The organism is uncultured Phascolarctobacterium sp. (assembly GCF_937920985.1).
In the GTDB taxonomy this organism is placed as follows: Bacteria; Bacillota; Negativicutes; order Acidaminococcales; family Acidaminococcaceae; genus Phascolarctobacterium_A.
In genome coordinates, this window is sequence record NZ_CALDXR010000034.1 from 1 (window position 1) to 57671 (window position 57671).

The window sequence follows — 57671 nt, forward strand, 5'->3', positions numbered from 1 at the left end:
CCACTGATATAGTTGCTTGATAAATCTTGTTCAATTTGCACTTGCAATCTACCAATGTAAAAATGCGCAAGGATAATCTAGAAAGTCCTTGGGGTATTATTACTGATAATGTTCACGGTAACTTCGGCCCTGGCAGTACAACAAGTTCGGGGGACGGCAAAGACTATACAGGTGCTCGCTGGAATCCTACAGGTATTTCTATCACAGGAGGTCAGGCCGATATTACTGTCAATGGTGATGTGGATTTAGCTGTGCGTGGTACAGCAGTAAAAACAGATCCTTATGGAAGTGTAGAAGGTGTTAATCCCCATGATTTGGCAACAATTTCGTTGTTAGGCAAGTCTACACGTATTGATACGCCATATAGAGAAAAGAATTTTGTTGAAGGCTTCGTCGAATTCATCGAGCCGTACTATTCTCTGGCAAGCTATGGCGGCACGATTAATGTCAATGTGAAGAACCTTGAAGCACAAAGTGGCAAGGTAGAAATGGTCGGTAACGTTCTGGCAATGAAGGCTTCTGATGAGGCCAAAAATGCTATGGCTTATCAAAACGGCTGTCTTAACATCGGCCTGACCACACAGGATTCCTCCTGGAAGGGTATTATTGATAATGCCGGTGCTGAAAAAGCAGGTGAAGTAAATCTGTGGCTGCAGAACGGCGCGCAATGGATTTATGAAAATGCTTCCCGTAAGGGTGGTCTTGATGCTACAAATATGCCTGAATATAGCAGACCGTATTATGAAAAATACGATGGCATTTCTCATCTGAGCAGCCTTGTTGGCGGTAAGGATCAAGCATCTGCCGGCATTATCAAGGTGAATGATAACGATCCTATCCATATCGCAAATGCTGAGGGTGTTACCAAGGTGTGGTATGACCATGCTGAAGCAACGCCGGGAACTATTATCGGCGGTGATATAAAGGTTCTTAATGCCAAGACCGGCACTGAGATGATGCTTTATACCGGCAACAACGGCATTACCAAGGGCTTTGCCGAAGGTGATACCGCTGCAGAGAAAAACAAGGTCAGCGAAGTATTGAATTCTCTGGCACACAAGCTGTGGTATATGGCAGGCGATACCAACCTTACAGGCAGCGTATCCATTGCCGAAGGCCTGACTGCTTCTTCTGCTACCATGAAGACTGGTAATATTAACTTTGCCGAGGGAGGCCAGGGCTTCTATGATTATACTCCGGAGAAGGACGATAAGACCTATGCAACCGGAGCGATTGTGAAATCCGAAAACATTGGCGAAACACGTGAAAGCGATGTCAACGGTGTTGTTTCTATTAATGTTACCGAAGCTCAGACCGGGGTATCCGGTAATGCTCCTAGTGCCTTGTATGTAGCAGGCGACGCAGAAAGCCCGCTTGTTGTTGATTTACAGGGCCACACCTTGAAGCTCAATGCTAACAATCAAGCTGCTAATAATGTGTCTACGATTTTCGTTGATGAAAAGAAGAGCATGGAGATTAAGGATTCCAAAGGCAATGGTGTGCTGAAGGTTTCTGCTGGTCTCGATGCTGACGGAAATACTGACACTAAAGCTAACTATGTTTATGGCATTCGTGTAGGTGAAAACGGTAGCTTTACCGCAAATACTGATGTTGAGATAGACGGAGTAAAATCAGGTTCTACTAAGCGTGCTTATGGTCTATATGTAAGTTCCAAAGGCAATGTTGTATTCGAAAAAGACCTGAGCATCAAAAATGTTCAGACCGGCCACAAGGTTGGAGCGAACACTGCCGGTATTTATGCAGACAGTTCTTCAAGTGCAGATGCGCCTATTAATATAACTATTAAAGGCAATCTTAATATTGAAAACGTATTGGGCAGTGCAATCCGTGCATTGAATACTTCAACTATATCTACTGCCGGTGCAACTATTAAAGCTGCCGATATGTCTAACGGTACGGATTATAGCCAATATTATGCTTTGCAGGCCAACAAGGGTACCATTAACCTGAATACAGGAGAAGGCATTACTGCCGGAATTCTGGACGTTACCGGTGACATGAAGGTAACTGACAATAAAGCTTCTGTTATCAATGTCAACATGACCAAGGGTTCCAAATGGACAGGCGCAGTAAGCAATATCCCCAGCAGTACTTATAATGCACCTGCTGGTCAGTTTAATCTGACAATGGCAGAAGGATCCGTATGGAAGCATGAAACCGGTCGTTCAGTAGATACGCTGAAGACAACTTTTGCTGGCAGTAATGTTTCTAAGCTGGACGGCTCTGGTGTAATCTATCAGAATTCCGACAAGGGTATTACCGTATATGATTATAGTGGTGATACAACTGTTGTTTACGGCCATGATGCCAATAATCCGCAGAACATCACCGGTGGCGACTTCACTGTCAAGACAGCGGCTGCCGGCTCGAAGATTACTTTGGTAACTGACAGCCAGGGCATTACTGGCGGCTTTGATGCTAGCGATACTGCTGCAGAAAAGAATAATGTTAAGGAAGTACTGAACAAGCTGGCTAATAAGCTGTTCTACACAGGCTATAAGGATTCAAATCTGTCTGGCGTTGTCAAGATTGCTGATGGTCTGACGGCATCTAGTGTAAGCGCTTCTGTAAAGGCCTCCGGCGATATAACCTTCTCTGATGGCAGCAACTGAACGAAAAAAGCAGGCCAGGGCTTCTACGCTTATACTCCGGAAGAGGATAAGCCTGATTACAAGACTGGCGCTATCACTACGTCGGAAAACATCAGCCTGAACCGCGAGGTAGACGAGAAGGGTGTTGCGCATATTAATGTAACTGAATCGAATGCCAGTGATAGATTTGCAAGCGCTCTTTACGCAGGTGAGGAAACCTCTCCGTCCAAACCGATGACTGTAAATCTGTCTGGTAAAGGCTTGGCTTTGAATGCTGCGCAAACCAACGGACAGGCAGCAGCTATTTACGCGGGCACTAATGCTCATATCAAGGTTGTCAATCAGTCTGCTGACCAAAAGCTGGCGATTACAGCAAATAATACGGATACCAGAGGCTCTCATGGCATTTACGCTCTAGAAAATGCGCATCTGAATATTTCCGGTCCGGTAGAAATTACTGATATTGTTACTCAAGGTGATTCCGCAACAGGCATTAATATCCATGGCCAGCAGAGCGAGATTAATATTGATGGCCCGCTGACAATCAGCAATGTCAAAGGTCTTAGAGAAAATGGTGCAGGCATGAGTGCTGCCGGTATTCAGGTAACCGGTAACAGCTCCACTGTAACTGTCAGCGGTCCGGTAGATATTTCCGGTGTACGCGGCAGCGGTATTAGGCTGGTGGGCGCTAATACCAAGGTATCTGTTGGCGGTGGCACTATCACTGCAGCTGAAGACAGCGATAAATCGCATAATTTCTATGCAGTTCGCGTAGATAAAGGCACGCTGGATATCAACATGAAGGACGGCGCTGCAGGCGATAGGACCACTAAGATTACCGGTGATATGTATGCAACCGGCCAATACGGCAAGAAGGTTGTGGAATACACCAACGGCGAACTGATTAACTGGAAGGACGCAGGCATTCTCAACGTTGCTTTAACAGATAAGGATTCCTTCTGGAAGGGCGTTGCAGCTTATGACCAGTATAATGATGACTATGGCACCGGCGGCAATACTGCGCATGACATCGGCCAGTTCAACCTGTATCTGCAAAACGGTGCAACCTGGACCAACGAACAGCAGTCGCATGTGACAACTACGACCATAGCGTCCAAAAATCCTGTATGGACAGGCAGCACGCTGGCAACTTTGCATGGCGGCAAGGATGCCGATAATGCAGGATTGATTTACCAAAAGGATACCAATCCTATTTCTGTTGTAAATTACAGCGGTAATACTACTGTATTCTATGAGCATGATGCTGCTAATCCGACCAAGATTATTGGTGGCAGCTTCAATATTACCAATGCAGCAGAAGGCTCTGCTATCACCTTTATTACAGATAATAAAGGCATTACCTCTGGCTTTAACGACAGCGATTCCGCTGATGCTAAGGATAAAGTAGCCAACGTACTGAACAGCTTGGCAGGCAAGCTGTTCTACAAGAACTATACTGATGGTCATCTGGCTGGCGTAGTGAAGATTGCTGAAGGCCTGACAGCTTCTTCCGCAGCACTGAAGACCGGCGATATTTCCTTCTCTACTGATGCGACCGGCACGAAGAACCCCGGCCAAGGCTATTATGACTATAAGCCGTCTGGTGAGAAGCCGGAATACAAAACCGGTGCTGTTAAAGAGTCTGAGGATATTAGCAAAACCCGTGAGGCGGACGCAAACGGCGTAGTTAATGTCAAGGTAACTGAACCGACCATTACGGAAGGCTACAGCAAATTTGCTGCTGCTCTTTATGCAGAGGATCCTACTGCTTCGATGACTGTAAACATAGCTGGTAAAGACCTTGCTCTGAGCTCTGTAGTTGAAGCAGGCGCACAGGCAGCAGGTATTTATGTAGACAGGGGTGCCAATATTACGATTGATAATCCGTTTGTCAAGCAAAAGCTTGCGATTACGGCAACTAATAATGACACCAGAGGCGCATATGGTATTTTTGCTAAGGGTGATAATGCGAAGCTGAATATTTCCGGTCCGGTAGAAATTACCAATATTACCACTAAGGGTGCTGCTGTAGGCGGCGTTTTGGTACGTGGCCAAAATACTAATGTTGTTATCGACGGTCCGCTGACCATCAGCAATGTCAAGGCAGAAACTGATAGCGGCATGGGCATCAACGGCTCCGGTATCGGTGTAACCGGTCTGGACTCTACCGTTACTGTTAACGGTGCGGTAGATATTTCCGGTATCCATGGCAGTGCAATTTTGTTGAAGGAAAGTGGCAACAAGGTAGCTGTTGGCGGCGGCAATATCGCAGCAGCAGTAGACAGCGACAAATCGCATAACTACTATGCAGCTCGTGTTGAAAAAGGTACGCTCGATATCAACATGAAGGATGGCGTTGCCGGCGATGCTACTACTAAGATTACCGGTGATATGTATATAGATTATCTGCATGGCATGAAGCCACCTTCCCTTGGCAGTGAAGAGCTTGTTGAGTATAAAGAGGAAGGCGTTCTTAATGTGGCTCTGACTAATGCTGATTCCTATTGGAAAGGCGTTGCAGCTCATGAGAAATACAAAACTGACAAGCATCAATATGGCTATGATATGCATGATGTTGGTGACCTGAACCTCTATCTGCAGAACGGCGCAATCTGGACCAACGAACAGCAATCTCATGTTACTACTACGACTATGGCGGACAAGAATCCGATTTGGGACGGCAGCACGTTGGCAAGCCTCCATGGTGGCAAAGATGCAGCTCATGCTGGTCATATCTTCCAGAACGACAGCAAGAATATAACCATCAACAATTACAGTGGCAATACCAATATCTACTATGCACATGAAGGCAATGGTGAAGCAGCAGATAACTATAAGGCTGGCGATACCATTATCAAGAGTGCAGCTGCAGGCTCCGCAGTATATCTGATTACAGATAACACCAACGTTGCCATGGGCAATGATGAAAGTGTTGCCAATGTACTGAATGCGTTGGCAGGCAAGCTGACCTATAGCAATTTTGCAACCGAGAAAAATCTGAAGGGTGTAGTGAAGATTTCAAGCGGTCTGACTGCTTCTGGTGCAGAGCTGAAGACCGGCGATATTTCCTTCTCTACCGAAACAACCGGCACAAAGACACCTGGTCAGGGCTATTATGAATATGATGAGGCAGCCGAAAATACCTTTACAGATAAAATTACCGGCGGCAACGATAAGAAATATGTAGAAGCCGGCATCGAAAAAGAGAAGGGTGTTTACACCTTTACCAAGGATGCAACCATTAAGGTTACTAAAGGCTTGTCTGAGCTTGGCGCTATCGAATCCAGCGGCGGTCCGATTACGATTAATGCTGAAGGAAAAGCATTGGATGTTTCCTATACTGTACCTAAAGGCGATAATGTTGCACGCGCAGTAGCAACCAGCAACAGCTTTGGTAAGAGTAAGGATATTACCATTAAGGCTGACAGCCTGAAGCTCAGCGCCGATACTACAGGCTTCCGTGCTCAGGGTATTTATGCAGTAGGCGGTAAGATTACTATTGATGCCAACACTACTATTGCTACCTCTGCACAAAATGACAGCAATGGTATTTATGCGGGCAACGGCGGCATTGTTACTGTGAACGGTGATCTTGATATTAAAGAGGATACTAAGGTGTCCAAATACTACGCATTGAATGCTGACTATACGGGTGTTATCAACGTTAACATCAAAGATGGCAAGGCAGGCGCAGGCAACGTTAAGCTCAAGGGTGATGTTTTCACCAAGACAGCAGAGAGCTATGATTATGATGATGATGAGACAACATATACTTCTTCTACCATCAATCTGGCATTACAGGGTGCAAACAGCTCTTGGACCGGCCGCAGTCTTTATGAGGTTGTTTCCTCCGGTGATGACAAGACAAGTTACGGCAACTTTAACCTGTGGCTGACAGACGGTGCAACCTGGACCAACGAGAAGACAGGTAAGACAATTCCGGCAGGCTTTGCAGGCAGCCATGTAACTAACTTCGTAGGCGGTGCAGATGCAAATCATGCAGGCCATATCTTCCAGAATGATACCAAGAATCTGACCATTGATAAATACAGTGGCAACACCAATATCTACTATGCACACACTGGTAATGGCGAAGCAGCTGATAACTATAAGGCTGGCGACACCATTATCAAGAGTGCGGCAGCAGGCTCTGCAGTATCCTTGATTACTGACAACAAAGACGTCGCAATGGATAACAAGGACAGCGTAGCTAACGTGCTGAACGCATTGGCAGGCAAGCTGACCTACAGTAATTTTGCGAACGGTGAGAAGAACCTGACAGGCGTTGTGAAGATTGCTGACGGCCTGACTGCAAGCAGCAAGGCTTTGGAAACCGGCGATATTACCTTTAATGAAAAAGGCAAAGGCACCTATGTTAAGCCTGAACCGGTTGATGACACTCACTTTACGGAAAAGATTACAGGTGGACTTGATCAGAAGTATGTAGATCTCGGCATCGAAAAAGAGCAGGGTGTTTACACCTTTGTTAAGGATACTGTTATCGACGTAACCAAGGGCAAGGATACCGCTATGGTGGCTATCGGCTCTAAGGGTGGCCCGGTTACGATTAACGCTGATGGCAAGACCTTGGATGTATCCTTCCATTCTGATAAAACCTTTGCAGCACGTGCAATTGCTTCGGAAACGTATTATGGTGGTAAGCCTATTACCATTAAAGCGGGCAAATTAAATCTTAATGCTGAAGCTGTGGACGGTGAAAGTCAGGGTATTTTTGCTAAGGTAGGCTCCACTATTACCATTGATGCAGATACTACAATTACCACTTCCAGTAATAAGGAAAGCAATGGTATCTATGCTGGCAGCAGAGGTGTTGTCAACATGAATGGTGACTTGGAAATCAAAGAGGATACCAAGGCAGCTGCATACTATGCATTGAAGACCGATGGTAACGGCGTGATTAATGTCAACCTGAAAGACGGAAAAGTAGGCGACAGCGTTGTTAAATTCACTGGCGATATCTACGCTAAGACTAATGAATCCAGCATCAATCTGGCGTTGAAGGGCAAAGATAGCCAATGGACAGGACGCAGTTTGAATGAATCTGCTGATAGTGAAAAACGCGGCAGCTTCAACCTGTGGCTGACAGACGGTGCTTCCTGGACTAATCAGGTAACTGGTAAGAATGTTCCGAGCGGCTTTGCAGGCAGCTATGTAACCAACTTCGTAGGCGGTGCAAGTGTAGCAGCTGCTGGCAACATTTTCCAAAACGACGCTAATAGCCTGACCATCGACAACTACAGCGGCAACACCAACATCTTCTATGCACACACCGGTAACGGCGAATCAGCTAGTGATTTTGCAGCAGGCGACACCATTATAAAGAGTGCAGCAGAAGGCTCTGTGGTATCCATGATTACCGACAATAGCGGTATCAGCATGGACAACGAATACAGCGTAGCTAATGTGCTGAACAACCTGGCAGGCAAGCTGACCTACAGCAACTTCGTAAACGGTGAGAAGAACCTGACCGGCTATGTGAAGATTGCTGACGGCCTGACCGCAAGCAGCAAATCAATGCAGGCTGGCAACATCGCCTTCAATGCTGATACTGGTAAGGGCAGTCTGGAGAATGGTTCTATGAAGCCTGGCTTCACCTATCCGGAAACCCAGATTCCGGAGAGCAACGAAATCCATCAAGGTATTACCGGTGATGCTAAGACTGACTATCAATATAAGAAGGACGGCATCCTGAAGGATAATGGTAAATATATCTTTACTCAGAATCCGTCTGAAGTTAAGGTCAGCGAAGGTGCTGCAGTAGATGTAAATGGTAAGGATGTTGAAATTGATACTACCGCTGCCAAGCTGAAGCTGACAGGCAAAGATCAGGGAATTAATGCAACTGGCAGTGCTAATGTCAAAGTTGACGGCACCACTGAAATCAGTGGTGAAACCGGTATCAATGCAACTAACGGTAGTAATGTAACCTTGAACGGCAGCACTGTTATCAGCGGTAATGATGGTAAAGGCACTGCTATCAATGCAAGCGATGGCGGCAAGGTAGTTGTTGATACCAAGAATGGAGCTTTGACCATTAATGGCAGCATTAATGCTAACGGCGGCAACATTACTGTAGATAGCAGCAATGCAACCGGTATCATTGAAGGCAACGTTAATGCAAGCAACGGCGGCAACGTTGAGATCAGCCTGAACGATGCAAAATCCAAGCTGACCGGCAGCTACAAGGTTGATGGCAACAGCAGCATTGTAATGAATATCAAGAACGGTGCAACATGGGTACTGAAGGATGATAAGGACGAAGCTGCAGGTATGTCTCTGCTGCAAATGACCAGAGGAGCTACTCCGGCTACCGGGTTGACCGTAAATGGTGGTGCAACCGAGGGCGAAACCGGTTATCTGGATATGAGAAGCAGAACTGGCAAGCTTGAGATTGATCATTACAGCGGTTGGGAAACCATTATCTATAATCACGATAATAAAGGCAGCGAAGCACAAGACTTCAAATCCGGCAATACTGTTATCAAGAATGCTAAAGAAGGCTCTGGCGTAATCATGCTCACCGACAGCAATAACATCAATATTAACAGCCAGACTGAAGTGGAAGCTGCTATGACTGTATTGGCCGAAAAGATTCAGTACACTGATCATGCAGCAAATGGTGGTAATCTTAAGGGTAAAGTCAGAATTGCGGAAGGTTTGACTTCTACCAGTAAGACTGGCGCTATGAATTGGGACGAAACAACTGGCATAGGCAAGTTTGATCCTAGCAGCATAAAATGGGGTGAAATTATTGATGGCAACTATGAAACCTTTGTAATGAAGGGCGTAAGAAGTGCAGCAACCACCTCCATGCACAGCTGGCGCGACAACATGCAGGATACCTACACTGGCGCAGACCTGGCAGATGAAGACGGTATCTTTGCTAAGGCACTGGGCGGCAAGACCAGCTCCGATGTTAAAGGCCTTAGAGATGACAACACCTATCGTGGTGTACAGGTTGGCTTTGACAAGGCTTTGGCAAACGGCTGGCATGCAGGCGTAGCCTTTGATTACCGCAATGGCGATTCCAACTACCTGTTGGGCGGCAAGGGCGACAACCAGCTCTACAGCCTGGGCGTATATGGCGTGAAGAACTTTGCAGACCAATCCTACCTGCGCGTAGCAGCAAAAGCCGGTCGCGTTGAAAACGAATATGACGTTTACAACGAAATCCGCAGCCTGAAGCTGCATGGCGATTACAAAGCTAACGCTTATGGCCTGACCATGGAATATGGCAAGACCTTCGGCAGCGAGGCAAGCTACTTCACTCCGAAAGCAAAGCTGACCTGGTCTCAGGTGGGCAGCAAGGATTACACTGCCCATACTCCGAACGACAGCATGAGAATTGACCAGGACGCTTACAGCAGCCTTGTAGCACGCTTCGGTGTGGAAGCAGGCGCTAAGAGCGAAAAAGGCCGCGTATACGTTGGCCTGTACGGTGCACATGAATTCAACGGCGACATCAGCGCAAGCTACTTCGCTAAGGACGGCGGCATTAAGCACACCAGCTTTGACGGCAGTGACACCTGGATGGAAATGAGCATTGGCGGCAGCTATGACCTGAGCGACAACTGCCATATCTATGCAGACTTTGCTAAGGACTTCGGCGGCGACTTCGAACGCAAGTGGAAGGCAAGTGCAGGCCTGCGCTTCGAGTTCTAATCGCTTAGATAAGATATTTCCCCTTCTTTTATAAATAGGCTGCGGTGCTTACAAGGCGGCACCACGGTCTGCTCCCCTAATTTTAGAAAGCGAAGCAGTCATCTGCCGAAAGGCAGGTGGCTGCTTTGTTTTTTACATAATAAAAAGCAGAACTTGGCAGATAATTTGTTTGAAGTGCTATTGCGAGTTGTTTTTTATGCTTTTATGTTTCTTTCAGTGACTAAATTCACAATATGTTCAAATTTCACTTGACGTTACAATCCATATATGGTAAACTCTATATGATAAAAAATATCAATAACAGAAAAATTCAAGTGATACACCCCAAATAAAAAATATGCTTTGCAAAAGTGAAGCGTTACTGCTGTTTTTTATCAATAAAATTAATATGAGCAATCAGGTGGAGATATTTTGCCGATATCTTCTTTATAGGGAAGTCCAATGTAATTTTGGCGCTGTTCCGCAACTGTGAAAAGGAGTTGCTTTATCATTAAGCTATGACTTAAACCTCTTACCAAGGGATGAAGCGGCAATGATTTTAAGCCAGGGTACTGACTGATTGTTGATTAGTAAAGATCAGCGAGAAAGGACTTTATTAATTGTTGTAAGTGTTTGTTTGTTACACAATGAGTGGGTCTTTTTTTGCTTGATTTTGTGCTAATTATAGAAAAAATTATAGCACAGCTTGAGCATTATTAAGCTGTGCTATTTTTTTATGAGTTTTATGAGTATATCAAGGAGGCAATTATGAAAAAAGTTTTCAGAAAATCATGGCAAAGTAGGCTTGCACTAGCCGTTACTGCTGGAATTTTAGCTGCTGGATTTGGTTATATTCCTCAGGCTATGGCGGCAACGTATACTACAGCTATTACTGCGCAGGATAGCGATAACGCAACTTTTGGCAGCGTTATGAGTACTGATGCTGCAGGTAATAAGGTTTATACGTTTAGCGAAGGAGCAACCTTTAATATGAAGGGTGTTTCTGCTATAGGTGTAGGAAATGTTGTTCCGTTAGGAGCCATTGTCAATGGTGATCTTAACATTACAAGTCATGGAAAAAAATATAGTGCTACTGGCATTAGTGCTGGTTATTTTAACCCGGATTTTGATAAAGATGGCACCCAAAGAGCAAGCTTGGTAGTAAATGGTAATGTTACCATGAGAGATAAAGCAGTAGAAGGCGAATGGGGTATTACTGCTAAAAATCTTCATGGTGGATATTCAGAATATACTAGTAATCGTTGGGAGCCTGTAGCAATTAAAGCAGGTCTTGCGGGTGATATTACTATCAATGGTAATGTTGATATTGCTGTAAAGGGTACTGGCCTTGCTACAGATCCGTATTATACTGCTTTAAATGTTGATGATTATGGATTATCAAAAATTACACTCAATGGTAATGTAAACATTGAAACTCCTGAGGATTTTAAGGATGCATTTTATTCTATTGCCAATTATGGTGGTACTATCAATGTTAACACTGATGGCAGCACAGCTGGAAACAAGAAGGTTACGCTTAAAGGCAATATGCTGACCATGGGCGAAGATGCTGATGGCAGCGGTGGCGACTTCTTCTATCGTGACGGCAGAACTAATGTTGCTTTGACAACCAAAGATTCATCATGGAGTGGCGTTGTTGATAATACAGGTGCTGCACAAACTGGTGAAATTAATCTTTGGCTGCAAAATAATGCAGTTTGGAACCATCAAGCCATGTCTAAAACAGATGGTATTTTTTCTGGCGGCTCGCTTCCGAACCCTTCTGACGAGCATTATGGACCATATGATGGTATAACTCATATTAATAAATTAACTGGTGGTACGACAGCAGCTAATGCTGGCTTACTTTACCAAAAGGATAAAGCCAACATTGATATAAAAAATTATAGTGGCTACACAACTGTTTTCTATGAACATACTAATGATGGTACGGATAGCAATCATTATGCAGCTGGTGATGTTATTATCGGAGCAGCAGCTAAGGGATCCCAGATTACCTTGGTAACTGCTAATAATGGTGTTGATACAAAAGACGATGGTACTGTTAACAAGGTTTTAAATACATTAGCAGGAAAACTTACCTACAACGATTATAAGAATAATCCGGACAATCTGAAAGGCAAGGTTGAAATTGCCGGAGGCCTTACTGCTGATAGAGTAGAACTGGCATCTAACAATATTGTCTTTGATGAAACTGGTAAGGGTGGAACTGCTAACGGTCAGTCAAAAACAAACTTTAATACTGTTTTGACTGGTGATGCAAGTGTTGATAAAGAGTATGTTGGTGATTCCGTAAGACAAGGAGACGGCAGCTATAAATTCACAAAAGACAGCACCATAGAGGTTGAGCTTGGTAATAAGCAAGCAGCAATCAATCCTGTGAAGGGTATGGCTGCATTAAAAGTAGATGCTAATGGTCAAGACCTGAATATTAAAGTACAGGGTAAAAATGCTGACCAAGTATTTGGCATCATGAACGATTTGATTGCTAGCGGCAGCGAACAATTAGATAAGACAGTTAGTGTTGATGCTAAAAAGGTAAGCATTCAGGTAGAAAACGAAAAAAGAGCAGAAGGTATTCATGTACAAGGATATAAAAATTGGAGACCTGGTTCTGTAGCACATCAAGCTGCTGTAAATATCAAGGGTGATGTAAACGTTAATGCCAGTGGCAGCGAATATGCTTTAGGTATCTATGCAAATAATGGCGCTAATGTAAATATTGATGGCAACCTGACCATGAAGGGCGAAGACGGTTCCTGGGGCGTGCAAAACAAAAATAATACTGCTTATAATGGAGCACAGCATGCATGGTTTAATACCAGCGGTATTTATGCAGCAGGCAATGGTACGGCTGGAGTATCTAAGGTAACAGTTAACGGCGATACCGATATTGCAGTTGATGGTACAGGTGTAGTAGCCAATATTTGTGGTTCTGAAGTTAATTTGAACGGAGCCACCAATATTAAAATCAATGATAAAACAAAAGATTTTGAAGGCCAAGGCGTACACTATGCAATTGTTGCTACCGAAGGTACCGTCAATGTCAATATGAATGACAGCAAGGATGGAGCAGCCGATCATAAAGTAAACATTTACGGTAACGTAGGAACTGATAATTCTGGCATCGTAACTTCTTTTGGAAAGTTTGGCTCTAAAATCAATATGGGCTTGTCTACTAAGGATTCTGAGTTTACCGGTGTAGTAAGCAAAAACTTTACGGATAAAAATATAGCAGACGGTTATGATGGAACCGTAAATATGTATCTGAGTAATGGCGCTACATGGAATAATGAGATTGTAGGTAATGCAGTAAATGCTTTTGCAGGCAGCCGCGTAACGAAGCTGGCAGGTGGAGCAAGCGCAGAACAAGCAGGCAACATTTACCAAAAAGACAGCAAAGCGCTGACGATTGACAACTACAGTGGTCATACTAATATCTTCTATGAGCATGCTGGTGATGGTGTAACTTATAATGCTGGCGATACCATTATCAAGCATGCAGAAGCTGATTCCAAGGTGAACTTGATTACCAGCAGTAAAGGCTTAACAATTTCGGCTGAAAGTGTTAGCAAAACCTTAAATGCTTTAGCAGGTAAGCTGACTTATAGCAGTTATACAAATGGTGAACGTAATTTAACTGGCACTGCGCAGATTGCCGGTGGCTTGACCAGCGATAGCGTGACTATGGCTACTGGTAACATTGTTTTTGATGCTTCCGGTAAAGGCAGCGGTATTGATTCTGTAGCTGTTCCTAATCCTCCTGCTGAACAGGAATCCACTTCCTTCGGAACTATTCTTACAGGTGATAAGGACAAGGATTTGGAATATGTACTTGGTGGCGTAAGACAAGGAGACGGCAGCTATAAATTCACAAAAGACAGCACCATAGAGGTTGAGCTTGGTAATAAGCAAGCAGCAATCAATCCTGTGAAGGGTATGGCTGCATTAAAAGTAGATGCTAATGGTCAAGACCTGAATATTAAAGTACAGGGTAAAAATGCTGACCAAGTATTTGGCATCATGAACGATTTGATTGCTAGCGGCAGCGAACAATTAGATAAGACAGTTAGTGTTGATGCTAAAAAGGTAAGCATTCAGGTAGAAAACGAAAAAAGAGCAGAAGGTATTCATGTACAAGGATATAAAAATTGGAGACCTGGTTCTGTAGCACATCAAGCTGCTGTAAATATCAAGGGTGATGTAAACGTTAATGCCAGTGGCAGCGAATATGCTTTAGGTATCTATGCAAATAATGGCGCTAATGTAAATATTGATGGCAACCTGACCATGAAGGGCGAAGACGGTTCCTGGGGCGTGCAAAACAAAAATAATACTGCTTATAATGGAGCACAGCATGCATGGTTTAATACCAGCGGTATTTATGCAGCAGGCAATGGTACGGCTGGAGTATCTAAGGTAACAGTTAACGGCGATACCGATATTGCAGTTGATGGTACAGGTGTAGTAGCCAATATTTGTGGTTCTGAAGTTAATTTGAACGGAGCCACCAATATTAAAATCAATGATAAAACAAAAGATTTTGAAGGCCAAGGCGTACACTATGCAATTGTTGCTACCGAAGGTACCGTCAATGTCAATATGAATGACAGCAAGGATGGAGCAGCCGATCATAAAGTAAACATTTACGGTAACGTAGGAACTGATAATTCTGGCATCGTAACTTCTTTTGGAAAGTTTGGCTCTAAAATCAATATGGGCTTGTCTACTAAGGATTCTGAGTTTACCGGTGTAGTAAGCAAAAACTTTACGGATAAAAATATAGCAGACGGTTATGATGGAACCGTAAATATGTATCTGAGTAATGGCGCTACATGGAATAATGAGATTGTAGGTAATGCAGTAAATGCTTTTGCAGGCAGCCGCGTAACGAAGCTGGCAGGTGGAGCAAGCGCAGAACAAGCAGGCAACATTTACCAAAAAGACAGCAAAGCGCTGACGATTGACAACTACAGTGGCCATACTAATATCTTCTATGCGCATGATAACGATGGTACAAAAGCAACTGATTTTGATAAATATGGTGATACCATTATTAAGCATGCAGAAGCTGATTCCAAGGTGAACTTGATTACCAATAGTGCAATTCTTTCTGATGTAGAAAAAGTAAGCAGTATCTTAAGCAATCTTGCAGGCAAGCTGACTTACAGCAGTTATGCAACTGGTGAACGTAATTTAACTGGCACTGCGCAGATTGCAGGCGGTCTGACAAGTGATAGCGTGACTTGGGCTTTAAGTGATATTGTGTTTGCTGAAAATGGTAAGGGCGGTACAGATGGAACCTTTAAGATTCCTGACGCACCGGATCATCAGGTTGCAGCAACCTTCAATAATATGCTGACCGGTAATCAGGCTCATGACTTAGAATACGTACTTGGTGGAGTAATACAGGAAGATGGCAGCTACAAGTTTACCGAAGACACTGAAATCAGTATAAAAGAAAAAAATACTAAGGTTGGCTCTAAAGATTACGCTGTAGGTGTGCGTCCAGATAGTGATATTAATATTGATGCTTCTGGTAAGGATTTGAAATTGACTATTAATCCGGAGAGCGGGGTAACTGCTTCTGCTATTTTCCATGAAAGCAATAAGAAAAATGACATTGCTGCTGATAAGCTTATTATTAAGGCTACAAGCACGGAGCGTGCTGAAGGCATTCATGCTAACAGTGGTACTGTAGATAAAGCAGTAACAAATATTAATGCTAATGCTGATATTACTGTAGATTCTAAAACCGCAATTGGCGCATATGCAGCAGGAAATGGTGAAATTAATTTTAATGGTGACGTTAAGATGAAAACTATTTCTAACAGCTCGTCTTTCTATGCGGTAAGCGGTTTATATGCAGGTAGCAACTATGGTATTCAAAAGGGTGGCATAATTAATGTAAACGGCGCAGCTGACATTAGTGGTGATGGCGCCGGTGCTTTTGCGAATGGTGGTGGCTCTACCATTAATTTCAACGGAGATACCGCAATTAACGCAACAAAAGACGGTATGCCTGCATTGATAGCACAAAGTGGTACTATTAATGTTAATATGCCTGCTGAAAAGCTTATGCGTAGCAGTAATGTAGTTCAGATTACAGGTAATGCTGTAGCTGGCACTGGATCTGCATACTCTTCTGAACCTGAAACTAAGACTATTATTAATGTTAATTTAGATAACAAGAGATCTTATTGGAATGGTGTTGCATACAACCAATTCCCGGAAGCAGGAATTAGTGCAGGTGGAAAAACCTTTACTGGTGATATAAATCTGTACTTGAGTAATAGCGCTGTATGGACTAATGAAAAGCAAGGCGAATTACCGTCTGCATGGGGTGGTGAAGCATTTACCGGCAGCAGAATCAGTAATTTTGTTGGTGGCAAGGACTACAGCAGCTCTGGATATATTTTCCAAAAAGATAGCCAAGAATTAACTATTAACAACTATAGCGGCAGCACAATTCTGGTATATGATCATGGTGATACAAAGGGTACTGATGTAGCTGATTACACTGCTGGCAATACCAAAATTAAAAATGCAGCTGAAGGCTCTTTGATTACATTGTCTACAAGCAGTAAAAATATCAACGTTAATGATAAAGATAATGTTGAAAGCGTAATGAATGCTTTGGCACAAAAGCTTTATTATGCAAATGCTGGTACTGATACTAACTTGAAAGGTCAGGTGCAAATTGCTGGTGGTTTAACAAGTGATTCTGTTGCAATGTATCTTGGCGACATGAAGTTTGATTCTGCTGATGCAGGTAAAGGTATGTATGAGCTTGGCACTGCACATAAAACATATACGCAGCAAGAATCTGAGCTTGTTAAAGATACACGTACTGCAATGATGAGCAATATGCTGAGCTGGCGTAATGTTGCTGGGGACAGCTATAATCGTCGTGCAATGATGCTTGATGATGACAAAGCTGGTGTTTGGGCAAGAACCTATGGCGGTCAGACTAAATATAGTGGTAACAATACTTCCTTTAATGGTAGCTATTGGGCTGGTCAAGTTGGCTATGATATGAACTTGGCTAATGGCTGGAATTTGGGCGTAGCATTTGATTATCAGGATGGTAATGACACTTATCAAAATGGCAGCGGCGATACTAAGCTCTATACTTTAGGTTTCTATGGAAGCACTGCTCTTGCAAATGCTGGCTATTTAGATGTAAATGCCAAGATTGGTCACGTGAAAAATGAGTTCAAGGCTTCTAATGCTAGTGGTACCCTTAATGGTGATTATAGCGCTACAGGTTATAGTCTGTCTGCACAATACGGTAAACGTTTTGGAGATATCAAAACTGGCTATTTTGAACCTCAAATGCAATTAACATGGTCTCGTTTGGGTAGTGCCGACTATACTGCTTCTGCAGGCGCTTTGGGCAGCGTGAATGTAAATCAGGATGCATTTAACAGCTTTGTTGCTCGTGTTGGCTTAGAAGCCGGACAAGCTAGTGAACATGGTAACTACTATGCTCGCTTGAATCTGATGCATGAGTTCTCTGGTGATGTAAATACTCACCTGCTTGATAGTGATGGCGGTACTAAGGATACAAGCTATGATTTGAAGGGCACTTGGAGTGAACTGACTTTGGGTGGTACCTATAACCTTAGCAAGTGCAGCAATTTCTACGCCGACGTAACTAAGACCTTAACCGGTGATTATAAACAGGACTGGAAGGTTAATGCTGGCTTGAGATTTACCTTTTAAATAATTTTATAATATGTTTTTGTTTAGGCAGAGCTATTTGGCTCTGCCTAACAAAAAAATTATGATGAGTAAAGGAGTAAAAGTATGACTAAAACAGAAAAAAATGTAGAAACTACTGAAGCTGAAATTAAAAATACGAAAAAAAGCAAAAGCACTCAAGCTAAAGAGCAAACTATTGCTGCTAAAAAAATTACAGCCTTGAAGGATTTTGCTGATAAAAACGGCATCAAAGGCTTGGAATATATTCAAATCAACGAAAATAATTTATTGATTAATACTAAGCTGTTGATAGAAGGACAAGTATTACCGCTGTTTGTTGTGGTTAACAACACTGTCTATACGTATATTCAAGCACATTTAGTGACTATTACAGCTGAAAAACAGGCAGAAACCCTGAAGTATTTAAATGAATTAAATAATGAATTTAATATGCTTAAGTATAGTGTTAATCCTCAGGGCAATGTTGTGTTGACATTTAGTGTGCCTTCTGCCGATGATAAATTTGAACCAGCTTTAATTTTTGCTTTAGTAGATCAATTAAAAGACCATCTGGAAGGTCATTTTTCTGGTCTTATGGAAAAAATATGGAGTAAAAAATAATTATAGGGAATGAGTATAAAAGAAGGTAGAGAGATATGCTTAGTGTAAATAGAAAGAAATTATATGCAGCAGTAATGAGTACTGTTTTAGCTGCAAGTTTTTCAACATCAGCTTTTGCTGAGGAAGAGGCTGACTTATCGGAATTTTCGTTAGACACAATGGTTGTAACAGCAAATCGTGTTTTGACTAAAATTACGGATGCAAAGGCTGACATCAGTGTAGTTGATCGTAAAACAATTGAAGAAATGCATATGACCAATGTGGAAGAGGCATTGCGTGTTGTACCAGGTGTTCAGTTTTTAAATAATGGTGGTAGCGGTGCTTTAAATGCAAACTTAAATGGTATTCGCATTAATGGCAGCAAGGAAATAGTAGTTTTAGTAGATGGTGTACGTGTAACTGATTTCCAAGGTGATAGCAGTGGATACATCTATGCTTCCTTAATGAATAATATGGATAACGTTGAACGAGTAGAGGTGTTGCGCGGCAGTGCTGGTACAGTTTATGGCAGTGGTGCCAAAGGCGGCGTAATTAACATTATTACACGTAAAATCAACGAAGCAAAAACCACTTTAGATATTTCAGGCGGTACGTTTGGAAAACAGCATTATAAATTGAATACCATGGGTCGACAGGATAAGGTTGGTTACAATGTCTATTATGATAAAACCAAGAGCGGTGATGTCAAAGACGGTGAAGGAAAAAAATGGCCAAGCAGTCTTGATTCGCAAGCATTAGGCCTGAAGGTTACATATGATTTCACAAATGATCATACGCTTACCATGAGCTATGATAGGAATAAGGCAGATTATAGCGGTTTTGATTTAGTTGAAGGAAAAACCTACGAAGGTAATAATAAAAGTGATAATTTCACATTAAAGGATGACATTAAGTTCTCTGATAAATGGAGTAATAGCTTTAGCTATCGACATAGTAATACAAAAGGTAACTATGCTCAAAGTAATCATTGGATAAAGAATGCACAAAGCGACTATACGTATAATTTTATTAATGAACAAGCTCGCTATACGATGTCCAGACATGATTTTGTTTTCGGCATTGATTATTCAGAGGGCAAGAATAATATAAGCCAAAATGTAAGTAGCGCTAGTACTGAAAAGGGTAATTTTAAGCTGAAAAATACATCTTATTATATTCAGGATGATTGGGAAATTATTCCTAAAGTAACATTGTCCGGTGGTTTACGATATGATAAGCCTACAAATAGTTCAGGTAATGGTGTACAGCTTGATACGCATACATCAAAGAGCTATAAAATTAGCTGGGATGTTACTGATAATGATACTATTTATGCAGGAAAAAGCGATTTCTACATTCTTCCTAGCATGCATCAGCTGTTAGACAAAAATTATGGTAACAGGGGATTGAAGGCTGCTGAAGGCCATACAAATTCCATAGGTTACAATAAAACTTTTGATGATAATAATATTTTGACATTAAATTGGTTTGAAACTATAAGTGATGTTGCAATCGGTTTACCGGCAAATGGTAAATATAACAATTATACTGATGGTATTGCACGTGGCTGGAATATGCAATACATGACGCAAATTGATGAGAACTGGAATGCTAATATTGGCTGGGCACACTTGTTCCAACATTGTTCTGGCGACAATCTTGATATGGGTTATTATCCTAAGGATATGGCAACGTTTAGCATTTTCTATAATTATGCTAAGGTTAAAGCAGGTTTAGATGGATATTATTTCATGCGTAAGATAAATAATGAATATGCCGGCAAAAATGGATGGCCCGCTGATAATTATGCTGTAGTAAACTTAAGTGCTAGCTATGCACCTACGAAAGATTTGAATATTTATTTCAAGGTGGATAACTTGTTCGACAAATTATATGCTGAGCATACAGATAATATTCATGGTGGTAAAGGTTGGTATTCTATGCCAGGCCGCAGCTTTGTATTGGGCATGCAATTTACTTTCTAATTTCGTTATCTTTCCATTTATATACTCATGTTGTGGCGCTGCTTCGGCAGCGCTGCAAAACTACATGTTAAAGTTTTTTTAGTTAGAAGGCATTACAGCCTATATCTTTTTATAAGTTGTAAAGCTTTTTATACAATCGTCAGATTGATGAGCTGACGAAAAATAACTATTTTTTGATAAGGAGGATTATATTTTGAAGCTAAGTCGTAAAAGAAAAAATACTTGTTTAGCACTTGCCGTTGTAGCAAGTATTTTAGGCGGCGGTTCTGTTTTGGCGGAAGCTGCCAATTACAACGACACTCTCACTGGTGATAAAACTACCGATACTGCATATGCAGGTGTAATTGATGAGTCTGGAGTATATAATTTTACCCAAGATTCTCAAATTACAGCTCAATTAGGAATGAATATTGTAAAAAACACAACAATTAATGCTGATGGTAAAGTTTTGACATTTAATGTTAAAGATGTTGAAGAATATGGAGCAGGCATCAGAATTAATAAAGCTAATAGCTTGAGCATAAAAGCTGATACCTTGAAAATGAATTTAAAGGGTGAAGGAATTTACGCTGATGGATTACAGGGTATCAGACTACATGACACCGGTGCAAGTTTGACTGTTGATGGTAATATAGATATTACTGCTGATGGTGACTTAAATACTGTAGGTATTTACAGCCAGGGTAATGTTGATGTTATTGGTGATGTAAAGCTGGACATCAAAGGCAATGGTGAAGGCTCTGCATACTATGGTGCATCTGGATTATATGCTACTAGCCAGATGAAGAATAGTAAAGGTGGTACTATCAATATTAGTGGTAATGTGGATTTCAAAGGCAATGCCAATGGCTTGTTTGTAAATGCTGGTGGTAGTAAAATCAATGTTGCTGGCGGACAAATTAACGTTCTTGACTACTACGAGAAGGGTTATGCTGCTATTAGAGCGGAGAACGGCATCGTCAATATGAACGTTGTTCAAGATAAGGATGGCAATGTAACTGGTGCAGGCAGTAATGATGTAATTATTAATGGTAACCTTAGTGTTAGTACCGGCGCAGTAGCCTCAGTTGATGAGCATGGCACTAAGACAGAAATTAATCTTGGTTTGACCACGGAGAAATCAAAGCTTAACGGTGTGATACAGAATGCTTTCGATTCTGAAGGCAATGTAGACAACGGTGTCAAATTTACCGGTGCAGCAAATCTGTGGCTGCAGAATGGTGCTACATGGAATAACGAAAACAAAGGTACTGTTGTTTTGAAACCTGAGCACAGCAACAAAACATATTCTGGCAGTGAGGTTACCAATTTTGTTGGTGGCAGTGACGATAAACACGCCGGCAACATCTTTCAAAAAGATAGCAATAACCTGAATATTTATAACTATAGCGGTTACACTAATATTTTTTACTCACATGAAGGCAATGGTGAAGCAGCTGAAAACTATAAAGCTGGCGACACTATTATCAAGAGTGCGGTTAAGGGTTCTGTTGTAAATCTTATTACTGACAACTATAAAATTGATACTAATAATGATGCTAGCGTTGCTAACGTACTTAACGCACTGGCAGGCAAGCTGACCTACAGCAACTACGTAAACGGCGAAACCAACCTGATCGGTTATGTGAAGATTGCTGACGGCTTGACCGCAAGCAGCAAGGAAATGAATAGCGGTGACATTACCTTCAATAAAGATAATGGTAAAGGAACTTATGCTAAATCTGAAGTACCACCAACTCCTAAGCCTGAGCCTGTAGAGCCGCCTAAGACAGAGTTTACTACTGTGCTGACCGGTGACGCTGCAACAGATACCGAATATGCAGGCAATATCCAGGACGGCAAGTACGTTTTCGGTGCTAATACTACGATTAAAGCAGATGCTGAATCCGCAGTAGATGCAAAAGCACCGCTGACTATTGATGCAGGCAACAATAAGCTTGTTTTGACTGCTAAGAAAGGCAAATTTGTAGGCGCTACGGCTCTGTTCAAACAGAATGTTGAGGGCACCTCAACTATTAAGGCTGACAAGCTGGTAATCAAGAACGGTGAGGGGGACATCTGCGAACGCTCCGGTATGGAAGTAACCAAGGGTAATGTTGATATCACTGCTGATGTTGACATGAAGCTTTCATCCATGTCCAATGCTTATGGCATTTATGTAAAAGCTAATGGCAGCAGCGTCGCTATTCATGGTGATTTGAATTTAGCAGACAGTGAACAATTCGACAGTATCAACGGCTTACATGTAGAGAATACTGCTGATTGGGGTGCTAAAACCTCTGCTATCACTGTAGACGGCAAGGCTGATATCAACCTTCATAACGGCAATGCTATCAGCGCTATCAGAAACGGTTCTACGGTTACTGTCGGCGGCGGCAATATTAAAGTTGCAAAGAATGACAAAAAGGAAATCTACGCTCTGAAATCTGATGGTGGTGTTGTTAATGTCAACATGAATGATGACAAGAATGCAGCAGGCACTGCTACTACCGTAATTGAAGGCAATATCAGTGCTTTTGGCGAAAAGACTAAAGCTGCTAGTGATATGGATGTAACGAACAGCATTATTAATATTGGTTTGTCTGATAAGGAGTCTTCTTGGACCGGTACAGCTTTTGCTAAGGATATGGGGACAGGCTATTATGCTTATAGAGGTATCGTTAACCTTTATCTTGCTAACGGCGCAACCTGGAACAATGAGGCATGGGGCAAAACCAATGCAGCATTTGAAGGCAGCCATGTAGCTAAGCTGGCAGGTGGTGCAAGCGAAGCAGCTGCAGGCAACATCTTCCAGAAGGACAGCAATAACCTGACCATTGATAATTACAGCGGCAACACCAACATTTTCTATGCTCATACCAGCAATGGTGAAAACGCAAGCAACTATGTAGCAGGCGACGCCATTATCACTAGTGCAGCAGCAGGCTCCGTTGTAAACCTGATTACCGACAACACCGGCATCAGCATGAATAACGATGCAAGTGTAGCCAACGTATTGAACGCACTGGCAGGCAAGCTGACCTATAGCAACTTCGTAAACGGTGAGAAGAACCTGACCGGTTATGTTAAGATTGCTGACGGCCTGACTGCAAGCAGCCAGACTAAGAAGTCTGATACAATTAAATTTAATAAAGATACCGGTAAGGGTTATACTAAGGAAGAGGGTGTTGGACCTGAACCTGGTGAGGGCGAAAAGACTACCTTTACCGATGCTATCACTGGTGAAAAGCAAGGCGTATTCAGCGCAGTACAGCAGGAGGATCTGTCCTATGTATTTGCTGAGGATGCAAGCATTAATATCAACCAGATGACTCATAAGGAAAAGGATCCGGCTCATGAAGGCTCCTTCATCATCAGCGGTGCAGCTGTACAGAACGCTGCAGGCGTTGAAAATCTGGTAATCAATGCTGCAGACAAGACTCTGAAGCTGAACGTAGCTCTGGACAGCAAGACTGTTCCGCCTGATAAGAATGCAGGTATTCTGAACAACAGAATTCCGCTGCGCGGCATTGACAACAGCATTGCAGGCAGCACAACCAGCATTACTGCAGGCACTCTGGATATCAACATCGACAACACCTACAGCCGTAAGACAAGCAGCGGCAACCCGCTGATTGGCGAAGGCAGCGCAATCGGCATTTATGCTAAGAGCGCAGGCGAGAAGGCTGTTGTAGAGGTTACCGGCAATACCGCTATTAAGGCTCATGGCCATAACAATGTTTATGGTGTTAATGCTAACGGCAATTCCGAAATCAAGCTGAACGGCGACCTGACCATGGCGAAGAACGGCGACAAATGGGCTATTGAAAACGTTATCGACGGTAAAAATACGACTACCTTGTCCGAAGCATCCTGGAGAAATATTGCCGGCATCAACGCTAACGGCGCAGGTGCAAGTGTAACCGTTGACGGCAAGACTACTATCGCAGCTCACGGCTCCGGTGTTGTAGCAGCAGATGGTGCAACCGTTAACCTGGGCGCTGCCGATATCGAGGTTAAGAATAACAGCGACGAGGCAGGCTATGGCTTCCATGCAGTTGGCGCAGCTCTTGGTACCGTTAACGTAGGCGGCGAAGGTAAGACTGTAACCGTTAAGGGTAATGCAGGCCTCTTCGGCAAACAAGGCCAGGATAAAACTTTTGCTAGCGATAGCAAAGAATCCGTTGTTAACCTCAAGCTGACTACTGAGGATTCTGCATGGACCGGCGTTGCATACAAACACTTCACCGATGCAGAAAAAGAAGCAGGACTGAGCGGTTCCTTGAACCTGACTTTGGCAAACGGTGCTTCCTGGAATAACGAGAAGTATGGTTATGTATACGGCGATTCCGAATGGGAGAAATATAAATTCACCGGCAGCGAAATCGCTAACTTCGTTGGCGGTGCAAGCGAAGCTAAAGCAGGCAACATCTTCCAAAAGGATGTGAACAGCCTGACTATCGACAGCTACAGCGGCAACACCAACATCTACTATGCTCATGAAGGCAATGGCGAAGCAGCCGAGAACTATAAGGCTGGTGACACCATTATCAAGCATGCAGCAGAAGGCTCTGTAGTATCCCTGATCACCGACAACACCAATGTTGCAATGGATAACAAGGACAGCGTAGCTAACGTACTGAACGCATTGGCAGGCAAGCTGACCTACAGCAACTTTGCAGCAAGCGGTGAGAAGAACCTGACAGGTTTTGTGAAGATTGCTGATGGCCTGACTGCAAGCAGTAAAGCAATGCAGACCGGCAACATTGCTTTCAGCACTGAAGACGGTAAAGGTAGCTTGAAGAAGGAAGACGTTAAACCGGAACCGCCGACCGTACCCAGCGAATTCAACCAAGGTATTACCGGTGATGCTGCTAAAGATACAGCTTATGCAGGCGTTATTAAAGACGGCAAATATGTCTTTGAGAAGGATACCGAAGTCAACGTTACTTCCGGCGCTGCCGTAAATGCTGCAGGTAAGGATGTTACAATAGATAACAGCAACAGTAAGCTTGTACTGAAAGGTTATTCATACGGCATCAATGCTGAAGGTAACACTGTCAAGATTAACGGTGTAACTGAAATCAGCAGTTCTGGTTCTGCTAATCCTGCTATTAATGTTGCGATGGACGGCAAAGTGATTCTGGATAATGGCACAACCATTAATGGTAATATTGAAGGCCTGTTTGGTGGCAATATTTCCATCAACAAAAACGAGAAGCCGGCAGCAACTATCATTAATGGCAATATTGACCTGACGGCAAGCTCTGCTGATATTGCTTTGGTAGGCAGCGACTCTAAGATGACTGGCAGCTACAATCTTGACGATAGCACGCTGAAGATGACTGTTAAGGACAAAGCTACCTGGGACTTCAAGGGTGGTAAAGGCAATGGCTTAACCCTTATTGGCGGTAAAACAGAAGATGCTACCGGCTTCATCATCATGAATGATGCTCCTGGTGGTGCAACAACCTATAGCTTGAGAGCTATTAATCCTGATGCAAGCGGCATGACCATTGATAAATATTCCGGTTGGGAAACCTTCATCTATGCTCATAACAATGATGGCGATGAGGTTAGCGATTATACCAGCGGCGATGTAATTATTAAGAAAGCAGATGCAAGCTCCGGCGTAATCATGTCCACCGACAACAGTGGCATTAACATGAAGGACAAGGATGCTGTAGAAGCAACCTTGAAGGCCTTGGCACAAAAGGTTACCTACAAAGACCATGAAGCAAATGGCAGCAACCTGACCGGTAAGGTACAGATTGCCGACGGTCTGACCTCTTCCAGTAAATCCCAATACATCGGTACTCTGCATTGGGATGAAACCGGCAAGGGCCAATATGATCTTGACAGTGTAAACTGGAATAAGATTCTTGAAGGCGACTACGAAACCTTTGTCATGAAGGGCGTAAGAAGCGCAGCAACCACTTCTCTGCACACCTGGCGCGATAATATGCAGGACACCTACACCGGCGCAGACATGGCTGATGAAGACGGCATGTTCGCCAAAGCTCTGGGCGGCAAGACCACCTCTGATGTAAGCGGCCTGAAGGACAGCAACACCTACTATGGCGTACAGGTTGGCTACGACAAGGCAGCAGCAAACGGTTGGCACACTGGCGTAGCATTTGACTACCGCAACGGCGATTCCAACTATCTGCTAGGTGGCAAAGGCGATAACCAGATGTACAGCCTGGGCGTATACGGCGTGAAGAACTATGAAAACAATGCTTACTTCCGCGTAGCAGCGAAGGTTGGCCGTGTTCAAAACGAATACGACGTATACAATGAAATCCGCAGCCTGAAGCTGCATGGTGATTACAAATCCAACGCTTATGGCCTGACTATGGAATATGGCAAGACCTTCGGTGATGAGGATACCTATTTCACTCCGAAAGCACAGCTGACCTGGTCTCAGGTAGGCGCCAAGGATTACACTGCATCTACCGGCAACGCTGAAATGCAGATTTCTCAGGACAGCTACAGCAGCTTCGTAGGCAGATTGGGCTTTGAAGCAGGCATGAAGAGCGAAAAAGGTCGTCTGTATGCAGGCCTGTTCGCAGCGCATGAGTTCAATGGCGACATCAGCGCAAGCTACTTTGCAAACGATGGCGACAGAAAACACACCAGCTTCAATGGTGAAGAAACCTGGATGGAAATGAAGCTTGGTGGCAGCTATGACTTCAGCAAGACTGCTCATCTGTATGCGGATATTGCTAAGGACTTTGGCGGCAACTTCGAACGCAAGTGGAAACTGAACGCAGGTCTCCGCTTCGAGTTCTAATCTTAATTTCAGCTCTCTCATTTTTTCATACTTAGCTGCGGCGCTGCTATGGCAACGCTGCAGCATCACTCCAAATAAACTCATAAACTCTCATAAAGCAAAACAGCTCCGGAATGCGTGGTGCATTTCGGAGCTGTTTTGTTGTTGTTAAAGCTTAATTTGTTGCGATTTCTACTTTCTTGCCACTGAAGGCAATGCCGTATTTGTAAATAGTTTTGATGCTTTGCTTGCGTAGCTCTGTATCATATTTTTTGCTTTCAATCTGCGCTAAGGCGTTAGCTGCCAAAGCTTTCAGCTTTTCTTCCGTCGCATCCTTAGCAGCCTTGATTTCAATAATGATGCCTGGCATAGCAGCAGTTTTAGGCTGTAACTGGATATCATAGCGTCCTTCACCGCTTTCACGATTGGAGAGAAGGTAATAATCAGAAGAAAAAATAATACTCATGCCTAGAAGCAAACCGTGATAATAGTTTTCCTTCAAACCGTCGTAATAGCTTATGGATTCCATGAGAAATGTTTTTAAAGCTATTTTGAGGGAAGCAGTATTTTTAGTGACTAATGCTTGGTTAAGCGTGTGGACGATATTTTCTCCGATATGGTTACTTAATAGGGAGAGTATTTCATTGCAATAAACGCTTTGAACCTCTTTATTGGGAATAGCAAGCTGGCAGATATACGTACCTTGGTCATCTATAGTAGTGTTAACGGATTTTAGATAGCCTGTCATGAGCAGGAAGCTAAAAATGTTACTTTCCATGTCCTTTAGATTAGGATAAATGATATTTGTGTTGATTATGGAGTCTAAAGTAATACCATTTAATAATTCTCTTAAACTTTCACAGATATCGGTGTTGAGGTTTTGCAATATCTCATGAATAACTGCATTACCAGAGGTCTGCACCCAATAGGGTAGAGCTGTACAGTTGTTGCCGAAATAGTACAATACAGACCAAGGATTATAAATTTCCGTATTGCCAAACTTATAACCATCGTACCATTGTTGAATTTCTGAGAGCTTATCAACAGCGTGATAATAATCTGCCATAGTCTGTACTTCCTCGGCAGTAAAGCCAAAGTAATTACTGAACTGAGTATCAAGAACTGAATATATACGAATATTATTCAGTCCGCTGAAAATACTTTCTTTGGCGATGCGCAAAATGCCTGTGAGAACTGCCAACGTAACATGGGGATTGTCTTTGAGTGCAGAGGAAAAAAGAATTCTGATAAACTCAACCACCTGCTGATAATAGCTATTGATATAGCCTTCCTGAATAGGTGTATCATATTCATCAATAATAATAATAGGCGCAAGCTTGTGATGTGCATGGAGCATTCTGCTGAGAGCGCCGAGACTGAAAAGATAATTGGCATCAGAGGCAGTGTCATTGACGATTTTTTGATAAAGGTTTGTGTCAGCCTTAGTGAGTTCAGTGCTTTTTTCTAGCTCTGGATGTCTGGCATATTCATTTCTGATGACTTCCTTTAACAGCTCTAAAGCAATTTCCCAATTAGAAAATTTAACGTCCTTTAGAGAAAGAAAAATAATAGGATATTTTCCCTGCTGACTTGTGTATTTTTCGCCTGCCTGCCAAATTTTTTTATCTTTGAAATATTTGCTGGTATCTTCAGGTGTCTTTTCAAAGAATGTGCGCAGCATGTCCATATTCAGCGTTTTGCCGAAACGTCTGGGGCGCGTGAAGAGGGTAATGACAGCGCGTTCGTCGAGAAGCTCTTTAATCAGAAGCGTTTTATCGACATAATAGTATTCCGTGCTTACGAGCTTGTAATTCGATGCGCCGATAGGCAAAGGTAATTTATTTTGCATGGAGTATAGCCTCCTCTCGTTCGTTATGCATATACATCGTAATTCGTATTTTCTTATATTATAGCATTTTTTCAAGGCTGTTAGTAGTAGATAGAAAATTTTCCTGAGCACGCATTAACACAAAACGAGATTTTTTAACAGCGAAAATCTACACAAAACGAGATTTTCAAAATGGCATTTTCTACACAAAACGAGATTTTTTAGCGTGCTAAAGTAAAGGCGTCATATAAAGAGGCAAATATACAATGCCGTCTTCTTCCTTTAGGTCGCTGGTATGCAGGACGTAAGGCGTGTGTAGCTGTTCAGTATATTTATTGATGAATTTGCGGATAGAGGATAAGGTATAATTTTTGCTGGACTTTACTTCGATAGGGGAGATGTTATGCCTATTGCTGATTTTACTTTTGGCAATGAGAAAATCAATTTCCATACGTGAAGCTACATCATCACGGGAAGCATTGGCGTAAAAGTAGAGCTTGTGACCACTGGCAACAAGCATTTGTGCTACAGTGTTTTCCACAATCATGCCTCTGTTTACCTCCAATTTGTCGAACAAGAGCTTTTTATAAATTTCTTCACTGACCAGATTGTTTTCATCAAAGGCATGGCTGATGAGCAGACCGGTATCGGCCATATAGCATTTCAGCAGTCGTTTATCAAGATTTAAACGCAAACCTATATTAGGTTCGGTAGAATTATAGCAGTTATTAGCTATCATGGCATCAGAGAGCCAGAAGATGGCGTCTTTGTATTCTTTGAAACGGGCGCCTTGCTTAATAGATGAAAGCTTGAAATGCTGGTGCTGATTTTTGAGCTGTGAAGGAATTTCCTCGAAAATAGCTTCTACGTCTAACGCATAATTGTCAGCGTGCTTGCGGATATCGTCACGATATAAATTCAGAATCCTGCGCTTAGCCTTATCGACTTTGTCGAAATTATTGGTCTTGATGAAGGTGTCAACAGCTTGTGGCATGCCGCCGACGATGATGTATTGGCGCAGATAGTTCATAGCTTTGCGATGCAGAGCCTGACCGAGAGGACGCTTTTTTTCAAAGCAGTCGCGAATTACATTCATTAACGTTTCGTTGCCTAGGGCCCAGAGAAATTCTTCAAAGTCAAGAGGGTACATTTCCAGATGATCTTCTTCTGAGGGAATGAGAATATCTTTGACATTTTTCTTTATGGATATTAATGAGCCTGTTTCAATATAATCATAACGTCCGTCGGCAACAAGGTATTTGATAGCAGAACGTGCGCGGGGGAAGAGCTGTACTTCGTCTAAAATAATTAATGTTTGGCGAGGGTATAGCTTGACATTATAAATGCTTGATAAATAGAGGAAGAAGGTATCTAGGTCGGTAAGGAAATGCTCGAATAAGCCCTTTACTTCGTTAGATGCTTGGTTGAAGTCGATTAAGATATAAGATTTATATTCAGCCTTAGCAAATTGCTCCACAATATAGCTTTTTCCGACACGGCGGGCGCCTTTGATGAGTAGTGCGGACTCGCCGTTATTTTTTTTCCATTCCGTTAATTTATCATAAATTTTTCTGCGCATGGCTTCAGCTCCTTATATAACATAAAACGCGATTTTTTAAACAACATTTTCTACACAAAACGCGATTTTTCTACGTCTATTTTAACACAAAACGAGATTTTTAAAATGGTATTTTCTACACAAAACGAGATTTTTTAGCGTGCTAAAGTAATTTGCTACAAAAATCTTGATAGTAGAAGCACTATATGCAGCACTTTCCGAACTTTTAACAGCTCTAAAGCAATTTCCCAATTAGAAAATTTAAGTGAATTACTTGACACTACTACTACTATATACTGTAAACTATCTTCTATATTATACACATTCAAGGAGGCTGATTATGTCGGAACATTTATGTACCTTGTCGACAGGAGATAAGGTTTATTTTTACGATAAAAGCATCGTTATCTATTTTTCAGGAGCGCGCAAAATCTTAAGCACATCGCTATATAATGGCGGTTACCATGATGATTACGTTGCCGTATATAATTATGATGCCAAGCAGGGAGCAGGTATGCCCTGCGAAATGCTGGCAGACACCTATGTGGAGCACATGCGCCTTGTATCCAAGCGCCTGGCGCTGGACCCGGACAAGGTGAGCGGCATGGGTACGGCGGCAAGCATGGAAAACGCTGTTGTTGAAACATTGAGCTTTAAGGAGCTGACCGTAACTGCCATCGTAACCGGCGGCATCGAAACAAACGGTGGCCGTGCAGGTGACCCTGCTGATTACTATAAGCCTATGCCTAAGCCGAAGTACGGAACAATTAATATTATGCTGCTGCTGGACTGCGATATGCCAGCCGGAACAATGGCGCGTGCCCTAGTGACCTGCACCGAGGCCAAGACTGCTGCCATTCAGGAGCTGCTGGAGGGCAGTAAATACTCTAATGGTATCGCTACCGGCTCAGGTACAGACCAGACGATTGTCATTGCCAACAGTGAAAGCGAGCTGTACATGGAGGGAGCAGGCAAGCATTCCAAGTTGGGCGAGCTTATCGGCAAGACCGTGAAGAACGCAGTAAAAAAAGCGCTCGCCAAGCAGTCCGGACTGACTCCGGCGAAGCAGCACGATGTTTTCCGCCGCCTCAAGCGTTTTGACATCAAGGCAGGGGATATGTGGCAGTCCTACAGCGCGCAGGACGCAGTAGTAGTGAAGCCGGAATATCTGCTGGCAGCCGAAAAGCTGGCTAAAGAAGATATAATGCTGGTATATACTTCGCTGTATGCACACCTTCTGGATCAGCATTTGTGGGAGCTTATCAGCGCTAAAGAAATGCAGCTGGCAGGGCAGAAGCTGCTGCAGGCTATTGCAGAACAATATAATGTTGAAGCTGAGATTATAAATGAAGGCACTTTGGCTTCTATGCTGGCCTCCTGGCAGCAGCAGTTTAACAAAATTATCGCCCAACGCTTGCATCAGACTACAAAAGAGAGCTAGTTTCAGGTGAGAAAAATATAAATATGCACTTGACCTTATAGCAGCAATATAGTGTATATTATGGTTGTAATCAAAGGAAGCGAGGTGAATAATATGCATCCGAAATTTGAAATTCCGACTGATCCGCACGGCAAGCATCGTTATGAAAGCGCTATGAAGCACGTAGAGGCTGCTAAAAAGGCAGGTAAATCCAGCGACGAAATCCATGCTATCTTCAAAAAGGTAATGGAGTTCAACCCGATGGACATTGAGTCCATTCCGCAGGATGAAGCACATGCTAAGTATCGCACTGCCATGGTGCATATGAAAAAAGCACTGGAAAGCGGTAAGAGCGCAGACGAAGCGCATGAGGTTTTCCGCAAAATCATGAATGGCGAGACCAGCGGTCACTGTCACCACAAATAAGCACAAAAAAGAGCTGTCGCATCAGTAGATGCGGCAGCTTTTTACGTCAGTGAGGGCATATTCTTGTCTATAACCTTCAGAAAGATTTTGTTGACGTATTGCTCGCAGTCGCAGGAGAACCAATGGTTTTCCAGGGGCAGGATATAGATATTCCCTACAGGCTCAAAATCATTTACCTGCAGAAAGCGTTCGATGCGCTGGGATAATTTTTCAGCGTTCTCGCAGAAGGTACCAGAAAAAATAATTTCCAGATACAGACCGGCAGGCAGTGTCATTTTGATAGACTGTCTATGCTTGCTGGCACTGGTGACGCAGGAAAAATATGCCTGTGAACGTTGAAATTCATGCTTTTTAAAAAAGCTTTCCTGGTCTAAAACCCAGCCTGCATGATTAGGCAAGGCTCCCTTGTGATGCGCGCGTCTTTGACCATGGCGGGCAAATTTGGTAATGCGGCTTTTGCCGTCGTCACTTTCCGCAAGCGGCGTCAGGCGCAGCAGACGATCGTTTTGCCAGCTGAGAGTAAGATGACGGCAGGGATTAAGCTCCTTGACGTGCATATCGTCCTTAATGCGCTCGATGGTGTCGCAGATTTCCTGATTACTGCGGATAATGGCCTGACATTCGGCTGTTTTTTCCTGCAGCAGCTGCAGAAAATTTTCTTTGCTGCGGTTCTCCAAATATTTTTTGATGTTGGCGATGCTGATATCCAGCGCACGCAGGTTGACGATGATTTCCAAATCAAGAAACTGCTGAATTGAATAATTGCGGTAGCCGTTTTCGCTGACGAAATCAGGCGACAGCAGTTTGACCTTGTCGTAGTAGAGCAGTGATTGCTTGGATATATTAAAAATTGCTGCCAGCTCACCGGCAGTGAAAAACTTTCGCTTGTCTTTATTAATCATAATTGTTCCTCATAAGCTTGACTATAGTACTAGTATATAGTTTAATATTAGAAGGAGTAATATCACTTCTTTTTTATCTAGTAAATTATATCATAATTTTCTTGCTAGTTGAATAGAAGTTTTTGAGTATAGGATGGAGGTCAAAGTTTAATGAAGAAAATTGCGATTTATGGTAAGGGCGGTATCGGTAAATCTACGACAACGTCAAATCTGTCTGCTGCATTCAGTGAAGAAGGTCTTAAGGTCTGCCAAATCGGCTGCGACCCGAAAAACGATTCTACCAGACTGCTGTTGGGACGCATCTGCAGCCAGACTGTGCTGGACATGGTGCGCGATAATGATGAGGTTGCGGCAGAGGATATTGTTCATACAGGCTATAACGGCATCAAATGCGTAGAGGCCGGCGGTCCTGAGCCCGGTGTAGGCTGTGCTGGCCGCGGCATCATCGTAGCGCTGGAAAAGCTGCGTTCACTGGAGGTGCTGACGGACGAGGACCTGATTATGTATGATGTTTTAGGTGACGTAGTCTGCGGTGGCTTTGCCGTGCCTATCCGCGAAGGCTATGCAACCGATATATATATTGTTTCTTCCGGTGAGCTGATGAGCCTTTATGCTGCCAACAATATTGCCAAGGGCGTTAAGCGCTTTGCTATGCGTGGCGGCGTGCGTCTTGGCGGCATCATCGGCAACGGCCGCAATACGCCGAACGAGCAGCAGCTGCTGCAGGAATTTGCCAAACGCCTGCACACGCAGCTGATTGCTTTCATTCCGCGTGACGTTATCGTCAACAAAGCTGAAAACAATCGCCAGACAGTGCTGCAATATGCACCGGAAAGTGCTCAGGCCGGTGTTTACCGCCAGCTGGCGCACGATATCTGGCATAATGAAAATATGGCTATTCCTACGCCGATGAGCTTTGAGGAGCTTGAAAAGCTGGTGGCCGAATATGGCAATTAAAACAAGACGCTTTTACAGCGCACGTAAAAGCTGCAGCTGCAGTATGCCGGGCGTGTGGCGCGCTGTTGCCTATATGAATGGCGCTGTAGTTGTATTTCACAGTCCGCGTGCCTGCGCTCATGTAGCACGCACGATGGATATAAATTCCCAATATCGCACACTTTCTGAGAATGAGCGCGAGCAATGGGGTTCCGTGCCTTTGCTCAGCAGCCAGATGCAGGAAAAGGACGCAATTTTCGGCGGTGCGGCGCGTTTAGAAAAATGTTTGCGCTTTGCCATTGAAACCTATAAGCCCAAATGCCTGATGATTGCCAATTCCTGCGTTGCCGGTGTTATCGGTGATGATGTGGAATCTGTGGCACGCGAGGTGGAGGAGGAATATAATGTTCCTATTCTGACTGTGGAATGCTGTGGCTTTTTAGGTGCAGAATATTATGATGGTTATTTTGAAATTACCCAAAAGCTGCTGGAGCGCTTTGTGAAGCCTTGCGCCAAGCAAAAGGACAGCGTCCTGCTTTTAGGTGATAACGGTGGCCCGTGGGGGCATTACGCAAAAGAGGTTACCCGTATTCTGCAGGAATTCGGCGTAGAGGTTATCGGTCAGTTCCCCGGCTATATGGCTATGGATGAGCTGGAAAAGGTGGCGGCTGCCGAATATGCGGTTGTGCTTGGCGGCCGTGGGCAGACGCATATCGGCCTGCGTAAGGTTGCAGAGCAGCTACAGGAAAAATACGGCACACATTATCTGGCCGATATTTATCCTGTCGGCTGGCAGGAAACACAGGACTGGATTATCAGCATCGGCCGTATGCTGGGACGTGAGCAGTTGGCGCAGCAGGTGCTGAAGCTGGAGCAGCAGCGCTTAAGTGAGCAGCTGCAGCATTTTCTGCCGGTAACGGAAGGCAAGAAAACAGTGCTGTGCATCGGCCGCATACTGAGATATTTTCATCCGGGCAATATCCTGCAGACTATCAGGCTTTTGCGCTTGAATCTTACTGGTATTATCCTGCTGGATTCCTATGATGGTGATGAGCGCGAAGCGATGCTGAAGGTTGTGCAGGAAAACAGCGATGTGCCTGTTTATACTACGGCGGAGGGCGAAAAGCTGGTGGCGGAGGCAGACATCGTGCTGACGACGCACGAGCTGCAGAATAAGGAAGCACGCCAAATTTTCCTGCCGATGCTGCCGCAGGTTGCTGTTGCCGGTGAGGTCAAGATGATGCAGGGAATCTATCAGAGTCTGTGCAGCAGACTGAAGGGAGGCGTGCGCTATGTCTGAAAAGCAAGGCTGGGGCAATATCTGCGAGCGTGTGAATACCTGTGCGCTGACAGGTGCAGGAGCCTTTTTTGCTGCTATTGACAAGAGTGAGGTTTTGATTAACGGACCGTTGTGGTGTTATTTTTATGCTTTACGCCATTTGGAAAAGGCGCGTCCCGATATGTATACGCGCTTTTTTGGTTCACAGCCTGATAATAACGCTGTTATTTACGGCTCAGAGGAATATGTGACGCAGGAGCTGCAGCGCATGCTGGAGGATGGTCACAAGCCTTCGGTACTGCTTTTGGAAAGCAGCTGTTCACTGAGCTTAATCGGTGATGATCTGGCAGGTATGGCGCGTAAGCTGGAGCTGCCGTTTCCGGTAGTTACGCTCGACAGCGGTGGTATGGTCGGCGGCTTTGCCGAGGGCTACGCCAAGGCTGCCAAGAAGCTGTTTGCGCAGCTGCTGCCGCAGACTGCGACAGCAAAGCCCTTGGCTGTAAATATTTTGGGACAATCGGAATTTTATCTGCAGGGTGCTGCCGATACGCAGGAGCTGAAAAGACTGCTGCAGATGGCAGGATATGAGGTGCTTTGCACTCCTGGCTGTGAATGCACGTTGGAAGAGCTGCAGCGCCTGCCGGAGGCTTCGCTGAACATTGTTACCAATGCGGAGCTGGGTTTGCCGCTGGCTGAATATCTGCAGAAAAAATACGGCACGCCGTATATTTTTGCCGGACTGCCTTACGGGGTGCAGGGAACGCTGCGCTGGCTGCAGCAGATCAATGCGCAGCTGCCGGCTCCTGCGTTGGATAAGGTGACGGCAGAAGCACAGGCGCAGGATAATTATTTGCTGAGCCGTAATAATGAAGCGATTGCGCTTTGGGGCAGCATGTGGTTTGACAACGTGCTCGTCAGCGCGCCTGCTACACAGGCGCTGTGCCTCGCACAAACGCTGCGCACGGAATGGACCGATATCGGCAGGCTGACGGTTATCTGCCAACAAGCGCTCAAGGACGCGCCTGCCTGCGACACTGCAGAGGCGATTTATACTGTTGGTGTGGATGATGCTGCCATCAGCGAATATTTTAAAACCTGTGATAATGTGCTGCTGCTGGCAAGCAGCAGCGAAAGCTCGGTTCTTTACCGCAGAAAGCAGTGTAGCTTTGAGGCCTGCAATATCTGCTATCCTACGAATGATGAGGTGTTTATTACTAATCAGCCTATGGTAGGCCTGCAAGGCAGTGCTTACATGCTGGAGCGACTGTGGAATTGCTTTATCCGCAGGAAAAAGCGCAAGATAGAGTAGGTGGTTTATGAAAAAGCTATTGATGATTATAAGCCTGCTGCTTTTGATTTTTACTGCAGGATGCAGTAAGCAGCAGGCTGCAGATGTTCCTGCTTCGCCGGCGGCGGATGTGGCCTATAGCGTTACGGACGATGCCGGAAGGACGCTGCACTTTGAGCATAAGCCGCAACGAATAGTTTCGCTTACCTATGGTACGGATGAAATCCTTACTGATTTGGTTGATATCAAACGCATTATGGCCTATAGCCGTTGGGCAGGCGACAGCGAAATAAGCTTTATTACCAAGGAGCAGGCCTATACTGTGGGACGCAAGGTGCCGGAGAATACGGAAGCGGTTTACGCATTGCAGCCTGACCTTGTCGTTGCTTCAACAGCCACCTCCAGTGATTTGGTCCGCAGTCTGGAGGGGTTGGGCGTACCTGTATATATAGCGCGCAGTCCGCATAATTACAAGGAGATGTGCGACAAAATCCGCGGCATAGCTGCAGCGGTGGGCGAAAAGCAGCAGGGGGAGCTGATGGTGCAGAAGATGGACACGCACCTGCAGCAGCTGCAAAAACGCTTGCGCCAGATTCCGTCAAGCGAAAGGCGCGTTGCCGTAGCCTTTAATTTTACCTCTGCCATGGGGCGTAGAGGAGATTTGCTCGACAGCATGCTGACGATGGCGCATGTTATCAACGGCGCGGCTATTGTTGCCGATGAAAACAATAGTGAGCATGGTATGCCTGCTATCAGCAAGGAACAGGTGGTACGCATAAATCCGGATATTTTTATGCTGCCGACCTGGAATTATAACAATAAACAGGATGTGCAGGGTTATGCTTATGCCGTAATGAATGACCCCGCTTATCGCGATGTTAAGGCTGTACGCAACAAGCAGATTAAGTTTGTTTCGGACAAATACCGCTATGTTGCCAGCCAGCATATTGTCGATGCTATTGAAAACATTGCGCATGCTGTATATCCGGAAATTTTTTGAGGAAGTGTGTTTGTAGATGATTATTAAACGTGAACGGAGTCCATTGGCTATTATTCTTTTAGCAGTTCTCTTAGTTGTTATTGCCTGTGTATCTCTGACCTTCGGTCAGATAGATGTGCCTGTGGGAAAAGCGTTGGCGGTTATCGGCGCTCAACTGAATCTGCCGGGCTTTACCGAGGCTGATTACAGCAGGGAGCAGCTTGCCGTTATCTGGTATATCCGCCTGCCGCGTATGCTGGTAGGTGTGCTGGTAGGTGCGGCGCTGGGTATTTCCGGCGCTGTAATGCAGGGCATCTTCAGCAACCCGCTGGCAGATCCCGGTCTTATCGGTATCTCCTCCGGTGCTGCTACCGGTGCGGTGCTTTCTATTGCTTTGGGTGCAGCCTCTGGCAGTATGTTTGCTATGCCGGCCTTTGCCTTTTGCGGCAGTATCTGCGCTGTGTGCCTAACAGTGTTTTTGGCGATGCGTAACGGCAAAATTCCTGTTATGACGCTGCTTTTGGCAGGCGTTGCCGTAGGTATGCTTTTGGGTGCCATTACCTCCGGTCTGCTCACCTTTATGAACGAGCAGAAGCTGCAGCAATATCTGTTCTGGATGGTCGGCGGTCTTGATTACCGTCGTTGGGAGCACGTATATCTGGCAGTGGGACCTGTGCTGTGCGGCATTATTATTATGTGCCTGCTGGCACGTCACCTGAACATTCTGGTGCTGGGCGAAACGGAAGCTAAGGCCGTTGGTATGCCTGTTACTGCTTTTCGTATGGGTTTGCTTTTCGTAGCTGCTATGACTACTGCTACCTCTGTTTGTGTCAGTGGCAACATTGGCTTTGTCGGCCTGGTTATTCCGCATATGATGCGTATGCTGATTGGTCCTGACCATCGCGTGCTTTTGCCTGCCAGCGCTCTTGGCGGTGCAGCCTTTCTGGTATTCTGCGATTCGCTGGGACGTGTTATTATGCCGCCGGCAGAGGTGCGTGTAGGTATTATGACAGCGTTTCTGGGTACGCCGTACTTCCTGTATTTGCTGCGCAGAATGCAGAAGCAGTTCTTTTAAGATGAGGTAGAAATTATGAAGGTTATTTTCTTGACGAATGTTATCCGCCGCATGGGCATGATGCAGCAGACTATGGAAAAGCTGCAGCAGGAGGGCAAGCTGGATAATGCCTGCGCCTGCCGCTGGATTACCGATGCGACGGTTTGGGATGATAAATGGCACAAGGAGCTTGCTGGCTCCAAGCTGGTCATTATGAAATGGATGGGTACTGGTCTGGATACACCATTTCTGCAGCGCTGCGTAAGCCTGCTGAAGCAGCTGCGCCTGCCATTTTATATTGATGCTGCCGGCAGCAAGGAAGGCGAGCTGGCGCAGGGACTGACACCAGAGCAGCTTGCTGTTATCAAAAAATATTGCATGTTCGGCGGCGAAATCAACTATTACAATCTGTGGCAATACCTGCAGCAGCTGCTGCAGGGTGAGGCTATTACAGTTGATGAGCCGAATCCGATTCACTGGTGCGGTATTTATCACCCGCGGGCGAAAAAGGTTTATACCGATTTAGCAGAATATCAGCGCGATTTTTGCGTCAGCGGCCGTCCGACAGCGGGCATTCTTTTTTACCGCGATGAATGGGTGTGGGGCGATTTGACCTACCAGACTGCGATGATAGAAGAGCTAGAAGCACAGGGCGTCAACGCTGTCTGCGTTTTCAGCAACGGTATGCCACTTGAAGAAATGGGCATGCCCAGTCTGACGCAGGTTTTCAACAGCTTCTTCTGCACGGCAGACGGTGTGCCTGCAATCGATGTGCTGCTGAACGTGATGAAGTTTTCTATGACTACCGGCGGTTCGATTAACCTTGATTATCTGAAAAAGCTTAACGTGCCGGTTTTGGCTGCTTATACGACAATTGCGCCCTTCGAGGAATGGAAGGATAGCTTTGAAGGCATGAATGCGATGGAGGTTTCTATCAGCGTTTCCCTGCCGGAGTTTGATGGTATTATCCATGGTGTGCCCATAGCGCATAAAAAAATTCTGGAAAACGGTGATGTGCGCTATCTGCCGAATGCGGAGCGTGTAAAACGCATGGCTTCCAAGGCGAAGAAGTGGGCGATGCTGCGCCACAAGGCTAACAGCGAGAAAAAAATCGCGATTATCTTCCATAACTATCCGCCACGTAATTCCAACATCGGCAGTGCTATCGGCTTAGATACAATCGAAAGCATCCGTCGCGTGCTAGCTGCTATGCGCGAGCGTGGCTATAAGGTAGATTGGATTCCTGAGGATACGAAGGAATTTATCAAACAGCTGACAGCCAATGCCACCAACGACCGCAGTATGCTGACGGAAAAGCAGGTTGATGCTGCCAATAAGCTGAAGGGAGCAGAATATAAAGAATTCTTTGCATTGATGGATAAAAAGGTGCAGGAGCAGCTGGTGAAGGATTGGGGCGAAACGCCAGGTACTGTCATGGAATATGACGGCGATATTCTGGTACCGGGAACGATGAACGGCAATGTTTTCGTAACCGTGCAGCCGCCGCGTGGCTTTGGCGAGGACCCGGAAAAAATCTACCACGATCCTTACGTTGCACCGACGCATCAATATCTGGCCTTCTACCGTTGGGTACGCGATGTGTGGCAGGCAGACGCTGTTGCGCATATCGGTACGCATGGCAGCCTGGAATGGCTGCCGGGCAAGAACGCCGGCCTTGACTGCAGCTGCTACCCGGATTTGGCGCTGGGAGATCTGCCGAACATTTATCCTTATAATATCACTATTACCGGCGAGGGCATTCAGGCAAAACGCCGTGGCGCTGCCTGCCTTATTGAGCATTTGCCGGCGCCGCAGACACAAGCGGGAGTGTATGACGAGCTGGAGGAGCTGGAAAAGCTCATGGACGAATACGTGCACTTCAGCAGCACGCAGCCGGATAATCTGCCGCGCTTGCAGGAGCTGGTGCTGGAAAAGGTTGCGGAGGCTAACCTGCAGGATGAGGTTACTTACGATGCAGAAAAGCCCTTTGACGAATACGTGATGAATCTGCATAATTACATTACGGATTTGAAGAATATGGAGGTACACACAGGCCTCCATATTATGGGACAGCCGCCGGAGGATCAGCAGCTGGAGGATTATCTGTGGCTGCTGCTGCGTCTTGATAACGGCAATATCCCCAGCCTGACGCAAGCAATAGCAGCGCTGTATGGCTTTGATTATTACTATCTGCTGGAAAACAGCAGCCTGATATACGAACCGTTGAATATCACCTATGGTATGCTAATCGACCGTATCGCCAATCAGTGCCGCGAGCTGATTCGCTGCCTGCAGCAGCGTGACTTTGTCAAGGATGCGGTTGCTGATGCTCTGCAGCTGCCCTGGGTGCAGCAGGCACCGGCGGAAAGCAGAGAAAAGCTGGAAGTGGTCTGCAACTATATTGTAGATACACTTTACCCCAATTTGCTTTTGACGAAGCAAGAAATTACCAATATGCTGCGTGGCTTTGAGGGCGAATATATCGAGCCTGGTCCTAGTGGTGCTCCCTCTAGCGGCGGCGCTGATTTGCTGCCGACGGGCCGTAACTTCTACGGCGTAGACCCGCGCTGCCTGCCGACACCGGCGGCATGGGAAATCGGCCAGACACTGGGCGACCAGGTGGTAGAACGCTTCATTGCGGAGGAAGGCCATTATCCCGAAAATATCGGTATGGTCTTCTGGTCCGGTGCAAACATGCGCAGCCACGGACAGTGCATTGCCGAATTCCTCTATCTGATGGGCATTCGTCCCAAGTACCAGAGCGGCAGCCTGCGTATCAACGGCCTGGAGGTCATTCCTCTGATGGAACTCAAACGTCCGCGTATTGACGTTACGGCGCGTATCAGCGGCCTCTTCCGCGATACTATGCCGTCGGTAATGCAAGTAATGGACAAGGCGGTGCTTTTAGCAGCGGAGCAGGATGAGCCTGATGATTTAAACTTTGTGCGTAAGCATATTCAGGAGGATACCAAGGAGCTGGAGCAGCAGGAGGGTATGGACCACGCTGCTGCATGGCGTCAGGCGGCCTTCCGTGTCTTTGGCGATGCGCAGGGAACCTATGGCGCAGGTGTTGCGGCGCTGCTGGAAAGCAAGAATTGGGAAACCATTGATGATATTGCCGATGTTTATGTGCGTTGGGGCGGTCATGCTTACGGTGGCAAAACTAAAGGCAAATTTTTGCCGCAGCAGTTCCGCAAACGTATGGGGAGCCTGGATATCACGATTAAAAACGAGGATAACCACGAAACCAATATGCTCAGCAGTGATGACTACAATGCCTATCATGGTGGCATGATTGCCGCAGTACGCTCGATTAAGGGCAGTGCGCCGCGCTCCTACTGCGGCGACAGTACCGACAGGACGCGTGTGACGATGCACAGCGTGCAGGAGGAGGCAAAGCGCCTGTTCCGCAGCGAGGCTATTAACCCCAAGTTTATCAAGGGCATGATGCAGCATGGCTATAAGGGCGCTGCCGATATGGCCAACATGATTGCGCACAGCTTCCAGTGGGATGCGACGAGCGCCGTTATGGAGGACTGGATGTACGAAAAATATGCTGAAAAATATACCTTTGACCCGGTAGTGCAGGAATGGCTGCGCGATGTTAACCCTTGGGCGCTGCAGCGCATGACGGAAATTCTGCTGGAGGCAGAGCAGCGCGGACTGTGGCAGGCTAAGCCGGAAACCAAGGAGGAGCTGCAAAAGCTCTATTTGGATATGGAAGGCGAGCTGGAGGACAGAGCAGATGAGCATTAAGATGTTGGTGCTGAGCCTGACCGGCCAGTGTAACTTTGTCTGCCGTTACTGCTATGCCGCTGAGCATGACCGCACTATGATGTCAGCTTCCACTGCGCTGGCAGCTGTTAAGCTGGCAGCAGCCGGCGGTGAACGCTTTGTTATTCAGTTCAGCGGCGGCGAGCCGCTGCTGAACTTTGCATGCCTGCAGGCAGTGGTAGACTACGTGCATCAGGAAAAGCTGCCTGCCGTACTGCAGCTGCAGACCAACGGCTCTCTGCTTACCGATAAGATTGCCAAGTACCTTTATAAGAACAAGGTAGCAATCGGCGTGAGCCTTGACGGCAGGCCTGCGGTCAACGACAAGCTGAGGCTGAAAAAGAATGGCTACGGTGCGACCGGTGAGATTTTGAAGGGTATTGAGGTTTTGCGCCGCAACAATATTGCCTGCGGCGTAACCTGCGTAGTAACGTCGGAAAATGTAGATACGCTGGAAGGTATCGTGGATTTTGCCTACTTTTTGGGCAACATCCGCAAAATCGGCTTTGACATCCTGCGTGGGCAGGGACGTGGCCGTGACCTGCAGCCGCCTACGCCTGCAGCGATGCAGCAGGCTATGCAGCGCGTTTTTGCGCGCTGCGATGAGCTGGCGAAGCTCACAGGGATGCGCATAGCGATTGCGCAGCAGGAGCGGGCGCAGCTTTTGTGTAAGGATTGCAGTCTGACCTTCGGCCATTGCTACGCTATGAACGGCGAAGCAGCCTTTGTAGATGCCAAGGGTGATATTTACGCCTGCTCTTCGTTGGTAGGCAATGCGGATTTTTACCTTGGCAATGTATATAACGGCTTAGAGCCTGCTTTGGTAGAAAAAACTAAGCAGGTGATTGCCGAGTCGATGGACTTTTGCCGCCAATGCGACGATTTTAAATTGTGCGGCGGCGGTTGCTTCGCACGTTGGTATGGCTTCGAGGATAAGTCTGACTATGGCGCGGAATGCAGCATGAAGCGTGAAGCGATAAAACACATACAAAAGTAAAAAAACGTCAGCATCGGGTACGTAACAATCAAATCCGATTTGCTGACGTTTCTTTTTCTTAAAACTAACATGCTTCATGTTAGTTTTGACATGGAATTATGCTTTTCTACATGCTTTTTTTATATATTAAAGCTTGTTTAGAGCATCTTTAGCTTGACTATATTCCTAGTATATGGAATAAAATAAAAATAACGATTGTTTAGAATATTCGGAGGCAATATAATGAAAATTGCTTTATGTCATTTAGAGCTCAGCTGCGGGCCACAGGAGTGCAATCTGCAGATATTGAAGCAGGCAGTGCGTCTGGCTGCGGAGCAGGGAGCGGAATGGGTATTAACACCGGAGGCAGCGGTACAGGGATATTATTTTTATTACATAAATAAAAATGCTGTGGTAGCGCCTCAGCCGTCACCTGAGCTGGAGCCGCTGCGTAAACTGTGTCGTGAATACGGCATTACCCTCTTTTTAGGTTGTGGTGAATATGATGCTGCTTGTGATAAAAACTTCAACAGCTGTTTGGTTTTCGGACCTGATGGCGAGCTGATCGGCCGTCATCGCAAGCTGTTTGGCGGTAAAGTGGGAGCAGAGGCTTGGGCTGACAAAGGCGATGCCGTTACCGTGCTTCCCTGCAGCGGTCTGCAGACAGGAGTGTTGGTGTGCGCCGACTTGTGGTTCCCGGAATTTTACGAAGGGACTAAGGCGCAGGGTGCAGAAATAATTGTCGACATGGCTGCCTGGCCGCCGACGCAGGTGTGCGGCAATCCGCTTCCAGCTTGGATTAATGCATCCAAGGTAACGGATGTGACAGTGATTGTCTGCAACCAGACCGGTTCCCCGCAGTGGATGGATATGAATGTGGGGCAGAGTGTAGTTATCGACCAGGGTGAGCTGAAGCTGGCATACAGCGGTGAGCCTGCGGTGCTGCTTTTTGATTACGATGCAGATGCTAAGCGTGTACAGTCCATAGCCTATGATGTTCATTATATAAAATAAAAAATACTTGCGGCGAAATAATACCCCTGTTTTGCTATTGTGGCAATGCCTTTAAAAGCCTTGCCGTCAGAATATACATCATCCAGATTATCACTTGCAGCGTTATTGCTGCCATCCACCTGCCAATAGACGATATCTCTAGCCCTTAATTGTTTACGGTCATTAAAAGCCAGTCCCTTTTACGAGTAAGTGATAAGAATACAAGTTCCTTTATCATCGGCGCAGAATACACTTTCTAACGACATAACAGTTTAACCCTTAAGGCGGCGCACTGCGCCGCCTTTTTGACGTGTGGGGGAGCATAGAGTGCAAACAAAAAGCCGTGCGCGTAGCGCACGGCAATAAAGGCAAAAGCATATTTAAAAGCTTAAGCATTTTTAAGTTCAGCTTGCAATTCCTGAATCTTGCTCAAAGGCAGGTTAGTAAATTCCGCAATATCTTGAAGCGAATTGTTTCCTTTTAAAAGCATACGTTTTGCTGCAGCGTAGTTGGCGCTAACTTCACCTTCAGCTCTACCTTCAGCTCTACCCTCAGCTTTACCCTCAGCTTTACCCTCGCTAAAAATTCTTTCAGTAAATTCACACATGGCGGCTTTTCCCTCCTTTGTAGACTTTAGATAATTGACATGTTTAGATAATTTTCCCTGACTTAAGTCATCTGCTTCCGCAGTCTTAAAATACTGCATTAGTTTGGCAATTGAAGAGCCATCATTAACTTCTGCGTTAACGTAATACATATGCAGACCATCATCGTATTTCATTGGTAAATTATTAAGGCGCTTGGTTACATTGTAACAGGTACAACCTAAATGCCAAATATCAGGCTCGGTTATGTAAAACATATATAAATCGGGAACGCTTTTATATTTTTTGTCCTTGCCCTTTGGCAAATAGCTACCAATGATGCTCGAAGAATAGTACAGCATGCGTCTAGCATGGTCAATTTTACCATCGCTTTTTTGAATTTCCATTTCGTAGAGCTTATTGTTTGCATCTTCTACAAGAACATCCATAATAATATCCTTGGATGCAAATTTGTTAATGACCATTTGAGTACGATTTTCCTTAATGACCAGTGAATCGATGCCGGAAAGGATACGTAAAACATGTTCGCAGGCACCTGAATCAGTAAAGACCATTTTAGCCATTGCATCACTGAATAGGTTCAGTTGTTTGGCCTTTTCAATAAGCCTTTCGCGATTGCGGATGAGGCTTTCCGGGTATTGTTTGGAACTCATACTTTCCTCCTTTAATTATAACACACAAGTAATGAAAAATATATAAGATGGTAGGACTGGCTTAATTTGCAATAGGAAGAGATATAAAAAAGGCGTTTGCCGAAAGCTCGACAAACGCCACTGGTTCTCACAACCAGGCATGACCTCCGTTGGAAAACGGCTACCCATGCAACTGAAATAATTATAACATACAAATGAAATAAAAACAAGTGTTTATTTTCTCTTTTGCTTTTCTTTACTCTTGACTATCATAGTGCTATATACTTTATAATATAAATTACTGTATTGTCGGTATTGCCGCATATAAGTCAATACCGCTGAAATAAAACGATGAGAATAGAGGCATGAAGCATGAAGAAATTTTTTTGTTTACTGCTGTTGCTGCTGCTTTTAGTCACAGGCTGCGGACAAGGCAGCGGCGGTAAAGACGCTGCCGCAGGCGGCAGCTATACTGTGACAGACGAGCATGGAACAGTGACTACGTTCAAGCAGGCACCGCAAAAGGTACTGACGCTGGCACTCAGCAGCGATGGCATAATCATGGGCCTGGGTATGGAAGATAAATTGGTTGCCGTCAATTATCTTGCCGATGACCCGGTAAGCTCCAACCTTGTAGAGCAGGCTAAAAAAATTCAGCACAAAATCAAAAACCCTTCGGCAGAAGAGGTGCTGGCGCTGAAGCCGGACGTAGTCTTTGCTTACGATTGGAGCGACATGAACCGTGTCGAAAATTTGCGCAATCTGGGCATGAACGTCATTGTTTTGAAGGGACCAGCAACTATTGATGATATCAGGCAAAACGTGCGCACTATCGCCAAAGCCATGCACGCCGACAGTAAGGGAGAAGAGCTGGTAAAGCTGATGGACAGCAGACTGGCGCAGGTGAAGCAGCAGGTAGCGGCGCTCAGGCTGCAGCAGCCGAAGAAAATCGTCCTTGTTTCGCTGATGAGCTCCTACGGCGGCAAGGGCTGCATTTTTGACGATATGTGTAAGGAAGCAGGCGTTATCAACGGCGTTTCGGCTGCAGGAATCAAAAACGGCCAGCAGATTACTAAGGAAATGCTGGTGAAGATTGATCCGGATTTACTGATAATGCCGGTGTATAACGACCATGGCAATTTTGATATCAAGAAATATAATCGCGAATTTTTGGAGGACCCGTCGCTGCAGACCATGCGCGCTATTAAAAATAAGCAGCTGTTTTATCCCAACGAGGGTTATATCTATAACTGCTCACAGGATGTAGTCTTTGGCGTGCAGGAAATTGCCCATGCTGCCTACGGCGAAGCCTTTGCTATGCAGGGGGCGCAGCATTTAAGGGTGAAGTAGAAATAGCGTAAGATTAAAAAACTGCACCAATCAGCATCAAATAAGATGCTGGCTAGTGCAGCTTTTAATTTTCATCAGGCTCAACCCGTAGGGAAATCTGGTAGATATATTCTTCTGGCTTCGGCGTCATCCAATGATTTTTTAACGGCATAATATAAAGATTGTCTACGGCGTATAGCTTATTACGTTGCATATAAGCTTTGAAAAGCTCCGCCAGCTCCTGCACATGGTCACGAAAGGTACCCTGAAAGCGTTGCGTCATATAGAGTCCGGCTGGGCGGGTGTAGCATTCCATTTTTCCGTGGTAATCCGGATTAACGCTGGAAAAGTAAGCCAGCGGTCGGCTGTATTCACCTGCCAAAAAGCAATCCTTGTCTGCCAGCCAGCCGACAGCTTTTTCCTTGAAGTGTTCCTTGGAAAAAACCTTCAGATTATGTCCGGCAAGAATTTTAATGCTTTCGTCACCGCTGCATTCCGGCGGCACAGGACTTAGCAGGAATCGCTTGCTGCGGCGGAAGGTGACGGTTATCTGGTCAAGCCGGCTTTCGCGGATTTTGTCGAGCTGTTGAAAAACAACTTGAATATTTTTGCGTATTTTTTCGTTACGTGCAATAATATCCTCGCATTCACGGTCTTTAGCTTGTAAGAGAGCCTGCAGGCTGTCAATGCTGCGTTCTTCCAGATATTCCTTGATTTTAGATATAGGTATTCCCAGCTTGCGCATGTTCAAAATGACCTCTAAAATCAAATACTGTTTGAGAGAGTAATGGCGGTAGTTGTTTTCAGAAATGAATTCCGGCGACAGAATTCCCATTTTATCGTAATAAAGCAAGGTTTGCTTCGGCAGCTCAAAAAGATCTGCCAGCTCGCCTGCAGTATAGTATAGCTTAGGATTTTTGCTCATAAAGTATCACCTTGGTTCTTTAACACAATACGTTGCGTAATAGTTATGTTTATTATAACATTTATTAGTCAGATAGTGAAGTTGGGGAGAAAAGAGAAGCTTTGCTTTTCGCAATTTTGACTCAATATTATCCAAAATAGTTTTATGAAAAAAGTGCTTTACTCTACTATGAGTATATACCGTAGAATATACTTGTCCAAAAAATAAATACAGAGGAGAGGATAAGATATGTCACACCCGGAATATGTTTTACCTAATACACCCCACGCAGGCTATCGCTATAAAATGGCCATGAAGCATGTTGAGGCTGCAAAAGCTGCAGGGAAATCAGTAGAAGAAATTCATGAGATTTTCAATAGTGTCATGAATTATGATATCGATAATCTTCCTGATGATGCAGCGCACAAAAATTATAAAAATGCCGTCGAACAGGCCAAAGCTGCTATGGCTGAAGGAAAATCCGATAAAGAAGTGCATGAGCTGTTTCAAAAAGTGTTAAGCGAAGCAAAATAATGACGAATAAGCTCCTAAAGTAATTAAAAGATTGCTTTAGGGGCTTGTTTTTTAGAGATAATCTACAGGTATCATTATTTTTACAATATATTTTGTATAATCAGCAGTAGACCAATAATTCCTTAATTGTTCAATATACACATCGCCGATTATTGTTAAAGCGTTACGTTCAATGAATGCCAAAAGCTTTTTGAAAGAGTATTCGTATTGTGTATGGAAACCGTTGGGAGTATAAATGGAGGCGTATAGGCCTGCTTTTTTAATTTGCACGTCGGTGTATTCATCAGGATGGGAGATACGGGTATAAAGATGTGATATTGCTAAAAAATTGCCTTGCTGCAGAGCTTCGTTAGGTAGGATATATCCCATTAGATATTCATTTAACAATTCGCTGCTGGCGAAAGTATAGTTGTGTTTGGCAACCAACTTTATTTTTTCTTTAAGTGATATTTCATGAACAGATAAAGGTGTTGCTATATAATATTCTTCAGCTTGCTCTTCCAAAGTAATCTTATCAGTAGTAACATTTTTTATTTTTTCAAGGCGATTGATTTTTGTCTGCAGATTAGTAATGTTGCGTTGCATAATATCAATCTGTACCTGGTATTCTGTTTGTTTGCGTTTGTAAAAAAGCTGCAAAGCATTAACATCCCTGTTTTGGATATAATCGGCAATTTCTTTCAAGGGGATTCCCAGTTTACGCATATTGATAATAATATCAAAGATAAAATACTGTTCTAAAGAGTAATAGCGATAACCGTTTTCATCAATATAAGCAGGCCTAAGAATATTATTGCGTTCATAATAAAATAATGTTTGCTTCGATAGCTTGAACAGAGAGGCAAATTCTCCGATTGTAAAATATGTTTCTGATAATTTATTCATAAATTCACCTGTAAAAATAATGCTTGACTCTACTATAGGTAGATACTTTAAAATTCTTCTTAATGATAAGCAGAACAATTAGGATTTTGGTTCTATATATTATTAAAATGCTTGACATAGCATTTGTCAAGAGTTGTTCTGTAGTTTATGAAGATGAGGTGTTATTGTGAAGAAGAGTTCTAAGAGCTTATTAATGTGTATGCTGATAACCGGTATTTGTGCCGGCAATGCGCAAGGTGCGTTTGCTGAAGAAAAAATCAGCGAATTTAACCTTGATCAGATGGTTGTTACTGCCAGCAGAATTGCAGAAAGCAATTTTGAAGCAAATGCTAACGTAAACGTTGTTACCCGTAAGGATATTGAAGAAAAGCATTATCAGACTGTAAGTGAAGCTTTGCGTGCAGTTCCTGGTGTTGCTATTCAAAACTACAGTGCTACAGGTGCCAATTATTCTGCCGATTATTTGTATGTAAACGGTACTAGTCATGTTTTAGTTTTGGTTGATGGTCAAAGAGCCAATACCAACGGTTCTGTATCCAGCGTATTTCAGCCATCTGAAGTAAGCAATATGGACAATATTGAACGTATTGAGGTACTGAAGGGTTCTGCTTCTACTCTTTATGGCAGTGATGCTGTCGGCGGCGTAATCAATATTATCACCCGCAAGCCGGAGGCCGGAGCAAGCACTACTAAAATTTCCGGCGCTTGGGGCAGCTATGGCAAGAAAACCTATAATGTTTACAATGAAGGTATGACTAAAGGCGGCTTTTATTGGACTGTGAACGGTCAAACCGATAAAATGGGTGAGTATAAAGACGGTCATGGCAATACAACAGTTAATAAAATAGACAGCAAGAGCTATGGTGTAAAGCTGGGACAAAAGTTTGCTGATAAAGCAGACATCAATGTATCTTATTCCCGCTATAAGCTGGATTACGGCAGACCGGAAACAGATGCTTCTATGATGGGACCGACGGTTTTTACCGGTGGAATGACAGAAGGCAAGAAGGATAACACCAAGTATACTGTTTCTTTTGACTACAAATTTAACGATAAGCTGAGTAATAGACTTACTTACTTCTCCCGTACATCAGATTTGGACGATGATATAAGACACCCTGCAACCTTGTGGTTGATGCGTGAAAAAACCTGGGGCTTCTCAGAACAGCTGACTTATCAGGATGGCAATCATACTATCATCGGTGGTTATGATTATTATAAAGATGCCATGAATAAATATCACGATCAGTACACACCGAGCATGACCGGTACTGTTGATAATAAGGCATTCTTTATCCAGGACCAAATGCAGTTCGGTGATTGGGGCTTTACTCCCGGTGTACGTTTTTCTAAGCATTCCGAATATGGCAACAAAACTACAGGCAGTGGTGTACTTTCCTATAAATTTAACGACATGACCAACATGTACGTATCTTACAAGGAATTCTTCCGCGCTCCGTATATGTATGAGCTGTACAATCCGTTCTATGGCAGTGAAAAGCTGAACCCGGAAGAGGGCGAAACCAAAGAAATTGGCCTTAACACACGCATTGATGACAAGACAACATTCTCTGCCCATTATTTCCGTACAGAGTCTGATAATCTTATTGGTTTCAACAGTGCTAATTGGAAGTATTACAATGCAGGTGCAGAAACTATTAAAGGCTGGGATGTTCAACTGACTAAGGCTTTTGATGAGCACTTCAGCGCTACTGCAGCTTATACACATACCTATATTCCTGCGACTTCCGCAGCTGTTAATCCTAACCGTAATGGCTACATCCCGAAAGGTCAATATGATTTGACATTTAACTATGACGATACTAAATTTAACGGCAGCCTGAATATTAAAGGTATCGTAGACCGTCCCGGCAGTAAATCTAATGAGGCGCAGGTTTTAGATACCTATAAGAGTGTTTGGACTGCTAATATTGCTTTGAACTACAAGCCTGTTAAGGGTATGAATGTGTTCTTTAAGCTGAATAATCTCTTTGACCGCATGTATACGGATATGACATATGACATGCGTAATCCTGGCGGAGTTGGCTGGTATTCACAGCCTGGCCGTAACTTTGTTGCGGGCGTAGAATACACATTCTAATAGCTTATAATCTTATTTCTCATACACCAGTGGTGGCATAGGCAGATAACGCTTATGCCACCACACTTATATATAGATTTTTTTAGAGCGAGGTGCTGAATTTTGAAAATAGCCTTTTTGCATTTTGCATATTGCTGCGGACCGCAAGCGGATAATGCAAAGAAAATTTTACAGGGGATGAAGCTGGCGGCACAGTATGGCGCAAGCTGGGTACTGACGCCGGAAATGGCGTTGCAGGGTTATTATATGATGCGCAGCGATAAGCAGTTTCAGCTTGCTTCGCTGCAAAATAATCTTTTACAGGAGTTTATGGAGGCTTGCAGGCAATACAAGCAAAGGTTGTTTTTGGGCTGTGGTTTTGTCGACGAAAAAACTCCGCGTAACAGCTGCGCAATTATTTCGCCGGACGGAACATATTATAATCGTCACGATAAAACGAAGGTTGTGCCGTGGATAACGGAAAACTGGGCACATCCCGGAGAAAAATTTGAGGTTTGGAATTTAGAAGGTATCAATACCGGTGTTATGGTCTGTGCGGATGCTTATTTTGCCGAGCATGGAGAAAAAATTGCTAGGCAGGGAGCAGAGCTCGCTGTAGTTGTTGCTGCCTGGCCGCCTGGAGGTCATGCAGGACCGCCGGAGGAGGCGTGGAAGCGTTTGAGCCGTTCGGCCAATGGTATTCCGGTGCTTATCTGTAATCAGACGGGGACAGAAGGCATGGATTGCAGCCATGCGCAAAGTGCTGTTCTCTGCAATGGGGAAGTACTTTTTACCTATGAAGGATGTGAAGCAGTGCTGATTATAGATTTTGATGAAGTAAAGAAACTGGTTTTGTCTACAGAATTTGTAATAATAAATTTGGCAGATATTTAAGGTGAATGACAGTGAGAAAGTTAGCAGTATTTTTTATTTGTGTAATTATAGCATGTTGCTCTTGCCTAGGATGCGGCAATGATAAGCCGGAAAACAACGGAACGAGAGTTGTCAAGGACGCCAAGGGCTATGAGGTAAAGGTACCGGCACATCCTATGCGGATAGTTTCCTTCTCCATCAGCTGTGATGAAATTTTGCTTGGTTTAGTGGAGCCGGAGCGTATAGCTTCTGTAAGCTATCTTTGTGATGATGCAGGAATTTCGCATGTAGTAGAAAAAAGCAAGGCGGTTAAAGAACGTATCAAGGGCACACCAAGCGTAGAGCGTATCATGGCTTTAAAGCCGGACCTTGTTATTTTGGGAGATTGGTGGACACCGGACAGCATTCAGACTATCCGCGATATGGGTATCAGCGTCTATGTTTATAAAACACCATATACGGTGGAGAATATAAAAAAAGCGATTCGCGAGATTGCCGATGTTGTAGATGCTAAGCAGCAGGGTGAAGCGATGATTAAGGAATATGATGCCAAAATCGCTAAGGCACAGGCTGTTATCAAGGCTGCCGACATCAAACAGCAGAAAAAGGTGGTTGTGATGTCAGGTCATGGTGTGATTGGCACTAAGGGCTCGCTTTTTGCCGACATCTGCAAATATGCGCAGGTTGATAACTGTATGGAGCAATTGCAGACAGGGCAGAATACCACTGTTTCCAAGGAATTTATTGTCCAATCTGATCCTGATGTCATTATTATGCCGGGATGGAACGGTGCGCCTACGCATACACTGGAAATAGAAAAGGAATTGCTCAATGATAAGTCCTTGCAAACCGTAAAAGCCATTCAAAATAAAAATCTGGTAACGTTGCCCGGTCAGGATATGTATTGCGTAAGCCAATATGTTGCTGACAGTGTTTTGGCAATTGATAAGTTAATATATCCTGAGTATTTTAAGTAAGCTGAGAGGAGCAGGGAGATGGCAGAAATTATTTTTGTAACCAATATGGAACCCCATTATGTTGGTATGCGTGATGCTTTAAATACCATAGAGGACAAAGAAATCAGCAATGCTGTAGAAGTAATCCAAATCAACGACAGTGAGCAGTGGAACGGCTATTGGCAGCAAAAACTGCAGGGTGCAGGATTTTTCTTTTGCACTTGGATGGGAACAGGCTTGAGCTGTGATTATCTGAAAAAAGCCTCGGCCTTTTTACAACAGAAGAAGCTGTGCCATCTTTTTGATATCATTGACCCCGGTGATGATAAGATGGATTATGGCCTGCAGGAGGAGCAAAAGAGCCTGCTGAAGCAATATCTTGCCTGCGGAGGTCTGAAAAATTATCAGAATCTGTGTTTGTATCTTGTTGCTGCCTTTACTCAGCAAAATACAGCTTATAAGCTGCCGGAACAGCTGCCCTGGTGTGGAATCTATCATCCTGAATTTAAGCATGAGTTTGTTGAGCTTGATGAATATCTGGCAAAACATTATGACAGCAGCAAGCCTACCGTGGGCTTTATCTTTTCGCGTGAGGATTGGCTTTGGCAACGCCTTGCATATCAAAATGAGATTATCAAGGCGATAGAAGCACAAAATTGTAATGTTATTGCTGTGTTCAGTACCACGATGCCGAACGAAAAGATCGGTGCTGTCAGCTTGGCAACAGCATTTGAAAGATTTTTCTATAAAAACGGCCGGCCTTGTATTGATGTGCTGATAAATCCGTTTGTTTTTTCGTTGACAGTAACAGGTTTTTTAAAGCTGCAGGATTTGCAGCACCTGGGAGTTCCTGTGCTGCAGGTAGTAAATACCTATATGCCTTATAAGTGGTGGCAGCAGAGCATGGTCGGGCTGACGCCGAATGAGGTTTCCTATGCTGTGTGCATGCCTGAATTTGACGGAGCCTTGCATTCTGTGCCGGTTTCTACTAATGAGGAACGTGAAGACGGTACGCATTACCGCATGCCGCTGGCAGACCGCATTGATATGCTGGCAAGAAAGGCACGCAAGCTGGCAGCGCTACGCTATAAAAAGCCTAGTGATAAAAAAATAGCGATAGTTTTTCATAATTATCCGCCGACCAATTCCAATATCGGCAGTGCTGCAAGTCTGGATTCGATTGAAAGCGTACGCCTGCTGCTGGAGGAAATGCAAAAGCGGGGCTACAAGCTGGATAATATACCGCCAGACAGTCAGACTTTTGTAAATGATATTACGGCACATGCTACTAATGACAGACGCTTCATCTCGGAAGCGTTATTGGAAACAGCTGACGGTAAGCTGGCAAAGCTGGACTATGCAAGCTTTTATGAGCAGCTTCCGGCAAAAACACAGGAGCAGCTTTTGCGTGACTGGGGCGAAGCGCCGGGAGAGGTTTTCCGCTACGGCGATGTGCTGATTGTCCCCGGTATGCTAAATGGCAATGTTTTTGTTACGGTTCAGCCTCCGCGCGGTTTTGGCGATGACCCGGGCAAAATTTACCATTCGCCGGATTGCGCACCTACGCATCATTATCTTGGCTTTTACCACTGGCTGCGTGATATTTGGGGCGCAGATGCTATGATTCACGTGGGGACGCACGGTAATCTGGAGTGGCTGCCGGGAAAGGGCAATGCTATGAGCAATGCCTGCTATCCCGATATCTGCACCGGTGATATCCCTAACATCTATCCCTATTGGATTACCTGTACCGGTGAAGGCATTCAGGCCAAGCGCCGCAGTGCTGCCTGCCTGATAAGCTATTTGTCTGCGCCGATGAGTGTTTCCGGTACTTACGAAGAATTAGCAGATTTGGAAAATCTGTTGGAGGAATATTGTCACTTTAAAAATGATGCTGCTGCTGCCGCAGGCATGGACAGCATTAAGGAAATGATTCGCAGTAAAGCAGCAGAGTGTAATCTTGATGAGGATGTTCCGGAAAGCGAAGCAGTGGATTTTGATGATTATATCGGCAAGCTGCATAACTTTATTACGGATTTAAAGAATATGCAGATTAGTACAGGTTTGCATGTTTTGGGCGTACATCCGGAGGGAGAAGAGCTGGTAGAGTATTTGCTGGCGTTGACGAAGCTGGATAACGGCAAGGTGCCGTCGCTGATGAAAAACCTTGCTGCTATGCATGGGCATGATTACTATGAGCTGATGGAGCACAGCGAGCAGATGCTGGCTGATGGCAGCATGACCTATGGTATGCTTTTGGACAAAATACGTGAGCAGGCTAGAGAAGCTATCTTGATTTTGCAAAAGAATGACTTTGATGCTGCTAAAATTAAAGAAGTATTCAGCTTATCCTGGGCGAACGCTTTGCAGGGGGAAATGCGGGCTAAGCTGCTGCAATCTCTGACGTATATTTGCGAGCATATTGCCCCAAGTCTGCTTTTGACTACATTGGAGCAGGAAAATACTTTAAACGCATTAAACGGCAAATATATTGACCCTTGTCCCAGCGGTGCGCCTACAAGTGGTGGCGCTGATTTGCTGCCTACGGGACGCAATTTTTACAGTATCGACCCACGATGCCTACCGACGAAGCCTGCCTGGGAAATCGGTAAGCAGATGGCCGAGGATGTTATCGGCAGATTCATAGAAGAAGAAGGACGTTATCCGGAAAGCGTCGGTATAATTTTGTGGGCTACGAGTAATTTGCGTAATCACGGACAATGCGTTGCCGAATTTTTATATCTGATGGGCTTGCGCCCGGTATGGCAGCCGGGAAGTCAACGTGTCATTGATTTGGAGGTTATTCCTTTGGAGGAGCTCCAGCGTCCGCGTGTAGACGTAACCGGACGCATCAGTGGTCTCTTTAGGGACAGTATGCCCGGAAGTGTCATCTGGCTGGATGATGCTGCGCAGAGAATAGCATCTCTGGATGAGCCGACTGAGCTGAACTTTGTGTGTAAGCATGTACTGGAGGAAGCAGGCGAGCTGGAAAAATCAGGCTTGGATAAGCAGGCGGCCTGGAGACAGGCTTCGTATCGCGTGTTCGGTGATCCTCCGGGAGCACATGGCGCCGGTACAGGCGCTGTTTTAGAGGCGAAAAACTGGGAGACAATCGATGATATTGCCGCAGTATATACCAGATGGGGTGCGCATGCCTACGGCGAGGGCAGTGAAGGTACCTATATGCCGGAAACCTTTAAAAAGCGTATGGCGCAGATAGATATTACTGTGCAAAATGTTGACCACAGGGAATCTTCAATGCTCAGCGGCGATGATTATAATAATTATCGCGGTGGCATGATTGCAGCGGTGCGAAGCTATAAAGGCAGTATGCCACGCAATTACGTCAGTGACAGCTCGGACCGGAGCAAGGTACAGCTGCGCAGCCTTACGGAAGAGCTGAAGCGTTGGTTCCGCGGCGAGGCGATGAATCCTAAACATATCGCAGGTATGAAAAAGCATGGCTATAAGGGTGCTGGTGATTTGGCAACGTATGTTGCCGTGAGCTACCAGTGGGATGCAACCAGCGATATTATGGAAGACTGGATGTATGAAAAGTATGCGGCCAAGTATGCCTTGGATAAGGATATGCAGCAATGGATGCAAGAGGTAAACCCGTGGGCGCTGCATCGTATTACCGAAGTTTTGCTGGAGGCAGAGCAGCGTGGTATGTGGCAGGCTAAGCCGGAAACAAAGCAGGCCTTGCAGGAGCTGTTTTTGTCGATGGAGGGAGAGCTGGAAGAGCGGGGAGAATAAATTTTTTTCTTGACCGTATGAACAGTATATAGTTTAAAATAGTACGAGTTTGGTAATAGAACAGGACTATGAAAGATTAGCTGTTTTAAAACTAAATGTTTTTTGAAAGGATGTATGAGTAAATGAAAAATGCAAAAGTTTTGAGTAACGCTATTTTGATGTCAATGCTCATGAGCACAAGTATGCTCTGGGGGGGAACTGCATTAGCTGCTGAAGATGTTCAGGAATATGCGCTGGACACGATGGTTGTAACTGCAAGCAGAGTCGAACAAAAGGCATTCGATACGCAAGCTGATGTTACGGTTATTACGCGTGAGGATTTAGAGAAAAAGCATTATACTGATTTAGGTGATGCTTTAAAAGACGTAC

Annotated in this window: 29 protein-coding genes and 1 riboswitch (1 of these 30 running past the window's edge); of the genes, 23 read left to right on the forward strand and 6 right to left on the reverse strand. The window is 44.7% G+C overall.

Translation table 11 applies throughout. The features are described 5' to 3' along the window. Positions 1 to 62 precede the first annotated feature (62 nt). From Q0612_RS06195 to Q0612_RS06220, 6 genes are all read left to right on the forward strand, one after another. Complete coding sequence (locus Q0612_RS06195) at positions 63 to 2633, forward strand: hypothetical protein (protein WP_298882178.1); 2571 nt, start codon at positions 63 to 65, stop codon at positions 2631 to 2633. A gap of 246 nt (positions 2634 to 2879) precedes the next feature. After that, positions 2880 to 10295, forward strand: a complete 7416-nt coding sequence (locus tag Q0612_RS06200) for an autotransporter outer membrane beta-barrel domain-containing protein (RefSeq protein ID WP_298882180.1) — start codon at positions 2880 to 2882, stop codon at positions 10293 to 10295. 381 nt (positions 10296 to 10676) lie between these two features. Then, positions 10677 to 10869: riboswitch (cobalamin riboswitch) on the forward strand. A gap of 173 nt (positions 10870 to 11042) precedes the next feature. Next, positions 11043 to 18020, forward strand: coding sequence for an autotransporter outer membrane beta-barrel domain-containing protein (locus tag Q0612_RS06205; protein WP_298882182.1), 6978 nt, complete (start codon positions 11043 to 11045; stop codon positions 18018 to 18020). Between the two features lie 84 nt (positions 18021 to 18104). Continuing rightward, complete coding sequence (locus tag Q0612_RS06210) at positions 18105 to 18620, forward strand: hypothetical protein (RefSeq protein ID WP_298882183.1); 516 nt, start codon at positions 18105 to 18107, stop codon at positions 18618 to 18620. A 35-nt stretch (positions 18621 to 18655) separates the two neighbouring features. Next, positions 18656 to 20584 (forward strand): TonB-dependent siderophore receptor, encoded by a 1929-nt coding sequence (locus tag Q0612_RS06215; protein ID WP_298882184.1) that lies wholly within the window; start codon positions 18656 to 18658, stop codon positions 20582 to 20584. A 193-nt stretch (positions 20585 to 20777) separates the two neighbouring features. Next, on the forward strand, positions 20778 to 27356 hold the full coding sequence (locus Q0612_RS06220) for an autotransporter outer membrane beta-barrel domain-containing protein (RefSeq protein WP_298882186.1): 6579 nt from the start codon (positions 20778 to 20780) through the stop codon (positions 27354 to 27356). A 154-nt stretch (positions 27357 to 27510) separates the two neighbouring features. Here Q0612_RS06220 and Q0612_RS06225 read toward each other — a convergent pair whose 3' ends face one another. Further along, complete coding sequence (locus tag Q0612_RS06225; RefSeq protein WP_298882188.1) at positions 27511 to 29184, reverse strand: AAA family ATPase; 1674 nt, start codon at positions 29182 to 29184, stop codon at positions 27511 to 27513. A 208-nt stretch (positions 29185 to 29392) separates the two neighbouring features. Next, on the reverse strand, positions 29393 to 30742 hold the full coding sequence (locus Q0612_RS06230; RefSeq protein WP_298882190.1) for an ATP-binding protein: 1350 nt from the start codon (positions 30740 to 30742) through the stop codon (positions 29393 to 29395). Between the two features lie 319 nt (positions 30743 to 31061). Here Q0612_RS06230 and Q0612_RS06235 point away from each other — a divergent pair, with 319 nt between their 5' ends. Together Q0612_RS06235 and Q0612_RS06240 are read left to right on the forward strand one after the other, a co-directional pair. Next, positions 31062 to 32162, forward strand: a complete 1101-nt coding sequence (locus Q0612_RS06235; RefSeq protein WP_298882191.1) for an adenosylcobinamide amidohydrolase — start codon at positions 31062 to 31064, stop codon at positions 32160 to 32162. Between the two features lie 93 nt (positions 32163 to 32255). Beyond that, positions 32256 to 32567, forward strand: a complete 312-nt coding sequence (locus Q0612_RS06240) for a hypothetical protein (RefSeq protein WP_293829626.1) — start codon at positions 32256 to 32258, stop codon at positions 32565 to 32567. A 41-nt stretch (positions 32568 to 32608) separates the two neighbouring features. Here the strand turns inward: Q0612_RS06240 and Q0612_RS06245 are convergent, their stop codons facing one another. Continuing rightward, positions 32609 to 33469 carry a MerR family transcriptional regulator gene (locus Q0612_RS06245; protein WP_298882194.1) on the reverse strand — a complete coding sequence of 287 codons (861 nt, stop codon included), beginning with the start codon at positions 33467 to 33469 and terminating at the stop codon, positions 32609 to 32611. Between the two features lie 150 nt (positions 33470 to 33619). Here Q0612_RS06245 and Q0612_RS06250 point away from each other — a divergent pair, with 150 nt between their 5' ends. The 8 genes from Q0612_RS06250 (at position 33620) to Q0612_RS06285 (ending at position 44769) form a co-directional block, all read left to right on the forward strand. After that, on the forward strand, positions 33620 to 34426 hold the full coding sequence (locus Q0612_RS06250; protein ID WP_293389057.1) for a nitrogenase iron protein NifH: 807 nt from the start codon (positions 33620 to 33622) through the stop codon (positions 34424 to 34426). After that, positions 34416 to 35705, forward strand: coding sequence for a nitrogenase component 1 (locus Q0612_RS06255; RefSeq protein ID WP_298882197.1), 1290 nt, complete (start codon positions 34416 to 34418; stop codon positions 35703 to 35705). Before Q0612_RS06250 ends, Q0612_RS06255 begins: the two co-directional genes overlap by 11 nt. Next, positions 35698 to 36993 (forward strand): nitrogenase component 1, encoded by a 1296-nt coding sequence (locus Q0612_RS06260; RefSeq protein WP_298882200.1) that lies wholly within the window; start codon positions 35698 to 35700, stop codon positions 36991 to 36993. The genes Q0612_RS06255 and Q0612_RS06260 overlap by 8 nt, the downstream gene beginning before the upstream one ends. A 7-nt stretch (positions 36994 to 37000) precedes the next feature. After that, complete coding sequence (locus tag Q0612_RS06265) at positions 37001 to 37972, forward strand: ABC transporter substrate-binding protein (protein WP_298882203.1); 972 nt, start codon at positions 37001 to 37003, stop codon at positions 37970 to 37972. 16 nt (positions 37973 to 37988) lie between these two features. Further along, positions 37989 to 39026, forward strand: coding sequence for an iron ABC transporter permease (locus Q0612_RS06270; protein ID WP_298882206.1), 1038 nt, complete (start codon positions 37989 to 37991; stop codon positions 39024 to 39026). 15 nt (positions 39027 to 39041) lie between these two features. Continuing rightward, positions 39042 to 42761 carry a cobaltochelatase subunit CobN gene (gene cobN / locus Q0612_RS06275; protein WP_298882209.1) on the forward strand — a complete coding sequence of 1240 codons (3720 nt, stop codon included), beginning with the start codon at positions 39042 to 39044 and terminating at the stop codon, positions 42759 to 42761. Then, positions 42751 to 43776 (forward strand): radical SAM/SPASM domain-containing protein, encoded by a 1026-nt coding sequence (locus tag Q0612_RS06280; RefSeq protein ID WP_298882212.1) that lies wholly within the window; start codon positions 42751 to 42753, stop codon positions 43774 to 43776. Before cobN (Q0612_RS06275) ends, Q0612_RS06280 begins: the two co-directional genes overlap by 11 nt. A gap of 222 nt (positions 43777 to 43998) precedes the next feature. Continuing rightward, positions 43999 to 44769, forward strand: a complete 771-nt coding sequence (locus tag Q0612_RS06285) for a carbon-nitrogen hydrolase family protein (protein ID WP_298882215.1) — start codon at positions 43999 to 44001, stop codon at positions 44767 to 44769. A gap of 367 nt (positions 44770 to 45136) precedes the next feature. Here the strand turns inward: Q0612_RS06285 and Q0612_RS06290 are convergent, their stop codons facing one another. Continuing rightward, positions 45137 to 46006 (reverse strand): PD-(D/E)XK nuclease family transposase, encoded by an 870-nt coding sequence (locus Q0612_RS06290; RefSeq protein WP_298882218.1) that lies wholly within the window; start codon positions 46004 to 46006, stop codon positions 45137 to 45139. A 351-nt stretch (positions 46007 to 46357) separates the two neighbouring features. Between Q0612_RS06290 and Q0612_RS06295 the strand changes: the two genes are divergently transcribed. Further along, positions 46358 to 47335 (forward strand): ABC transporter substrate-binding protein, encoded by a 978-nt coding sequence (locus Q0612_RS06295; protein WP_298882221.1) that lies wholly within the window; start codon positions 46358 to 46360, stop codon positions 47333 to 47335. A gap of 64 nt (positions 47336 to 47399) precedes the next feature. Here Q0612_RS06295 and Q0612_RS06300 read toward each other — a convergent pair whose 3' ends face one another. Further along, positions 47400 to 48239, reverse strand: coding sequence for a MerR family transcriptional regulator (locus Q0612_RS06300; protein WP_298882224.1), 840 nt, complete (start codon positions 48237 to 48239; stop codon positions 47400 to 47402). A gap of 228 nt (positions 48240 to 48467) precedes the next feature. Between Q0612_RS06300 and Q0612_RS06305 the strand changes: the two genes are divergently transcribed. Next, positions 48468 to 48752 (forward strand): hypothetical protein, encoded by a 285-nt coding sequence (locus tag Q0612_RS06305; RefSeq protein ID WP_210684331.1) that lies wholly within the window; start codon positions 48468 to 48470, stop codon positions 48750 to 48752. 51 nt (positions 48753 to 48803) lie between these two features. On the opposite strand, the gene Q0612_RS06310 is transcribed toward Q0612_RS06305, so the two are convergent. Beyond that, positions 48804 to 49637, reverse strand: a complete 834-nt coding sequence (locus tag Q0612_RS06310; protein ID WP_298882227.1) for a MerR family transcriptional regulator — start codon at positions 49635 to 49637, stop codon at positions 48804 to 48806. A gap of 193 nt (positions 49638 to 49830) precedes the next feature. On the opposite strand from Q0612_RS06310, the gene Q0612_RS06315 reads away from it, so the two are divergent. The 5 genes from Q0612_RS06315 to Q0612_RS06335 form a co-directional block, all read left to right on the forward strand. Next, a complete protein-coding gene (locus Q0612_RS06315) occupies positions 49831 to 51738 on the forward strand; it encodes a TonB-dependent siderophore receptor (protein ID WP_298882229.1) in 1908 nt (635 codons plus the stop codon). Between the two features lie 102 nt (positions 51739 to 51840). Next, positions 51841 to 52611: a carbon-nitrogen hydrolase family protein gene (locus Q0612_RS06320; protein WP_298882231.1), complete on the forward strand. Its 771-nt coding sequence runs from the start codon at positions 51841 to 51843 to the stop codon at positions 52609 to 52611. Positions 52612 to 52622: 11 nt separating this feature from the next. Further along, positions 52623 to 53567 (forward strand): ABC transporter substrate-binding protein, encoded by a 945-nt coding sequence (locus Q0612_RS06325; protein WP_298882234.1) that lies wholly within the window; start codon positions 52623 to 52625, stop codon positions 53565 to 53567. 18 nt (positions 53568 to 53585) lie between these two features. Beyond that, entirely contained in the window at positions 53586 to 57302 is a 3717-nt protein-coding gene (gene cobN / locus Q0612_RS06330) for a cobaltochelatase subunit CobN (RefSeq protein ID WP_298882237.1), read from the forward strand. A 122-nt stretch (positions 57303 to 57424) separates the two neighbouring features. After that, positions 57425 to 57671 carry the 5' portion of a TonB-dependent siderophore receptor gene (locus Q0612_RS06335; protein ID WP_298882240.1) on the forward strand. It continues 1685 nt past the right edge of the window, so 247 of the gene's 1932 nt are visible here — the first part of the coding sequence; it begins with the start codon at positions 57425 to 57427; its stop codon lies beyond the right edge, outside the window.

Excerpts from the sequence above, each read along its gene's own strand:
- cobN (WP_298882209.1), top strand. The coding sequence starts at position 39,042 with ATGAAGGTTATTTTCTTGACGAATGTTATCCGCCGCATGGGCATGATG.
- Q0612_RS06245 (WP_298882194.1), bottom strand. The coding sequence starts at position 33,469 with ATGATTAATAAAGACAAGCGAAAGTTTTTCACTGCCGGTGAGCTGGCA.
- Q0612_RS06300 (WP_298882224.1), bottom strand. The coding sequence starts at position 48,239 with ATGAGCAAAAATCCTAAGCTATACTATACTGCAGGCGAGCTGGCAGAT.
- Q0612_RS06260 (WP_298882200.1), top strand. The coding sequence starts at position 35,698 with ATGTCTGAAAAGCAAGGCTGGGGCAATATCTGCGAGCGTGTGAATACC.
- Q0612_RS06250 (WP_293389057.1), top strand. The coding sequence starts at position 33,620 with ATGAAGAAAATTGCGATTTATGGTAAGGGCGGTATCGGTAAATCTACG.
- cobN (WP_298882237.1), top strand. The coding sequence starts at position 53,586 with ATGGCAGAAATTATTTTTGTAACCAATATGGAACCCCATTATGTTGGT.
- Q0612_RS06230 (WP_298882190.1), bottom strand. The coding sequence starts at position 30,742 with ATGCGCAGAAAAATTTATGATAAATTAACGGAATGGAAAAAAAATAAC.
- Q0612_RS06215 (WP_298882184.1), top strand. The coding sequence starts at position 18,656 with ATGCTTAGTGTAAATAGAAAGAAATTATATGCAGCAGTAATGAGTACT.
- Q0612_RS06295 (WP_298882221.1), top strand. The coding sequence starts at position 46,358 with ATGAAGAAATTTTTTTGTTTACTGCTGTTGCTGCTGCTTTTAGTCACA.
- Q0612_RS06255 (WP_298882197.1), top strand. The coding sequence starts at position 34,416 with ATGGCAATTAAAACAAGACGCTTTTACAGCGCACGTAAAAGCTGCAGC.
- Q0612_RS06235 (WP_298882191.1), top strand. The coding sequence starts at position 31,062 with ATGTCGGAACATTTATGTACCTTGTCGACAGGAGATAAGGTTTATTTT.
- Q0612_RS06280 (WP_298882212.1), top strand. The coding sequence starts at position 42,751 with ATGAGCATTAAGATGTTGGTGCTGAGCCTGACCGGCCAGTGTAACTTT.
- Q0612_RS06225 (WP_298882188.1), bottom strand. The coding sequence starts at position 29,184 with ATGCAAAATAAATTACCTTTGCCTATCGGCGCATCGAATTACAAGCTC.
- Q0612_RS06285 (WP_298882215.1), top strand. The coding sequence starts at position 43,999 with ATGAAAATTGCTTTATGTCATTTAGAGCTCAGCTGCGGGCCACAGGAG.
- Q0612_RS06240 (WP_293829626.1), top strand. The coding sequence starts at position 32,256 with ATGCATCCGAAATTTGAAATTCCGACTGATCCGCACGGCAAGCATCGT.
- Q0612_RS06270 (WP_298882206.1), top strand. The coding sequence starts at position 37,989 with ATGATTATTAAACGTGAACGGAGTCCATTGGCTATTATTCTTTTAGCA.
- Q0612_RS06305 (WP_210684331.1), top strand. The coding sequence starts at position 48,468 with ATGTCACACCCGGAATATGTTTTACCTAATACACCCCACGCAGGCTAT.
- Q0612_RS06205 (WP_298882182.1), top strand. The coding sequence starts at position 11,043 with ATGAAAAAAGTTTTCAGAAAATCATGGCAAAGTAGGCTTGCACTAGCC.
- Q0612_RS06195 (WP_298882178.1), top strand. The coding sequence starts at position 63 with ATGCGCAAGGATAATCTAGAAAGTCCTTGGGGTATTATTACTGATAAT.
- Q0612_RS06310 (WP_298882227.1), bottom strand. The coding sequence starts at position 49,637 with ATGAATAAATTATCAGAAACATATTTTACAATCGGAGAATTTGCCTCT.
- Q0612_RS06315 (WP_298882229.1), top strand. The coding sequence starts at position 49,831 with ATGTGTATGCTGATAACCGGTATTTGTGCCGGCAATGCGCAAGGTGCG.
- Q0612_RS06265 (WP_298882203.1), top strand. The coding sequence starts at position 37,001 with ATGAAAAAGCTATTGATGATTATAAGCCTGCTGCTTTTGATTTTTACT.
- Q0612_RS06210 (WP_298882183.1), top strand. The coding sequence starts at position 18,105 with ATGACTAAAACAGAAAAAAATGTAGAAACTACTGAAGCTGAAATTAAA.
- Q0612_RS06290 (WP_298882218.1), bottom strand. The coding sequence starts at position 46,006 with ATGAGTTCCAAACAATACCCGGAAAGCCTCATCCGCAATCGCGAAAGG.